55 protein-coding genes and 1 pseudogene are annotated in these 54,760 nt (G+C 60.4%); 24 read left to right on the plus strand and 32 right to left on the minus strand.

The features are described 5' to 3' along the window. The first annotated feature begins 211 nt into the window (after positions 1 to 211). A complete protein-coding gene (locus AB4P96_RS22835) occupies positions 212 to 1,381 on the plus strand; it encodes an IS4 family transposase (RefSeq protein ID WP_099549335.1) in 1,170 nt (389 codons plus the stop codon). A gap of 46 nt (positions 1,382 to 1,427) precedes the next feature. Here AB4P96_RS22835 and msrB read toward each other — a convergent pair whose 3' ends face one another. Next, a complete protein-coding gene (gene msrB / locus AB4P96_RS22840; RefSeq protein ID WP_017136169.1) occupies positions 1,428 to 1,820 on the minus strand; it encodes a peptide-methionine (R)-S-oxide reductase MsrB in 393 nt (130 codons plus the stop codon). A 202-nt stretch (positions 1,821 to 2,022) separates the two neighbouring features. On the opposite strand from msrB, the gene AB4P96_RS22845 reads away from it, so the two are divergent. After that, the gene (locus tag AB4P96_RS22845; RefSeq protein WP_017136168.1) at positions 2,023 to 3,234 is read left to right on the plus strand and encodes a pyridoxal phosphate-dependent aminotransferase; all 1,212 of its coding nucleotides are present in this window, start codon (positions 2,023 to 2,025) and stop codon (positions 3,232 to 3,234) included. 305 nt (positions 3,235 to 3,539) lie between these two features. Next, positions 3,540 to 4,427, plus strand: a complete 888-nt coding sequence (htpX, locus tag AB4P96_RS22850; RefSeq protein ID WP_017136167.1) for a protease HtpX — start codon at positions 3,540 to 3,542, stop codon at positions 4,425 to 4,427. 134 nt (positions 4,428 to 4,561) lie between these two features. Here htpX and AB4P96_RS22855 read toward each other — a convergent pair whose 3' ends face one another. Further along, entirely contained in the window at positions 4,562 to 5,218 is a 657-nt protein-coding gene (locus AB4P96_RS22855) for a thiopurine S-methyltransferase (RefSeq protein ID WP_138451883.1), read from the minus strand. 103 nt (positions 5,219 to 5,321) lie between these two features. Here AB4P96_RS22855 and AB4P96_RS22860 point away from each other — a divergent pair, with 103 nt between their 5' ends. Further along, entirely contained in the window at positions 5,322 to 6,089 is a 768-nt protein-coding gene (locus AB4P96_RS22860; protein ID WP_395600114.1) for a DODA-type extradiol aromatic ring-opening family dioxygenase, read from the plus strand. A 197-nt stretch (positions 6,090 to 6,286) separates the two neighbouring features. Here the strand turns inward: AB4P96_RS22860 and AB4P96_RS22865 are convergent, their stop codons facing one another. Continuing rightward, complete coding sequence (locus AB4P96_RS22865; RefSeq protein ID WP_017136163.1) at positions 6,287 to 7,960, minus strand: DEAD/DEAH box helicase; 1,674 nt, start codon at positions 7,958 to 7,960, stop codon at positions 6,287 to 6,289. Positions 7,961 to 8,384: 424 nt separating this feature from the next. Here AB4P96_RS22865 and AB4P96_RS22870 point away from each other — a divergent pair, with 424 nt between their 5' ends. Then, positions 8,385 to 9,176 (plus strand): crotonase/enoyl-CoA hydratase family protein, encoded by a 792-nt coding sequence (locus tag AB4P96_RS22870; RefSeq protein ID WP_017136162.1) that lies wholly within the window; start codon positions 8,385 to 8,387, stop codon positions 9,174 to 9,176. Positions 9,177 to 9,296: 120 nt separating this feature from the next. Here the strand turns inward: AB4P96_RS22870 and AB4P96_RS22875 are convergent, their stop codons facing one another. Beyond that, positions 9,297 to 10,052, minus strand: coding sequence for a spermidine synthase (locus AB4P96_RS22875; RefSeq protein ID WP_017136161.1), 756 nt, complete (start codon positions 10,050 to 10,052; stop codon positions 9,297 to 9,299). Between the two features lie 124 nt (positions 10,053 to 10,176). Between AB4P96_RS22875 and AB4P96_RS22880 the strand changes: the two genes are divergently transcribed. Further along, positions 10,177 to 11,523, plus strand: coding sequence for a class II 3-deoxy-7-phosphoheptulonate synthase (locus tag AB4P96_RS22880; protein WP_017136160.1), 1,347 nt, complete (start codon positions 10,177 to 10,179; stop codon positions 11,521 to 11,523). A 171-nt stretch (positions 11,524 to 11,694) separates the two neighbouring features. Here the strand turns inward: AB4P96_RS22880 and AB4P96_RS22885 are convergent, their stop codons facing one another. Both AB4P96_RS22885 and AB4P96_RS22890 read right to left on the minus strand, forming a co-directional pair. After that, positions 11,695 to 12,912 (minus strand): winged helix-turn-helix domain-containing protein, encoded by a 1,218-nt coding sequence (locus AB4P96_RS22885; RefSeq protein ID WP_395600115.1) that lies wholly within the window; start codon positions 12,910 to 12,912, stop codon positions 11,695 to 11,697. A gap of 45 nt (positions 12,913 to 12,957) precedes the next feature. After that, on the minus strand, positions 12,958 to 13,164 hold the full coding sequence (locus AB4P96_RS22890; RefSeq protein ID WP_026013616.1) for a DUF1127 domain-containing protein: 207 nt from the start codon (positions 13,162 to 13,164) through the stop codon (positions 12,958 to 12,960). Between the two features lie 70 nt (positions 13,165 to 13,234). Between AB4P96_RS22890 and AB4P96_RS22895 the strand changes: the two genes are divergently transcribed. After that, complete coding sequence (locus AB4P96_RS22895; RefSeq protein WP_395600116.1) at positions 13,235 to 14,116, plus strand: LysR family transcriptional regulator; 882 nt, start codon at positions 13,235 to 13,237, stop codon at positions 14,114 to 14,116. Here AB4P96_RS22895 and AB4P96_RS22900 read toward each other — a convergent pair. Next, positions 14,106 to 14,855 (minus strand): sulfite exporter TauE/SafE family protein, encoded by a 750-nt coding sequence (locus tag AB4P96_RS22900; protein WP_017136156.1) that lies wholly within the window; start codon positions 14,853 to 14,855, stop codon positions 14,106 to 14,108. The two genes, AB4P96_RS22895 and AB4P96_RS22900, sit on opposite strands and share 11 nt — an antisense overlap. Positions 14,856 to 14,963: 108 nt before the next feature. On the opposite strand from AB4P96_RS22900, the gene AB4P96_RS22905 reads away from it, so the two are divergent. From AB4P96_RS22905 to AB4P96_RS22915, 3 genes are all read left to right on the plus strand, one after another. Beyond that, complete coding sequence (locus AB4P96_RS22905) at positions 14,964 to 15,914, plus strand: LysR family transcriptional regulator (protein WP_058422841.1); 951 nt, start codon at positions 14,964 to 14,966, stop codon at positions 15,912 to 15,914. 79 nt (positions 15,915 to 15,993) lie between these two features. After that, positions 15,994 to 16,446, plus strand: a complete 453-nt coding sequence (locus AB4P96_RS22910) for a MarR family winged helix-turn-helix transcriptional regulator (protein ID WP_395600117.1) — start codon at positions 15,994 to 15,996, stop codon at positions 16,444 to 16,446. 245 nt (positions 16,447 to 16,691) lie between these two features. Beyond that, the gene (locus tag AB4P96_RS22915; RefSeq protein WP_076017342.1) at positions 16,692 to 17,111 is read left to right on the plus strand and encodes an organic hydroperoxide resistance protein; all 420 of its coding nucleotides are present in this window, start codon (positions 16,692 to 16,694) and stop codon (positions 17,109 to 17,111) included. A 67-nt stretch (positions 17,112 to 17,178) separates the two neighbouring features. Here AB4P96_RS22915 and AB4P96_RS22920 read toward each other — a convergent pair whose 3' ends face one another. Together AB4P96_RS22920 and earP are read right to left on the minus strand one after the other, a co-directional pair. Continuing rightward, positions 17,179 to 17,751 carry an elongation factor P gene (locus AB4P96_RS22920; protein ID WP_017136152.1) on the minus strand — a complete coding sequence of 191 codons (573 nt, stop codon included), beginning with the start codon at positions 17,749 to 17,751 and terminating at the stop codon, positions 17,179 to 17,181. A gap of 49 nt (positions 17,752 to 17,800) precedes the next feature. Continuing rightward, the gene (earP, locus tag AB4P96_RS22925) at positions 17,801 to 18,934 is read right to left on the minus strand and encodes an elongation factor P maturation arginine rhamnosyltransferase EarP (RefSeq protein WP_395600118.1); all 1,134 of its coding nucleotides are present in this window, start codon (positions 18,932 to 18,934) and stop codon (positions 17,801 to 17,803) included. Between the two features lie 132 nt (positions 18,935 to 19,066). Here earP and AB4P96_RS22930 point away from each other — a divergent pair, with 132 nt between their 5' ends. Both AB4P96_RS22930 and AB4P96_RS22935 read left to right on the plus strand, forming a co-directional pair. Beyond that, positions 19,067 to 19,447, plus strand: coding sequence for a hypothetical protein (locus AB4P96_RS22930; protein WP_395600119.1), 381 nt, complete (start codon positions 19,067 to 19,069; stop codon positions 19,445 to 19,447). Positions 19,448 to 19,459: 12 nt separating this feature from the next. Then, positions 19,460 to 19,942, plus strand: a complete 483-nt coding sequence (locus AB4P96_RS22935; protein WP_069788694.1) for a GreA/GreB family elongation factor — start codon at positions 19,460 to 19,462, stop codon at positions 19,940 to 19,942. 54 nt (positions 19,943 to 19,996) lie between these two features. On the opposite strand, the gene cysB is transcribed toward AB4P96_RS22935, so the two are convergent. The 5 genes from cysB to AB4P96_RS22960 form a co-directional block, all read right to left on the minus strand. After that, a complete protein-coding gene (gene cysB, locus AB4P96_RS22940; RefSeq protein ID WP_003189876.1) occupies positions 19,997 to 20,971 on the minus strand; it encodes an HTH-type transcriptional regulator CysB in 975 nt (324 codons plus the stop codon). Between the two features lie 103 nt (positions 20,972 to 21,074). After that, positions 21,075 to 21,575 (minus strand): universal stress protein, encoded by a 501-nt coding sequence (locus AB4P96_RS22945; RefSeq protein ID WP_017136149.1) that lies wholly within the window; start codon positions 21,573 to 21,575, stop codon positions 21,075 to 21,077. A gap of 48 nt (positions 21,576 to 21,623) precedes the next feature. Beyond that, positions 21,624 to 22,541, minus strand: coding sequence for a 5'-nucleotidase (locus AB4P96_RS22950; RefSeq protein WP_017136148.1), 918 nt, complete (start codon positions 22,539 to 22,541; stop codon positions 21,624 to 21,626). Positions 22,542 to 22,557: 16 nt separating this feature from the next. Next, positions 22,558 to 23,511 carry a putative 2-dehydropantoate 2-reductase gene (locus AB4P96_RS22955; RefSeq protein ID WP_017136147.1) on the minus strand — a complete coding sequence of 318 codons (954 nt, stop codon included), beginning with the start codon at positions 23,509 to 23,511 and terminating at the stop codon, positions 22,558 to 22,560. Further along, positions 23,508 to 23,894, minus strand: a complete 387-nt coding sequence (locus tag AB4P96_RS22960) for a hypothetical protein (RefSeq protein ID WP_017136146.1) — start codon at positions 23,892 to 23,894, stop codon at positions 23,508 to 23,510. Before AB4P96_RS22960 ends, AB4P96_RS22955 begins: the two co-directional genes overlap by 4 nt. Here AB4P96_RS22960 and AB4P96_RS22965 point away from each other — a divergent pair. Both AB4P96_RS22965 and AB4P96_RS22970 read left to right on the plus strand, forming a co-directional pair. After that, positions 23,893 to 24,327 (plus strand): PilZ domain-containing protein, encoded by a 435-nt coding sequence (locus tag AB4P96_RS22965; RefSeq protein ID WP_170038969.1) that lies wholly within the window; start codon positions 23,893 to 23,895, stop codon positions 24,325 to 24,327. The genes AB4P96_RS22960 and AB4P96_RS22965 overlap by 2 nt on opposite strands. A gap of 130 nt (positions 24,328 to 24,457) precedes the next feature. Further along, the gene (locus AB4P96_RS22970) at positions 24,458 to 25,534 is read left to right on the plus strand and encodes a 3-deoxy-7-phosphoheptulonate synthase (protein ID WP_017136144.1); all 1,077 of its coding nucleotides are present in this window, start codon (positions 24,458 to 24,460) and stop codon (positions 25,532 to 25,534) included. Between the two features lie 128 nt (positions 25,535 to 25,662). Here the strand turns inward: AB4P96_RS22970 and AB4P96_RS22975 are convergent, their stop codons facing one another. Then, positions 25,663 to 25,944: a GNAT family N-acetyltransferase gene (locus tag AB4P96_RS22975; RefSeq protein ID WP_003189869.1), complete on the minus strand. Its 282-nt coding sequence runs from the start codon at positions 25,942 to 25,944 to the stop codon at positions 25,663 to 25,665. A 622-nt stretch (positions 25,945 to 26,566) separates the two neighbouring features. On the opposite strand from AB4P96_RS22975, the gene oprI reads away from it, so the two are divergent. Next, positions 26,567 to 26,818, plus strand: a complete 252-nt coding sequence (oprI, locus tag AB4P96_RS22980) for an outer membrane lipoprotei OprI (protein ID WP_003172710.1) — start codon at positions 26,567 to 26,569, stop codon at positions 26,816 to 26,818. A gap of 135 nt (positions 26,819 to 26,953) precedes the next feature. Here oprI and AB4P96_RS22985 read toward each other — a convergent pair whose 3' ends face one another. From AB4P96_RS22985 to AB4P96_RS22995, 3 genes are all read right to left on the minus strand, one after another. After that, positions 26,954 to 27,925, minus strand: a complete 972-nt coding sequence (locus AB4P96_RS22985) for a L,D-transpeptidase family protein (protein WP_017136143.1) — start codon at positions 27,923 to 27,925, stop codon at positions 26,954 to 26,956. A gap of 84 nt (positions 27,926 to 28,009) precedes the next feature. Beyond that, positions 28,010 to 28,300, minus strand: coding sequence for a hypothetical protein (locus AB4P96_RS22990; protein WP_017136142.1), 291 nt, complete (start codon positions 28,298 to 28,300; stop codon positions 28,010 to 28,012). Between the two features lie 58 nt (positions 28,301 to 28,358). Further along, entirely contained in the window at positions 28,359 to 28,964 is a 606-nt protein-coding gene (locus AB4P96_RS22995) for an arylesterase (protein ID WP_236460659.1), read from the minus strand. Between the two features lie 10 nt (positions 28,965 to 28,974). Between AB4P96_RS22995 and AB4P96_RS23000 the strand changes: the two genes are divergently transcribed. Further along, positions 28,975 to 29,658, plus strand: coding sequence for an ABC transporter ATP-binding protein (locus tag AB4P96_RS23000; RefSeq protein ID WP_017136140.1), 684 nt, complete (start codon positions 28,975 to 28,977; stop codon positions 29,656 to 29,658). Beyond that, a complete protein-coding gene (locus AB4P96_RS23005; protein ID WP_395600120.1) occupies positions 29,658 to 32,168 on the plus strand; it encodes an ABC transporter permease in 2,511 nt (836 codons plus the stop codon). The genes AB4P96_RS23000 and AB4P96_RS23005 overlap by 1 nt, the downstream gene beginning before the upstream one ends. A 44-nt stretch (positions 32,169 to 32,212) precedes the next feature. Here AB4P96_RS23005 and greB read toward each other — a convergent pair whose 3' ends face one another. Together greB and AB4P96_RS23015 are read right to left on the minus strand one after the other, a co-directional pair. Continuing rightward, on the minus strand, positions 32,213 to 32,686 hold the full coding sequence (greB, locus tag AB4P96_RS23010; RefSeq protein ID WP_056857197.1) for a transcription elongation factor GreB: 474 nt from the start codon (positions 32,684 to 32,686) through the stop codon (positions 32,213 to 32,215). 126 nt (positions 32,687 to 32,812) lie between these two features. After that, entirely contained in the window at positions 32,813 to 33,895 is a 1,083-nt protein-coding gene (locus AB4P96_RS23015) for a hypothetical protein (protein ID WP_395600121.1), read from the minus strand. Positions 33,896 to 34,133: 238 nt separating this feature from the next. Between AB4P96_RS23015 and AB4P96_RS23020 the strand changes: the two genes are divergently transcribed. Genes AB4P96_RS23020 through AB4P96_RS23030 form a run of 3 tightly spaced genes read left to right on the plus strand, consistent with a single transcriptional unit; the run spans position 34,134 to position 37,516 of the window. Beyond that, the gene (locus tag AB4P96_RS23020; protein WP_099549078.1) at positions 34,134 to 35,060 is read left to right on the plus strand and encodes an ABC transporter ATP-binding protein; all 927 of its coding nucleotides are present in this window, start codon (positions 34,134 to 34,136) and stop codon (positions 35,058 to 35,060) included. Then, positions 35,057 to 35,782, plus strand: a complete 726-nt coding sequence (locus AB4P96_RS23025) for an ABC-2 transporter permease (RefSeq protein WP_017136134.1) — start codon at positions 35,057 to 35,059, stop codon at positions 35,780 to 35,782. Before AB4P96_RS23020 ends, AB4P96_RS23025 begins: the two co-directional genes overlap by 4 nt. A gap of 15 nt (positions 35,783 to 35,797) precedes the next feature. Then, on the plus strand, positions 35,798 to 37,516 hold the full coding sequence (locus AB4P96_RS23030; protein ID WP_395600122.1) for a Gldg family protein: 1,719 nt from the start codon (positions 35,798 to 35,800) through the stop codon (positions 37,514 to 37,516). Positions 37,517 to 37,523: 7 nt separating this feature from the next. Here the strand turns inward: AB4P96_RS23030 and AB4P96_RS23035 are convergent, their stop codons facing one another. The 3 genes from AB4P96_RS23035 to AB4P96_RS23045 all read right to left on the minus strand — a co-directional run bounded on the left by AB4P96_RS23035 (position 37,524) and on the right by AB4P96_RS23045 (position 40,052). Beyond that, the gene (locus tag AB4P96_RS23035; RefSeq protein WP_003172695.1) at positions 37,524 to 37,832 is read right to left on the minus strand and encodes a hypothetical protein; all 309 of its coding nucleotides are present in this window, start codon (positions 37,830 to 37,832) and stop codon (positions 37,524 to 37,526) included. Positions 37,833 to 38,092: 260 nt separating this feature from the next. Then, positions 38,093 to 38,527, minus strand: coding sequence for a DoxX family protein (locus tag AB4P96_RS23040; protein ID WP_017136132.1), 435 nt, complete (start codon positions 38,525 to 38,527; stop codon positions 38,093 to 38,095). Positions 38,528 to 38,630: 103 nt separating this feature from the next. Beyond that, positions 38,631 to 40,052, minus strand: coding sequence for a transglycosylase SLT domain-containing protein (locus AB4P96_RS23045; RefSeq protein ID WP_017136131.1), 1,422 nt, complete (start codon positions 40,050 to 40,052; stop codon positions 38,631 to 38,633). Positions 40,053 to 40,288: 236 nt separating this feature from the next. Between AB4P96_RS23045 and AB4P96_RS23050 the strand changes: the two genes are divergently transcribed. From AB4P96_RS23050 to AB4P96_RS23060, 3 genes and pseudogenes are all read left to right on the plus strand, one after another. Continuing rightward, on the plus strand, positions 40,289 to 41,110 hold the full coding sequence (locus tag AB4P96_RS23050) for a TatD family hydrolase (RefSeq protein ID WP_099549080.1): 822 nt from the start codon (positions 40,289 to 40,291) through the stop codon (positions 41,108 to 41,110). A 210-nt stretch (positions 41,111 to 41,320) separates the two neighbouring features. Then, positions 41,321 to 42,802, plus strand: coding sequence for a methyl-accepting chemotaxis protein (locus tag AB4P96_RS23055; protein WP_395600123.1), 1,482 nt, complete (start codon positions 41,321 to 41,323; stop codon positions 42,800 to 42,802). A gap of 109 nt (positions 42,803 to 42,911) precedes the next feature. Beyond that, a pseudogene (locus AB4P96_RS23060) lies at positions 42,912 to 43,160 on the plus strand (terminase); the annotation flags it as partial. A gap of 6 nt (positions 43,161 to 43,166) precedes the next feature. Here the strand turns inward: AB4P96_RS23060 and AB4P96_RS23065 are convergent. The 3 genes from AB4P96_RS23065 to AB4P96_RS23075 form a co-directional block, all read right to left on the minus strand. Continuing rightward, complete coding sequence (locus AB4P96_RS23065) at positions 43,167 to 43,964, minus strand: acyl-CoA thioesterase (RefSeq protein ID WP_395600124.1); 798 nt, start codon at positions 43,962 to 43,964, stop codon at positions 43,167 to 43,169. 90 nt (positions 43,965 to 44,054) lie between these two features. Further along, complete coding sequence (locus AB4P96_RS23070; RefSeq protein WP_099549084.1) at positions 44,055 to 44,816, minus strand: CHAD domain-containing protein; 762 nt, start codon at positions 44,814 to 44,816, stop codon at positions 44,055 to 44,057. A gap of 42 nt (positions 44,817 to 44,858) precedes the next feature. After that, positions 44,859 to 45,137, minus strand: coding sequence for a hypothetical protein (locus AB4P96_RS23075; protein ID WP_010176194.1), 279 nt, complete (start codon positions 45,135 to 45,137; stop codon positions 44,859 to 44,861). Positions 45,138 to 45,374: 237 nt separating this feature from the next. Here AB4P96_RS23075 and AB4P96_RS23080 point away from each other — a divergent pair, with 237 nt between their 5' ends. Continuing rightward, the gene (locus tag AB4P96_RS23080) at positions 45,375 to 46,412 is read left to right on the plus strand and encodes a patatin-like phospholipase family protein (RefSeq protein ID WP_026013612.1); all 1,038 of its coding nucleotides are present in this window, start codon (positions 45,375 to 45,377) and stop codon (positions 46,410 to 46,412) included. A 122-nt stretch (positions 46,413 to 46,534) separates the two neighbouring features. Here AB4P96_RS23080 and AB4P96_RS23085 read toward each other — a convergent pair whose 3' ends face one another. From AB4P96_RS23085 to kdpF, 6 genes are all read right to left on the minus strand, one after another. After that, positions 46,535 to 47,224 (minus strand): response regulator, encoded by a 690-nt coding sequence (locus tag AB4P96_RS23085; RefSeq protein ID WP_017136125.1) that lies wholly within the window; start codon positions 47,222 to 47,224, stop codon positions 46,535 to 46,537. A gap of 37 nt (positions 47,225 to 47,261) precedes the next feature. After that, on the minus strand, positions 47,262 to 49,913 hold the full coding sequence (locus AB4P96_RS23090) for a sensor histidine kinase KdpD (protein ID WP_017136124.1): 2,652 nt from the start codon (positions 49,911 to 49,913) through the stop codon (positions 47,262 to 47,264). Positions 49,914 to 50,038: 125 nt separating this feature from the next. Then, a complete protein-coding gene (gene kdpC / locus AB4P96_RS23095; protein WP_017136081.1) occupies positions 50,039 to 50,584 on the minus strand; it encodes a potassium-transporting ATPase subunit KdpC in 546 nt (181 codons plus the stop codon). Positions 50,585 to 50,659: 75 nt separating this feature from the next. After that, the gene (kdpB, locus tag AB4P96_RS23100) at positions 50,660 to 52,717 is read right to left on the minus strand and encodes a potassium-transporting ATPase subunit KdpB (protein ID WP_169985681.1); all 2,058 of its coding nucleotides are present in this window, start codon (positions 52,715 to 52,717) and stop codon (positions 50,660 to 50,662) included. Positions 52,718 to 52,738: 21 nt separating this feature from the next. Next, positions 52,739 to 54,439, minus strand: a complete 1,701-nt coding sequence (gene kdpA / locus AB4P96_RS23105; RefSeq protein WP_017136083.1) for a potassium-transporting ATPase subunit KdpA — start codon at positions 54,437 to 54,439, stop codon at positions 52,739 to 52,741. Between the two features lie 9 nt (positions 54,440 to 54,448). Beyond that, positions 54,449 to 54,538: a K(+)-transporting ATPase subunit F gene (kdpF, locus tag AB4P96_RS23110; RefSeq protein ID WP_003218754.1), complete on the minus strand. Its 90-nt coding sequence runs from the start codon at positions 54,536 to 54,538 to the stop codon at positions 54,449 to 54,451. Between the last annotated feature and the right edge of the window lie 222 nt (positions 54,539 to 54,760).

Here is a 54,760-nt window from a genome sequence, read left to right on the forward strand (position 1 = left end):
TGCCTGCACATAGATCGTTCCCACGCTCCGCGTGGGAATGCAGCCCAGAACGCTCTGCGTTCGCTTCTAAAGTCGTGACGCGGAGCGTCACAGGAGGCGTTCCCACGCGGAGCGTCACTAGTGTCCGGTAAAAACCAAAGGGGGAGCTTGCTCCCCCTTGTTGTTCGCGACTGTCAGTCATAATCGGATTTTTCAGACTCGATTTTGACCCATGTTTACCAGTACCCGTTTAGCCCACCTACTCAGTGCGATCCCGCGCCAGTTCTTTCGGCAATCCACCGAAAAGCACCAGGCTGATCGCTACGTCAAACGCTGCACGAGCTGGCAATTGCTGGTGACACTGGTCAGCGGCCATATAACCCAAGCCTTAAGCCTGCGGTCCTTGGCCACTTTTTCCGAAACGCTAAGTCCGCATAGTTACCATCTTAAAGCGGGGCCCGTCGCCCGATCGACCCTGTCAGATGCTTTGAACAAGCGAAACTACCGGCCATTCCAGGATCTTTGCCAATTGCTGTTGAGCGGCATCAGCCGCCAACAGCGCAAAGAAGTCGGTGCCATGATTAGCCTGCTTGATTCCACGTCAATCACTTTGCGCGGACCTCACTTTGATGACTGGACAGCCTCCACGAAAACCCGCATCACGCAGGGCCTGAAAGTACATGTCGGACTAGATTTGGCGCAGTTGGCCCCGGTGTACGTCAACATCACTCCTGCCAACGTCAACGACCTGAGCGATGCGCTGGAAATGCCGATTCAGGTCGGCATGACGTATGTCTTTGACAAGGGATATTGCGATTACAACTGGTGGCACCAGTTGCAGACCAAAGGAGCCTTTTTCGTCACCCGCCTGAAAAAAAACGCCAATATCAAAGTGCTGCACAAGCACTCGATCGCAGCCGAGCAAAGCCCCGTCATGACCGACGAAGTCATCCTGTTCGGAAAAAAGCATCTAGGCGGCAAGCGTCTTAATGACTACCGAGAAACGCCGGCAAGACGCGTGGTGGTAGAACGCGAGGGACACGCCACGCCGTTAATCCTGGTGACCAATGACTTCGTAAGATCAGCCGAAGAAATCGCGGGATTGTATAAAGATCGCTGGAAGATCGAGCTGTTTTTCAAGTGGGTCAAGCAACATCTGAAACTCAAACGCTTCTACGCATTCTCTGAAAACGCCGTGCGTCTGCAGATTTACAGTGCCTTGATCAGCTACTTGTTATTGCACCTTTACCATCGTCGCTCAGAATTTACCGGTTCGTTGTTTGAGCTGACGGTTCGCATATCTCATGTCCTGCACGAACGGCCCGCGACGCCAGAGTTGAGGGATCGACGAAGGCAGGAGCGAGAAAAGCTGAAGGCTGCCCAAGGCAGCCTTCAGCTATGAAACATGTTTACCGGACACTAGTGACGCGGAGCGTGGGAACGATCAGTCAGCGTGGAACGAGGTCCAGGCACACCGAGTTGATGCAGTAACGCAGGCCGGTGGGCGGCGGACCGTCCGGGAACACATGCCCCAGGTGCGCGTCGCACTTGGCACAGGTGACTTCGGTGCGGATCATGCCGTGGCTGATGTCACGGATCTCGATCATCGCGCTGTCGGCAATCGGCGCGTAGAAACTCGGCCAGCCGCAGCCGGAATCAAACTTGGTGGTGGAATCGAACAGCGGCTCATTGCAGCAAATGCAGTGGTACACGCCATCAGTCTTGGTGGCATTGTATTTGCCGCTGAAAGGTCGCTCGGTGCCTTTGAGACGGCACACGTTGTACTGCTCCGGATCGAGCATCGCCTTCCATTCTTCAACGGTTTTCTGCAACTTATCCATCGATACACCTCGGCAACTGAAAAACCCTGATCTGTGTCTTTTCCATGGATCAGGCGGCACGTATGATTGCGCCTCTTCAAAACGCCAGTCTGGCACCCGCGCTACCGGCATTCAAACGTATTTATGGGTGCGAGCCCCGCAGGTTTCGCAGTACGGTAGTGTCCACGCCGTCTGGATCGTTCATTTTCAGGATCACATCGCCATGCAGGTCAGCAAATCGAACAAGCTCGCCAACGTCTGCTACGACATTCGCGGCCCAGTGCTCAAGCACGCCAAACGCCTGGAAGAGGAAGGCCATCGCATCCTCAAGCTGAACATTGGCAACCCGGCGCCTTTTGGTTTCGAAGCGCCGGACGAAATCCTCCAGGACGTGATCCGCAACCTGCCGACAGCCCAGGGCTACAGCGACTCCAAGGGCCTGTTCAGCGCGCGTAAAGCCGTGATGCAGTACTACCAACAAAAGCAGGTCGAAGGTGTCGGCATCGAAGACATCTACCTGGGTAATGGCGTGTCCGAGCTGATCGTGATGTCCATGCAGGCCTTGCTCAACAATGGCGATGAAGTGCTGGTGCCGGCGCCCGACTACCCGCTGTGGACCGCTGCCGTGACCCTCGCCGGCGGCCACCCGGTGCACTACCTGTGCGATGAAGGCGCGGACTGGTTCCCGGACCTGGCCGACATCAAGGCCAAGATCACCCCGAACACCAAGGCCCTGGTGATCATCAACCCGAACAACCCCACCGGCGCCGTCTATTCCAAAGAAGTGTTGCTGGGCATGCTCGAACTGGCGCGCCAGCACAACCTGGTGGTGTTCTCCGACGAGATCTACGACAAGATCCTCTACGACGACGCCGTGCACATCTGCACCGGCTCCCTGGCACCGGACCTGCTGTGCCTGACCTTCAATGGCCTGTCCAAGTCCTACCGGGTGGCGGGTTTCCGCTCCGGCTGGATCGCCATCTCGGGCCCCAAGCACAATGCCCAGAGCTACATCGAAGGCATCGACATGCTGGCCAATATGCGCCTGTGCGCCAACGTGCCGAGCCAACATGCGATCCAGACCGCTCTCGGCGGCTACCAGAGCATCAACGACCTGGTCTTGCCCCAGGGCCGTCTATTGGAGCAACGCAACCGCACCTGGGAACTGCTCAACGCGATCCCGGGCGTCAGCTGCGTGAAACCCATGGGCGCGTTGTATGCCTTCCCACGCATCGACCCGAAAGTCTGCCCGATCCTCAACGACGAGAAATTCGTGCTCGACCTGCTGCTGTCGGAAAAGCTGCTGGTGGTGCAGGGAACGGCGTTCAACTGGCCGTGGCCGGATCACTTCCGCGTGGTGACCTTGCCGCGTGTGGATGACCTGGACATGGCCATTGGTCGCATCGGCAACTTCCTCAAGTCCTATCGCCAGTAATCTAAAAGTCGCTGTACGACCGCCATTCGGTCGTACAGCGAGTATCTGGCAACACTTCTCTAGCCTGCCTCCCCTCCTCGCTCGCCGCTGCACACCACGCACCGGTCAACCCCTTGTAATTACAGGGCGCCAAAGCATGAGCGGGGTGATCACCCGTCACTTTCCAGGTCAGAAATTCCCTTCAAGGCTCTACATTGATGCTGTAGGACACAGTTTGAAATAGTCGCTCGGTTGAATCACCTTAGGCCGCACCTTATATACCCCGCAGTACGCGACATATTAAGCATGAGGAGAACTCTACAACCATGATGCGCATCCTGCTGTTCTTGGCCACTAACCTGGCGGTCGTGCTGATTGCCAGCATCACCCTGAGCCTTTTCGGCTTCAACGGGTTCATGGCGGCCAACGGGGTTGATCTGAACCTCAATCAGCTGCTGGTTTTCTGTGCGGTCTTTGGTTTTGCCGGCTCGCTGTTTTCGCTGTTCATCTCCAAATGGATGGCGAAGATGAGCACCAGCACCCAGGTCATCACCCAGCCACGCACCCGGCATGAACAATGGTTGCTGCAAACCGTTGAGCAACTGTCCCGCGAGGCCGGCATCAAGATGCCTGAGGTCGGGATCTTCCCCGCCTATGAAGCCAACGCCTTCGCCACCGGCTGGAACAAGAACGACGCGCTCGTTGCGGTGAGCCAGGGCATGCTCGAACGCTTCTCCTACGACGAAGTGAAGGCCGTGCTGGCCCACGAGATCGGCCACGTAGCCAATGGCGACATGGTCACCCTGGCGCTGGTACAAGGCGTGGTGAACACCTTCGTGATGTTCTTCGCACGGATCATCGGCAACTTTGTCGACAAGGTGATCTTCAAGAACGAAGAAGGCCGTGGTATCGCTTACTTCGTGGCGACCATCTTTGCTGAAGTGGTGCTGGGCTTCCTGGCCAGTGCGATCACCATGTGGTTCTCACGCAAACGCGAGTTCCGCGCAGACGAAGCCGGCGCCCGCCTGGCCGGCACCGGTGCAATGATCGCAGCGCTGCAACACCTGCGCTCCGAACAGGGCCTGCCGGTACACATGCCCGACAGCCTGACCGCGTTTGGCATCAACGGTGGCATCAAGCAAGGCTTTGCCCGCTTCTTCATGAGCCACCCGCCACTGGAGGAGCGTATCGACGCGCTGCGTCGTCGGGGCTGATACGACACAGAAAGGGGCGATTTGATCGCCCCTTTTTTGTAGGTGCTGATAACGCCATCGCGGGCAAGCCCGGCTCCCACATTGGAACGCATTCACTGTGGGAGCTGGGCTTGCCCGCGATGGCGATGCAATAGTCAACGCAGAGTCAGTTGATACACACGCTCCTCCAGCCGCGTAACGCCGTCCTGCACAAACTTCCAGCTCTCGCCCAGGATGTCTTGCTCTTCAAGTACAGTCAGGCTCCAACGCAAGCCCAGCAACACCCTGACTTCCTCGTCAGTCACCGCAAATGGCGGCCCAGCCTTCTGCGTCTGATCATAGTCCAGGGTGATCAGCAGCCCCTTGCAACCAGGGCGCAGAAGCGTATTCAGATGCTCAGCATATTGCGCCCGCATCAGCGGCGGCAGAGCGATCAACGCCGCGCGATCATAGAGTGCTGTGCAATCGCTCACCGCCTCGGCGTCGACAGCGAAGAAGTCGCCGCACCACACCTCGATCAAGCCGGACGCATACACCTTGAACGCGCCTTGCTGGCGGATATGCGGCGTCAACGATTGCTCATTGAAGAAGGCTTCAACCGCCTGCTCCGACAATTCCACGCCCATTACGCGATACCCATGGCTTTCGAGCCAGATCATATCCAGGCTCTTGCCACACAACGGCACCAGCACTTTTGCGCCAACCGGCAGTACCAGTTTCGGCCAATGCCGTTGCAGGTAAGGGTTGACGTCAGGCAGGTGAAAGCCAATCTGATTGCGCGCCCAGCGCTCTTGCCAAAACTTAGGCTCCATAAATCACCCTGAAAAATCGATCAAAAGGCGCTAAAACTTATATTAGATTTAGATCAATGATCTGATTGAAGATGGGCCTATGTTAACCCTCAGGACCCGACTTATGCTCCCCAGCCTGTTTATCTCCCACGGTTCGCCCATGCTCGCCCTGCAACCCGGTGCCAGTGGCCCGGCGCTGCGCCGTTTGGCGGCTGAACTGCCACGGCCAAAGGCGATTGTGGTGGTATCGGCGCACTGGGAAAGCGACCAATTACTCGTCACTGGCAGCGCCGCCCCGCAAACCTGGCACGACTTCGGTGGGTTCCCTCCCGAACTGTTTGCCGTGCAGTACCCGGCGCCGGGCAACCCGCAGCTGGCCGCGCAAATCGTCGGGCTGCTGCAAGCCGATGGCCTCGACGCGCAACTCGATGAACGCCGCCCCTTCGACCACGGCACCTGGGTGCCGCTGTCACTGATGTACCCGGCGGCGGATATTCCAGTGGTGCAGGTTTCCTTGCCTAGCCGCATGGGCCCGGCGTTGCAAACCCGAGTCGGGCATGCCCTGGCGAGCCTGCGCGAACAGGCTGTGCTGTTGATCGGCTCCGGCAGCATCACCCATAACCTGGGTGAGCTGAACTGGCGCGCCGGCCCTGAGAGCATCGAGCCGTGGGCGCGGGATTTTCGCGATTGGGTGGTGGATAAACTTGCCGCCAACGATGAAGCGGCCCTGCACGACTACCGCCGCCAGGCGCCGCATGCCGTGCGCAGCCATCCCAGCGATGAGCATTTGTTGCCGTTGTACTTTGCACGGGGCGCCGGAGGCGATTTCAGTGTGGCGCATCAGGGGTTCACCTTGGGCGCTCTGGGGATGGACATCTATCGTTTCGGCTAACAGAAATCTAAAGGTGGGAGCTGGCTTGCCTGCGATAGCGGTGGTTCAGTTAGCCTATTTGCCACTGATACACCGCTATCGCAGGCAAGCCAGCTCCCACATTTGATCGGGTGCTGATCCGAAAGAAATGCCAGGCATAAAAAATCCCCGAACCAGTCGGGGATTTTTTATCTGCGATCAATCAGCCCAAGGGCGGATCAATCTTCGCGGTAGCGACGCAGCTTCAGCTGCTTACCGGCAACGCGAGTGTCTTTGAGCTTGGCCAGCAGTTTTTCCAGGCCGTCTTCCGGCAGCTCCACCAGGGAGAAGCTGTCACGAACCTGGATGCGACCGATGGCTTCACGTGCCAGGCCACCCTCATTGAGGATAGCGCCCAGCAGGTTCTTGGCAGCGATGCCATCACGCGCGCCCAGCGCGGTACGGCAGCGAGCACGACCTTCAGCCAATGGAACCGGAGCGCGACGCTCACGATCACCACGGTCTGGACGGTCACCGGTACGCTCTGGACGATCACCGCGTGGCGCGTTGTTCGGTACCAGTGGGCGTTCTTTCTCGATCGCTGCCAGGGTCAGGGCCTGACCGTTGGTGGCTTTGCGCAGCAGAGCTGCAGCCAGGGCACGTGGGGTGCAACCGATATCGGCAGTCAGGCGGTCCAGCAGGTCGCCGTGGGTCGATTCAGCGTCAGCCACCAGCGGCGACAAGCTGTTGGTCAGTTTCTTGATGCGAGCATCGAGAACGGCCTGGGCATCCGGCAGGCGGACTTCGGCAACTTTCTGACCGGTTACACGCTCGATCACTTGCAGCATGCGGCGCTCACGCGGAGTCACCAGCAGCAGTGCACGACCTTCGCGACCCGCACGGCCGGTACGGCCGATACGGTGAACGTAGGACTCTGGATCGTAAGGCATGTCAACGTTGAACACGTGAGTGATACGTGGAACGTCGAGGCCACGGGCGGCAACGTCGGTCGCCACAACGATGTCCAGACGGCCATCCTTGAGGGAGTCGATCACGCGCTCACGTTGGTTCTGGGCAATGTCACCGTTCAGCGCAGCGGCTTTATAGCCTTTGGCTTCCAGGGCACTGGCCAGGTCCAGGGTCGCTTGCTTGGTGCGCACGAACATGATCAGGGCGTCGAAGTCTTCGACTTCCAGCAGGCTCAATACAGCCGAGGTCTTCTGGTCAGCGTGAACCAACAGGTGAGCCTGTTCGATCGCGGTAACGGTCTGAGTCTTGGTCTGGATCTTCACGTGTTGCGGATCGCGCAGGTGGCGTTCGGCAATGGCACGGATCGACTGTGGCAGGGTGGCCGAGAACAGTACGGTCTGACGGGTCGGTGGCAGTGCTTTAAAGATGACTTCCAGGTCATCCATGAAGCCCAGCTTCAACATTTCGTCAGCTTCGTCCAGAACCAGGTGGTTCACGGTCGACAGCACTTTCTCGTCACGACGCAGGTGGTCGCACAGACGGCCCGGCGTGGCGACAACGATCTGTGCGCCGTTACGGATTGCTTTAAGTTGTGGGCCCATAGGCGCGCCGCCGTAAACGGCCACAACGGTTACGCCTGGCATTTGCTTGGCGTAGGTTTCAAAAGCGGTTGCTACTTGCAGCGCCAACTCACGGGTTGGCGCCAGGATCAGGGCTTGCGGCTCGCGCTTGGCAGGATCGATGCAGTGCAGGATAGGCAGGGCGAACGCGGCGGTTTTACCGGTACCGGTTTGCGCCTGGCCAATCATGTCCTGGCCGGCCATGATGATCGGGATCGATTGCTGCTGAATAGCCGAAGGTTCTTCGTAGCCGGTCGCGATGACGGCAGCAAGAATGTTCGGGTTAAGATTAAAAGCGGCGAAGCCGCCGGTTTCCTGGGTCATGGGTCTGCCTCTAAGTGCATCCGCAAAGACCCATGCTCCAAAGCTGCGCATGCCGTGTTGAGACTCAAGAGTCGCCCTGGCTGCTTTGTCGGCGGGGATTTGCGAAAACGAATGAATGAAAAAGATTCGTCAAGGGAGAGTCCGCTGTGCGGACGTGCAGCCGAAGCTGACTTCGGGGAATTGCGCTACCTAAACGCGGCCCGGTTAAAGGCCGGCGCGCACTATACCGGAAATAGCTGAAAAAGGGAGCTTTTTTTATCCGAAAGTGCCGATATACCGCGCTACGTCACCTTCTTTGCGTATACCCGCGCCAAGGTCTATTTTTCAAAGGCCCGGCCCTGTTGGTCACAACACTTAAACGGTTCACCTGCCCATTAAGGCCCACTGGTCTAAAACCCTACCCAAGCCCCCGAGGCCACCCCCGATGAATCAAGCCAGCAGCAGTCGCGTCAGCCGTGAATTACAGGGTCATGTCCTGCTGTTGGGACTGGATCGAGTGGCCAAGCGCAATGCCTTTGACCTGGACCTGCTCAATGAGCTGAGCCTGGCCTATGGCGAATTTGATCGAAACGACGACGCTCGCGTGGCCGTGGTATTCGCCCACGGCGAACATTTTACTGCCGGGCTGGACCTGGCCAATGTCAGTGGCGTGATGTCGGGAGGCTGGCAACCACCGTTGGGCGGCTGCGATCCGTGGGGCGTGTTTGCCGGCCCCCGCGTCAATAAACCGGTGATCGTCGCGGCCCAGGGTTACTGCCTGACCATCGGCATCGAATTGATGCTGGCGGCGGATATCAACCTCTGTGCCAGCAATACGCGCTTTGCGCAGATGGAAGTGCAGCGCGGGATTTTCCCGTTTGGCGGCGCGACCCTGCGCTTTCATCAGATCGCCGGCTGGGGCAACGCGATGCGCTGGCTGCTGACCGGCGATGAGTTCGACGCCCATGAGGCGCTGCGGCTGGGGTTGGTGCAGGAAGTGATGGCCAGTGAAGACCTGCTGCCGCGCGCCATCGAACTGGCCAGCCGCATTGCCCGCCAGGCACCGCTGGGCGTGCAGGCGACGTTGATGTCGGCGCGCCAGGCACGCATGGAAGGTGAAGCCGTGGCGGCGGCCGGGTTGCAGGTGGTGGTGGAGAAACTGTTGAACAGTGAAGATGCCAAAGAAGGTGTGCGGGCGATGGTTGAGAAGCGGCCGGGGGTGTTCAAGGGGATTTGAGTAGGCTGTGCGGGCCTCATCGCGGGCAAGCCCGCTCCCACAGGTGGAATGCATTTCAACCGGAAAATGCTATTCAACTGTGGGAGCCGGGCTTGCCCGCGATGGCGTCAGTACGGGCAACTAAGTCGCCGGCCGAATCGCCTTGATCAACGCCTGCAACGAATACCCCAACCGCGGCGCCAACGCCTCGGCGCGGTCCGACAACGCTGCCATATCCAGTTCCTGATCCAGCTCCGAAGGCACCAGCAAAATCACATTGCCCTCCTTCACCGGCAGTTCCCAGTAATGCCGGTGATACAACCCGCGCAACAACGCCGCGCCCAATGGTTTACCGTCATCGGTCGCCCACTGGTTGATCACCAGCCAGCCACCCGGGTTGAGTTTTTTCTGGCAGTTTTCCAGAAAGGTCCAGGCCAGGTGCCCGACGCCTGGGCCAACATCCGTATACAAGTCGACGAAAATCAGGTCGGCCGACTCGGCGGTATCGAGCAATTGCAACGCGTCACCAATACGGATGTACAAGCGCGGGTCGTCATCCAGCCCCAGGTACTCGATGGCCAGGCGCGGCACATCCGGGCGCAGCTCGATGGCCTCGACGTCTTCCAGCGGCAGAAACTTGAGGCACGCCTGGGTCAGCGTACCGGCGCCCAGGCCGAGGAACAGCGCGCTTTCCGGTTGCTCATGGCACAACGCGCCAATCAACATCGCGCGGGTGTAGTCGTACTCGAGCCAGCTCGGGTCGGCGGTAAACACGCAGCTTTGCTCGATGGCATCGCCAAACTCGAGAAAACGGTAATCAGCCACTTCGAGCACACGAATCATGCCGAAATCATCATGGACTTCAGCCAGCAGGCGCTCGACACGCTCCTCGCTCATCACTACTCCTAAAGGGTTTACCGCACGGCAAAGGCGCGATTGTCGGCCAAGCGGCGGCAACAGGTCACGCACTAATTGCTGCTAACATTGGCGCCCGACCGTCAATCAACCTATCGAGTTCATGATGAGCCAACCCTGGAGCCCCGACAGCTGGCGCGCCCTGCCGATCCAGCAACAACCCCAGTACCCGGACGCTGCGCACTTGCTGCAAGTGGAGCAAAGCCTGGCCAGCTACCCGCCACTGGTATTTGCCGGGGAAGCACGCGAATTGCGCCGTCAGTTTGCCGAAGTGACCCAGGGCCGCGCCTTCCTGTTGCAAGGTGGTGATTGCGCCGAAAGCTTTGCCGAGTTTTCTGCTGCAAAAATCCGCGACACCTTCAAAGTACTGTTGCAGATGGCGATCGTGATGACCTTCGCCGCCGGTTGCCCGGTGGTCAAGGTTGGACGCATGGCCGGCCAGTTTGCCAAGCCGCGTTCGGCCAACGATGAAACCATCGACGGCGTCACCCTGCCCGCCTACCGTGGCGACATCGTCAACGGCATCGGCTTCGACGAAAAAAGCCGCGTGCCAGACCCGGACCGACTGCTGCAGTCTTACCACCAGTCCACTGCCACCCTGAATTTGCTGCGCGCGTTTGCCCAGGGCGGGTTTGCCGACCTGCACCAGGTGCACAAGTGGAACCTGGACTTTATCGCCAACTCCGCGCTGGCCGAAAAATACAGCCAACTGGCCGATCGCATCGACGAAACCCTGGCGTTCATGCGCGCCTGCGGTATGGACAGCTCGCCGCAATTGCGCGAAACCAGCTTCTTCACCGCCCACGAAGCGCTGCTGCTGAACTATGAACAGGCCTTCGTGCGCCGCGACAGCCTGACCAACGACTACTACGACTGCTCGGCCCATATGCTTTGGATCGGCGACCGCACCCGTCAGCTGGACGGTGCCCACGTCGAGTTCCTGCGCGGGGTCAACAACCCGATCGGGGTCAAGGTCGGCCCGAGCATGAAGCCTGAGGACCTGATCCGCCTGATCGACATCCTCAACCCGGACAACGACCCAGGCCGCCTCAACCTGATTGCGCGCATGGGCGCCGGCAAGGTCGGCGACCACCTGCCCAACCTGATTCGTGCGGTACAGCGCGAGGGCAAGCAGGTGCTGTGGAGTTCGGACCCGATGCACGGCAACACCATCAAGGCCAGCAGCGGCTACAAGACCCGCGACTTTGCGCAGATTCTTGGCGAGGTGAAGGAGTTCTTCCAGGTCCACCAGGCCGAGGGCAGCTATGCCGGCGGGATCCATATCGAGATGACCGGGCAGAACGTCACCGAATGCATTGGCGGCGCGCGGCCGATTACCGAAGATGGCTTGTCTGACCGTTATCACACGCATTGCGACCCACGGATGAATGCCGATCAGTCGCTGGAATTGGCGTTTTTGATTGCCGAGACGTTGAAGCAAGTCAAACGCTGACTCATGGGTTTGATGGGCTTGTTGTGGCGAGCGGGCTTGCCCCGCGCTGGGTGGCGAAGCCACCCTGAAACCAGCCAGCCCGTTCTTCCAGATATACCGAGGTGTTTGTAATGGGGCTGCTTCGCAGCCCAACGCGGGGCAAGCCCGCTCGCCACAAAAGCCCTCGACAACTCATATTTGCAACATCGCCACCCGAAGCCGCGCCGCACTCGGCCGCTGGCAGTTGAGCTGCACCTGCTCCAACCCCAGCCAGTCCGCCATCTGCCGCAGATTCAGGGCCAACGCCTGCATCCCTTCCTCATCCAGCCCCGGTTCTTCCTCGTGCACCGCGTGCACTGCCAGGCGCCCATTGGCGCGTTCGGCGCGCAGGTCAACCCGCGCGGCAATCCGCTCATTGTGCAAAAACGGCAGCACGTAGTAGCCATACACCCGTTTGTGTTGCGGGGTGTAGATCTCCAGCCGGTAACGAAAATCGAACAGACGCTCGGTGCGGCTGCGCTCCCAGATCAATGAATCGAACGGCGAGAGCAAGGCGCTTGCGGGCACTTTGCGTGGCACTTTGGGTTCAGGCAGGCAGTAAGCCGCCTGCTTCCAGCCCTGCACCTGGCACACCTGCAACTGCCCATCCTCGACCAACTCGGCCAGGCGGCCACGGCTGTCGGCGGGGTCCAGGCGGAAATAGTCGCGCAGGTCTTTTTCGGTGGCGACGCCCAATGCAGTCGCGCTGTGCAGCAGCAAACCGCGCTGAGCTTCGGCTTCGCTCACAGACGCTTGAAGAATATCGGCGGGAATGACCCGTTCCGGCAAATCATAGAGCCGCTCAAAACCGCGCCGGCCCGCGACGGTGACCAAACCGGCGGCGAACAGCCATTCCAGTGCGTGTTTTTCCTCACTCCAATCCCACCAGGGGCCGGCACGCTCCTCGCGGGTCGACAAGCTGCCCGCGCCCAATGCGCCTTGCTGCTCGACGGTGTGCAGCACGCGCTGAATGGTGGCCTGCTGCTCACGCCCAAAGCGCGCCATCTGCGAATAGATGCCCTGCCCTAACTTTGCCCGCTCCATGCGCCAGCGCATCAACGGGTACAGCGCCATGGGCAGCAAGGAGGCCTCATGGCCCCAATACTCAAACAACGAGCGGCGCCGGCCCTGGCTCCAGGCAGCGTGTTCAAGGATCAACGGGGAGTAATTGCCCAGGCGCGAAAACAGCGGCAGGTAATGGGAACGCACCACGGCGTTGACCGAATCGATCTGCAATACACCCAACCGCTCAATCAAACGGTTGAGGTGCGCAGCCTTGATCAATGCTGGCGCCTGGCGCCCGGAAAATCCCTGGGCCACCAGCGCCATGCGGCGTGCTTGCTTGAGGGAAAACGACAGGTCGACGGGCATGGGTCTCTCCGTGTGAGCTCGCCGACCACCCTACTGCATCCTGGCTTATTTTCGCAGCGGGTCTTGCCAGAAATGCAGATGACGCTCCTGCTCGACATCGCTGCGGTTAAGCCCAATATCCTTAAGCGCTTCATCGCTCAAGCTTGCCAGGGCATGGCGCTCCTCATGCAGCGCCTGCCAGCGGGCAATGCTGCGAAGCAGCACGGAAAACGGGCGCTTGCCCAGCAACACAAAACCTTTCTGACCTTTCATCTTCTCGCCCTCCAGTGGGGATGGCGCAAGTGTGTGCCTGGCCTTATGATCAATCCAACGAATGTTTTTTATGCAATACATCTCTGAGATTGATCTATTGTCCAGCTACCCGAGCATTGACACCGACGTACTGCGCACCTTCGTCGCCATCGCCGACCAGGGCGGCTTTACCCGCGCCGGCGAGTTGGTCAACCGCACGCAATCGGCGGTGAGCATGCAGATGAAGCGGCTGGAAGAAGACGTGCTGCAACGCAAGTTGTTCGAGCGCGATGGCCGCCAAGTAAGGCTCACGCCGGAAGGCGAGGTATTACTGGGTTATGCACGGCGCATCCTGAAACTGCACAGTGAAGTGTTCAACACCCTGCGCGAACCGCATATGGTGGGATTGGTGCGCATCGGCACGCCGGATGACTACGTGATGCGCTTTCTGCCGGGCATTCTAAAACAGTTTTCCAAGGCCTACCCACTGATCCAGATCGAGATGCACTGCGAGTCATCATCGGTGTTGATGCAGCGCAGAGACTTGGCGCTGACCGTCATCAGCCGTGAACCCGGCAAGGAAATCGGCGAGTTGTTGCGCACCGAGCGCATGGTGTGGGCGGCCGCGCCGTGCTTCTGCGTGGACGAGCACGAGGCACTGCCCCTGGCCGGTTCCGGTACTGACTGCCTTTACTACCAGTGGACCCGTGCAGCGCTGGATGCGGCCGGGCGTGATTATCGCATGGCCTACCACAGCTCTAATGTGGCGGCGATCCAGGCGGTGGTTAACGCTGGCCTGGCAGTGATGGTGTGCATGGAAAGCCTGGTGACCGACGACTTGCGAATCCTGAGCAGCGACGACGGCTTCCCGCCACTGCCCTCGATGAACCTGCACTTGTTACGCAACCCGGCAATGACCTCGCCGATCACCGAATGCCTGGCGCAATACATCGTCGAAGGCTTCAGACTTTAAAGGTCAACATCACCGCACACACCGCCAGGAAAGCGCAGAACAGCCCGCGCAACACACGCTCCGGCAGCGCATGGGCGACTTTCACGCCCCAACTGATGCTCAGCAGACCACCCACCGCCAGCGGCACGCCGATCATCCAGTCCACTTCATGGTGCCAGGCGTAGGTGACCAGCGTCACACTGGTACTGGGCAATGCCAGGGCCAGCGACAAGCCTTGCGCAACCACTTGGGTGGTGCCGAACAGGCTGGTCAGTACCGGCGTGGCAACCACCGCGCCGCCCACGCCGAACAAGCCGCCCATGGAACCGGACGCAGCACCCAGCACGCCAAGCCATGGCCAGGAATAACGCATTTGCGCAGACGGCGGTGCGTTGCGGGTGAACAGGCGCAGCAGGTTGTACGCCGCCAGCGTCAGCAAGAACGCGATGAAGCCGATGCGCATGGCCCCGGCGTCCAGGCCCACCGCCCAGATCGAACCCAGCCAGGCAAAGCTGAAGCCCATGACCCCCAGCGGCAGCGCGTGACGCAATTCAATCCGGTTGCGTTGATGGTAACGCCACAAGGCCAGCATCACGTTGGGCACGACCATCACCAAGGCCGTGCCTTGGGCAATCTGTTGATCCAGGCCGAACAACACGCCCAGTACCGGAATTGCGATCAGCCCGCCACCAATGCCAAACAACCCGCCGACCGTACCGAGCGCCGCGCCCAATACCAGATACATCGCCAAATCCATCACCGCTCACCACTCCAGAAGCCCAGGCCTTGCATGCTACGCAGTCGGCTATAGCGTGGAAACGCACAGCAACGCACAATGGCTGTGCCAATCTCGCATAAGCGCACGCCCATGAACCCCAACACTCTGACCGAGCAACTGAGCCTGTTTCTGGATGTATTGGAGACCGGCAGTTTTTCCGCCGCCGCGCGCCGCCACCCACTGACACCCTCGGCGGTAGCGCGGCGCATCGACAGCCTGGAAAGCTCGGTGGGCAGCCGCCTGTTCCAGCGCAGCACCCACGCGGTGCTGCCCACGCCGGCGGGCCTGGCCTTCGCCGAGCGGGCGCGGCGGATCGTCAGCGAATTGCAGCTGGCCCGTGCCGAAGCCGTGTCCTTGAGCCATGCACCGGAAGGCTTGATCCGGGTGGACGCCCCGGCCGCCTTTGGTCGACGGCACTTGGCGCCGGTAATTGCCGACTTTTTGAATGTGTACCCTGGGCTCGATGTGCACCTGCACTTGATCGACAGCTTTGTCGATATGCAGGGCGCGCACCTGGGCAAAGTCGATTTGGTGCTGCGCGCCGGGCATATCGTTGACACTCGCCTGGTGGCCACGCCCCTGGCGAGCATTGTGCGCATCGCCTGTGCCAGCCCGGCATACCTCAAAAGCCATGGCACGCCCAGCCACCCACGCGAGCTGAGCGAGCACGATGGCCTGGACTGGGACGGCCTGGCGCCGATGTTCGCGTGGCGCTTCGAACTGGATGGGCGCCGCACCCTCTACCGGCCGCGGCGTATCCGCATGAGCGCCAACAACGCCGAAGCACTACTGTCTGGCGCCCTTGCCGGGCTGGGTATCGCCCACCTGCCCACGTGGCTGGCCAGCGAATACCTGGTGCGCGGCGAGTTGCTGCCGCTGTTTTGCGAAAACGGTCTGCCCAGCCCGGAAACCGCTGGCATCTACGCGTTGCGCCTGGAACAGCAACCGAATGCGCGCAGCCGTTTGCTGCTGGAATACCTCAAATCGCGTTTCAGCCCTGTGCCGCCATGGGATCTGGCGCTGCAAAGCGGCCTGGTCTGACCGCTGCGCCAGAATTATCTGGCGCATTAAAGGTTTGCCCGCTAGATTCCTGGGCATACACGCTTTTTAAGGCAGCACCATGAGTAAAAATCCCAACCCGTGCGAAAACCTGATGCTGGACAACCAGCTGTGTTTCGCCCTGCACTCCACCTCGTTGCTGATGACCAAAGTCTACAAGCCGCTGCTACAAGCCCTCGGCCTGACCTACCCGCAGCACTTGGCCATGATGGTGCTGTGGGAAGAGGATGGCTTGACCGTCGGCGAAATCAGCCACCGCTTGCTCACCGATCCGGGCTCCCTCACGCCATTGCTCAAACGCCTGGAAGCCGAAGGCCTGCTCAGCCGCACCCGCAAGCGTGAAGATGAGCGGGTGGTGGTGGTGGAACTGACCGAAGCGGGACGTGCCTTGCAGGAAAAGGCAATGGGGATTCCGCAGTGCATTCTGGGAGCGAGCGGTATGCAGCTTGAGCAGTTGCGCAAGCTGCAGGCGGATCTGATTGCGTTGCGTAGTAATTTGCAGGGCGCTGTCTGACGCGATTTTCCAAACACTAAAAATCTGAATGTGGGGCTTGCCCGCGATAGCGGTGTGTCAGTCGCCAGATGTGCTAACTGATTCACCGCCATCGCGGGCAAGCCCGCTCCCACATTTTGGGATTTTTGTACTCAACAAAACATTTTTTATATTTATCTTGCGCGCTAAATATTAGCGCTATATATTCGCCTCACCAACTACTTAGCGCGCAAACATTTAGCGCTAAACCACAAGAGGACGACACCATGCAAACGCTCTATACCGCAGTAGCCACCGCCACCGGCGGCCGTGATGGTCGCGCTGTTTCCAGCGACAACATCCTCGACGTCAAACTCTCCACCCCAAAAGAATTGGGCGGCGCTGGCGGCCAGGCCACCAACCCCGAGCAACTGTTCGCCGCCGGCTATTCGGCCTGCTTTATCGGCGCGCTGAAATTCGTCGCCAGCCAGACAAAACGCAAAATCCCGGATGACGCCTCGATCACCGCCCACGTCGGCATCGGCCAAATCCCCGGCGGTTTCGGCCTGGACATCGACCTGCACGTCAGCCTGCCGGGCCTGGCACAAGACGAGGCGCAAAGCCTGGTCGACGCCGCGCACCAGGTCTGCCCGTACTCCAACGCCACCCGTGGCAACGTCGATGTGCGCCTGCACGTGACGGTCTGATTTACACACGCGCACAAAAAAGCCCGACGCCAGGTCGGGCTTTTTTTGTCGTACGGTTGGGCCAGAATTACTTCTTGGCGCGACCTTTGTACGAACCACCTTCACGGGTGTCGATTTCGATCATGTCGTCGATTTCGATGAAATCAGCAACTTGCAGCTCGGTACCGTTAGCCAGTTTGGCAGGCTTCATCACCTTGCCCGAAGTGTCGCCGCGAGCGGAACCTTCGGTGTAGGCAACTTTACGCACGATGGTGGTCGGCAGCTCTACGGAAACCAGACGGTCTTCGAAGAAGATCGCTTCGCAGACGTCTTCCATGCCTTCTTCCACGAACGGCAGAACGGCTTCGATATCTTCAGCGTTCAGCTCGTACATGGTGTAGTCGGTGGTGTCCATGAACGTGTAGGTGTCGCCGCTGATGAAGGACAGGGTCGCTTCTTTGCGGTCGAGGATCACGTCGTCCAGTTTGTCATCGGCGCTGTAGACGATCTCGGTCTTGTAACCGGTCAGCAGGTTCTTCAGCTTGGTCTTCATGATTGCGCTGTTACGACCAGACTTGGTGAACTCAGCTTTCTGAACCAGCCAAGGGTCGTTTTCGAGACGGATCACTGTACCGGGTTTCAGTTCTTTACCAGTTTTCATTGCATATATCCGAAATTTGGATGGGATTTACAAAATTCAAGGTGGCGTATCATATCCAACTTTCATAAAACTGTACCAGCGCCGTCGCAAGATCGGCCTGCAAGCCTTGTTCCAGACACCAGGTTTGCGCGTGCAGGTGTACCTCCGGCCAGTGTTCCATGAGCATTTTCCACGCTTGTGCCATATCGCCATCAGCGTTCCAGGCTTGCCACAGGGTCACCACAGCGACCTTGGCGGCGGGCGACAACGCGGCGGTGTACAGCGCTAGAAAGGCGTCGAGCTTGTCCAGGTGGATGTCTTCGTCCTGGCGATAGATGTGCCACAGCAACGGCCGCCCTGCCCATTGGGCACGCACGAACGAGTCTTCGCCGCGCACGGCGTTGAAGTCGCAGCACCACAGCAGGCGGTCATATTGTTCCTGGCGCACGAACGGCAGCACCTGCACGGTCAGCGCCTCGCGTTGATGCACATCGCCCACCGCCAGCGCCTCGACACCGAGCCAGCGCTGCACGTCGCCGAGGATGCGGCCTTCCGGCACCAACAGATGAGTGGCATGCCCATCCGTCGCCAACACGTCCAGCCAGCTGGCGAGCCCGGCATTTTCATAGGCAAACAACGACATCAGCCGCGCACCGGCTGCCGGAACGACGCCTATCGACTGCAGGAATTGTTGTCGCGCTGCGCCGTCATGCTGAAATGCCTGACGCTGCTCCAACAACCCGCCTTCACGCAAAAGCCCGCCCGTGCCCGGACGAAACCCCGGAAAGAAGAAGTACTTTTGCACGCCCTTGAACTTCACCGACGGCAGGCGGTGGCAACCCACCACCCAGTCTTCGGCGCTGAGGTAATCCAGGTTCATCCACAACGGCGTGCGTTCGCGCGCGGCCATGGCCTCCATATAATCGGGCGGCAACTGGCAAGCGAAGGCGGCGATCACAACGTCGGCGGGTGGCGTCTGCGGCCAGTCGGCCGGCCAGTGACGCACTTCAACGCCTTCCTGCCATTGCTGATCGCGCTGCACCTCGATTTCGGGGCACATGCGCTCGAAGGCGCGCAGGTCGTCGACCCATAAGCGCACTTCGCACGCATGCTCAACCACCAACTGCCGGGCCAGGCGCCAGGTCACGCCGATGTCGCCGTAGTTGTCGACGACGCTGCAAAAAATATCCCAGCGGGCTTTCATTCCGGGCTCCAACATTCAAAGGCTCGATTGTCCGCATAAATGCGCCGATGCAGAAGGCTTGATCGCGATTATTCTGCACAGTGGCTGTGCGACAATCGCCGCCACGCCGTCAATGCCTGCCAGGAGGCCAACATGTCCGAACGTCCGTTGTCGCTGTTCAAGCTCAGTGCTGCCGTGGCCTTTGGCCTGTGGCTGGGGTTTATCGCCATTGTGCTGACCGCCTGGCTGACCTCGCGCTACCTGTTCCCGCAAAGCCTCGCACCCGTGGCTCAAGCGGTTCAACAAGCCGTTCAACAGATGGGCAAACCGGCCGCTGTGGCGCCGGAGCCGCCGAACCGTATGTTCGAGCAATACACCGAGAACCTGCGCAAGCAGGAACAACAACAAACCCTGGACCAGGCGCGCAACAATGCGCGCAACCTGTCCAACCCCAAATGCCAGTTCTGGCTGCAACAAGACCAGAACGCGCCCAATGAAAAGAGCAAGGCGAATGTCCTGCAATTTTGCGAATGACCCAGCACACCCATGAATAAACATGCCGTTCACCAGTTGATCCTGGAAAAACTCAGCGTCGACCTCGACATCGCTCAGCGTGCCGCACAGACCGCCTACGAAACCGCGACCCACGAAGAAAACATCGCGGAGAACAAGTACGACACCTTGGGGCTGGAAGCTTCCTACCTCGCGGCCGGGCAAGCCAAACGCGTCGAAGAGATCAAGCAAGCGCTGGCGTTGTGCCAGAACCTGCAACTACGCGCCTACGATGATCAACGCGGGATTGAGGTCGGCACGCTACTGGGCCTGGAGGACGAGAACAGCCGCCAGCAGTGGCTGTTCCTGGCGCCGGATGCGGCAGGCTTGAAAGTCGATGTGGTGGGCCAGCCGGTGACCGTCATCACCCCGCGCTCGCCCCTGGGCAAAAGCCTGCTGGGCAAGTTCGAGGGTGATGAGGTGGAGATTCTGGTGGCGGGCGCCCGGCAACACTTTACGGTTACCGAGGCCAAATAAACCACTCCTGTGGCGAGGGAGCTTGCTCCCTCGCCACACCTGCAATAATCAATATCAGTGGACGGGCAATTCAACGCCGTCAAACAGCTCTTCCAGTTCCTGCTTGTTATGGCACTGGATCGCCTTGGCCATGACTTCACGGGTCAGGTGCGGTGCAAACTTCTCGATGAAGTCGCACATGAAACCACGCAGGAAGGTGCCACGGCGGAAGCCGATCTTGGTCACGCTGGACTCGAACAATTCGCTGGCGTCGAGCACGACCAGGTCTTTATCGAGGTTGGTGTCGACTGCCATCTTGGCGACGATACCCACACCCAGGCCCAGGCGCACGTAGGTCTTGATCACGTCGGCGTCGGCGGCGGTGAACACCACTTTCGGCGTGAGGCCGCGATGGCTGAAGGCTTCATCGAGCTTGGAGCGGCCGGTAAAGCCGAATACGTAAGTGACGATCGGGTATTCAGCCAGGGCTTCGAGGGTCAGCTTCGGCAGCTTGGCCAACGGGTGGCCCTGGGGCACGACCACGCAACGGTTCCAGCGGTAGCACGGCATCATCACCAGGTCGCCGAACAGCTCAAGGGCTTCGGTGGCGATGGCAAAATCGACGGTGCCGTCAGCAGCCATCTCGGCGATCTGCATCGGCGAACCCTGGTGCATGTGCAGGGCCACATCGGGGTATTGCTTGATGAAATCGCGGATCACCGGCGGCAAGGCATAACGCGCCTGGGTGTGGGTGGTGGCGATCGACAGGGTGCCTTTCTTCTCGTTGGAGAATTCCTGGGCGATCTGCTTGATGCTTTCGACTTTGCGCAGGATCTCGCCGGCGGTGGTGATAATGCGCTCACCGGCCGGGGTCACACGGGTCAGGTGTTTGCCGCTGCGCGCGAATACTTCGACGCCCAGCTCGTCTTCGAGCAGGCGGATCTGCTTGCTGATACCGGGTTGCGAGGTGTAAAGGCTTTGAGCGGTAGCGGAAACGTTGAGGTCGTGGTGCGCCACTTCCCAGATGTAGCGCAGTTGTTGAAGCTTCATATATGTCCCTCAAAGCGGATAGACGCCACGGGTATCAGCGACGGTATATAACTATATTAAAGGTCAGACAGATAAATCTAGAACTTTTTATCGTTTTTACCCATCACGTGTCATCAGTGCGTCGACGCTGTAGCGACGGCACCATGTAAACCGGCACTGTGGCCAGTTGCAGTACCCGCGCCGCCGTGCGCCCAAGCGGTGTGGCGGTCGCGGTTGTGTGGCTATGACTACCTACGATCAACAGGTCAACGGAAAGTTTACGCAGTTGGTCGAGAATCACCTCGCACGGGTCCCCCTGGATCACGCGCACCGAGCGAATCAACTGCAGGTCTTGCTCGCCCTCCCCCAACTCCTCGCGAAAACTGTCGAGCACCCGTTGCTCAATGGTCGCCATCACCGTGTTCAGGCCCTGGCTCTGCCATTCACTCAGGGCCTTCTCATCAAGGTAGCTTTGCAACACCGATTCGGCGAACAACCCGATCGGCTCGACCACATGAATCACATACAAATCCGCCTTGAACGTCCGGGCCAGCGCCAGCGCATGTTGCATGACATACGGCGCATACAGACCGAGGTCCGTGGCATACAACATCGAACGAATCATAGAACCTCCTGGACTGCCAGGATGGCGGGGATTGATTGAGCTTAGCAGCTAGCTCTCGGTCTGGATTTTCAACTCATTGCTGATGCCATGGGGCACATGCCCGGTGGTTACCACCTCCCTGGCTTTCTCACAATGACCGGCCTGGTCGTCGAAAAACACATCGGCGGCGAACGCCTCCAAAAACGCGGATTTCTCCAGGCCGCCAAGGAACAGTGACTCATCCAGGCGGATGTCCCATTCGCGCAAGGTGCGAATCACCCGCTCATGGGACGGCGCCGAACGCGCGGTGACCAGGGCGGTGCGGATCGGGCAGGCGTCGTCCGCGAACTCGCGCTGCAACAGGTTGAGCGCCGCCAGGAAGCCCTTGAACGGACCGCCGTGCAAAGGCTCGCGTGCCGACTCGCGCTCGCTGGCATGAAACGCCTCTATCCCACCGACCTGATACACGCGCTCCGACTCATCGGAAAACAGCACCGCATCGCCGTCGAATGCAATGCGCAGTTCTTCACTCGATGCCCGGCGCGCGCCGCCGGACAGAATCGTCGCCGCAGCAAAACCAGCATCCAGGGCGCTGCGCACATCTTCAGCGTGGGTCGACAAAAACAAATGGCAACCAAACGCGGCCAAATAAGGATATGGACTACGCCCTCCTACGAAAGCGGCGCGGGAAATATCCAGGCCGTAATGCTGGATCGAATTGAACACGCGCAAACCGGTGTCGGCGCTGTTGCGTGACACCAGCACCACTTCGACGCGGGCACGCCCGAGGCTGGCGTTAAGGCTAAGGAGCTTTTTGACCAGCGGGAAGGCGTCGCCGGGTTCGAGGGTTTCTTCCTCGTGTTCGATCTGGTATTTGCGATACGCCTCCACCCCTTCGTTCAGGTAGATCTTGTGGCTGTCGCTCAGGTCGAACAGTGCCCGCGACGAAATCGCCAGCACCAGTTTGTCGCCCAATCCTTTCGCCATAGTGTTTCTCCCCAATTCAGCGATTGCGCCGATCAATAAAACTCAAGGCCTGGTAGAGCGCCTGCATGCATGGCAATTCACAGCCCGCCGCTTTGGCAGCGGCCAATGGCCGGGCGTAGATCGCCGCCAGTTCCAGCGGGCGTTTGTGCACGTGGTCGTGGTACATGCTGGGCAGGTAGTCAGCCATAGTGTCGGTCATGGTGAGCATTTGCTCGACGTAACTGCCGGGAATTTCATGGCCACAGGCGTGGGCGCCCTTCACCACTTCAGTCATCAGGGCCTGGATCAGTTCGCGGCTGGACTCATCGGCCATCATCGCGCTGGTGCCGGTGCCCAGCAATACCGAGAGGCCATTGAACGGCACATTCCAGACCAATTTATGCCACCGCGCCTGGTGCACATTGGCCATGGCCTGGGACTCGATGCCAGCCTGGTGAAACAGCGCGGCGCCCTCCTCGACAATGGCCTTCTGCTGCGCCTCATCGTTGGCCGCCGTGCCACTGTGATAGCCAAGATTCACCCGGCCCAACGCCTGATGCTCGACGACACCCGGCCCGGAACGATGCACGCCGATGTAACACAAGCCGCCCAACAGGTGCAGCGACGATGGCAGGTGTTCGCGCAGGCTGTCTTCAACATCGAGGCCGTTTTGCAGGAGCACTACCTTGGCGCCCGGTGCGGCGACCTGGGCAAGGGTTGGGGCCAGCTCCACGTTGCCGGTGGATTTGGTGCCGACCAGCAGCCAGTCGCACGCCGGCATATCGGCAGCCTGGGCATAGGCCTGCACAGGGTGCAGGTGCAACTTGCCGTGCACAGTACTGTTGAGGTGCAGGCCATGCTCGGCGACCGCCGCATATTCACTGCGCAACAGAAAGTGCACATCGAACCCGGCACGCGCCAGCATCAGGCCGTAAAAACCACCGATGGCACCGGTGCCGATAATGCCGATGCGGGGCGACTGTGCTGTCATGGCAGATCCTCTGGAGTACGGGTAAGTGCTTGATTAATCGCGTCCGCAAGGTCGGGCCGGGTAAGACGCGCCTGTAATTGCCCAAGGAATTGACCCTCGCACACGAGGAACAACGCGGGCAAATGAAAGATCTGGTAGCGCTCAACCGCCCCGCCGTTGTGCCCGGCATCCACCCAGCACACGCGCTCGACCGGCAACGTCCAGCCGGGCAGTTGCTGGCGTGCCCAACGGCAACTGGAACAGCCCACGCTGGTAAACACCAGCAGCGAAATACCTGGCAATCCCAGCAATTGCTGGTCAATATCCAGGTCGGTCAATTCCAGTTCCTTCACTATACTGCTGCCACTGCCGTCAATTGGACGGTGCTCGGAGTCCGTGTACATGGGTCGTTTTTTACCTCACCCTGATGATGTCGCTGTCGAGTTAATCCAACGTCCCGCCCCCGCTATTCCCCGCCAACGCCTGCACACTATCGGCCTGGGCGGCGTCGCCTGCAATTGCCCGCGTGCCTGGCGCCAGGGCACGGCGGTTGATCTGCGCATCCCGTCACTGGGCGCCAGCGCCCGTTATCCGGGCTATGTGGCCTGGTGTCGCAAAGTCGATAATGGCTACCGTATCGGCATTTCCTTTACCGATGAACATGCCTTGTTCGGTGCGCGCATGGGCGAGCAAGTGTGCCAGATCGAACGCTACTGCCGCCTGCACGAAGACGCCGAGCCAACCCCTGCCCAGCTCGAGACCATGGCCCGTGAGTGGGTTTCACGCCATGCCAGTGAGTTCGCCCACGACACCTTTGTGGCGCCGGTGCTGGATTAAAGCCGGCTTTGCCCATTGTCGCGGCCCCGTGTTACGCGCTAAGGTTCCTCCCCCCTGCATTCAAATCATGCTGTGCCCGCCGCACGGGGATAGCAGGCGGCCGGCACCCGTGACCCTGGCGAGTAACACGATGGCTGATTTACCGATCAATGACCTTAACGTCGAATCCAACGAGACCCTGATCACCCCTGATCAGCTCAAGCGCGAAATCCCTTTGAGCGATGCTGCCCTGCAGACCGTGACCAAGGGCCGCGAAGTCATTCGTGACATTCTCGATGGCACCGACCACCGCCTTTTTGTAGTGATCGGCCCGTGCTCGATCCACGACCTCAAGGCTGCCCACGAATACGCCGAGCGCCTTAAAGTGCTGGCGGCTGAAGTGTCCGACACCTTGTATCTGGTGATGCGCGTCTATTTCGAGAAACCACGCACCACCGTCGGCTGGAAAGGTTTGATCAACGACCCGTACCTGGACGACTCGTTCAAGATTCAGGATGGTTTGCATATCGGTCGCCAATTGCTGCTGGACCTGGCCGAAATGGGCCTGCCGACCGCGACCGAAGCGCTGGACCCGATCTCCCCGCAGTACCTGCAGGACCTGATCAGCTGGTCGGCCATCGGCGCACGCACCACCGAGTCCCAGACCCACCGCGAAATGGCGTCCGGCCTGTCCTCGGCCGTGGGCTTCAAGAACGGCACCGATGGCGGCCTGACGGTTGCGATCAACGCCCTGCAATCGGTGTCCAGCCCGCACCGTTTCCTGGGTATCAACCAGGAAGGTGGCGTGTCCATCGTCACCACCAAGGGCAACGCCTATGGCCACGTGGTACTGCGCGGCGGCAACGGCAAGCCCAACTATGATTCGGTCAGCGTGGCGCTGTGCGAACAGGCGCTGAACAAGGCCAGGATCAAGCCGAACATCATGGTCGACTGCAGCCACGCCAACTCCAACAAGGACCCGGCCCTGCAACCGCTGGTGATGGAAAACGTCGCCAACCAGATTCTTGAAGGCAACCAGTCGATTATCGGCTTGATGGTCGAAAGCCACTTGAACTGGGGCTGCCAGTCGATTCCAAAAGACCTGGCCGACTTGCAGTACGGCGTGTCGATCACCGATGCCTGCATCGACTGGTCAGCCACCGAGACCACCCTGCGCAGCATGCATGCCAAGCTCAAGGACGTGTTGCCCAAGCGCAAACGCACCTGACCTTACACTGCGCACACAAAAACGCCGGGCTTAGCCCGGCGTTTTTGTGTGCGGCATCTGATTGATCGTTCCCACGCTCTGCGTGGGAATGCAGCCATGGACGCTCCGCGCCCCGCCTCACTCAATATTCAGAGCTTCGCGGCATGGCGCTGATGGCGCTCCATGTAGCGCTCTACGTAAGAGCACGAAGGGATCACGGTGTACCCGGCCTCTTCGGCGAACTTCAACGCTTCCTCGGTCAACGCAGCAGCAATGCCGCGCCCGCGCAATGCGTTGGGCACGAAGGTGCGATAGATGTCCAGGGTCTGTTTGCCCAGGTCCATATAGGTCAGATAGGCACGATGACCGTCCACATTGGTCTCGAACTGATGACCAGCCTGGTCATGGTGGATGGACAACGCCTCGCTCATCACTACTCCTCGCGGGTCTTGGATTTCGACCCCTACCTTACCGATGTTTTTCCGGCGAAGGAACATCTACGCCACCCCGTGCCGGTTTCGACAACGAGAAAACCTATAGCGCTCACAACCAGCACGTAGAGAATAGTAGGCACCAATGCTGCAATAGCTCAAGGCGCACTCGTCATCCCTTGCCGCTGGCGGTTACAGAAAGGGCTTCGATCAATCGATGATCGATAGCCTGAACATTGCCGGCAGTTGAAGCTTGAGACGAACTGCCGCTCTTAAAGTCACCTCTAGATGCGCCTACATGCGCAAAAGATGCCGGGCCAGGCAAAGGCCAACTGAAAAAAAGTGTCATCGTAGATATATAAATTTACACCTGCTTACCCAGCCTGACACAGGCTGGCCGGACCTCTCAGCTTGGATCCAGTTCCCGACGAAATGAAAATTTTTGAGCAGTTTTTATACAAACCTCCAAAAGATTAGCCAAAATAGATACGGCACAAGAATTTTTTTTGCTTCTTGCGCTACGTCAGTTTACTTACTACAAGTAATGAGTAGTATGTACGCCGGCTATCAGCTCACCCTGAGAAAGTAGCCATTTAATAGAAAGTCCTTGAAGGGGAACACGATGAACAACGTTCTGAAATTCTCTGCTCTGGCTCTGGCCGCAGTTCTGGCTACCGGTTGCAGCAGCGTCTCCAAAGAAACCGAAGCTCGTCTGACTGCAACTGAAGACGCAGCAGCTCGCTCCCAGGCTCGTGCAGACGAAGCCTACCGTAAAGCTGATGAAGCTCTGGCTGCTGCTCAAAAAGCACAACAGACTGCTGACGAAGCTAACGAGCGCGCTCTGCGCATGCTTGAAAAAGCAAGCCGCAAGTAATAATCCCTCGGGGTTGTTATCAAGCCGATCCATTCTTGGATCGGCTTTTTTATTGCCTGCAATTCAGCCCTGAATCCAGCGCAATAAAAAGCCCGCCATAGCGCAAGGCCTTGGCGGGCTTTTGATCGAACAGGCTTATTGCTGCAGATCGATTGGCGTGCTGGACACCACCGGCGTGTTGGCACCCGGTACCCCAATCTCGGTGGGCAGGCCATCTTCGGCGGCCACCACATCACGCACCTGATCCCAATTGACGCGCAAATTGTTGGCCAGGTCTTCGCGCTTGAGCAGGGCATTGATGACCGCGGTGTGCTTGTCGACCACCGAAGGCGTGCCATCGTCGTTCAGCGGCGTATGCGCTTCAAGGTAGACCTTGCCGCCACTGCTGCCGAACTTGTACGCATCGTTGATGATGCGCACCGAGGTGCCGACCGGCACCATGTCGGCCATCTCCAGCACGTTGTTGTTGAACATGCGGAAGCAACCGTGGCTTGTACGCGTTCCGATACCAAATTTCATGTTCGAACCATGGATCAGGTAACCCGGCGTACCCAAGGTGAACTTGAACGGCCCCAGTGGGTTATCCGGCCCGGCCGGCACCACATTGGGCAGCGGGTCGCCATTGGCGGCGTGCTCGGCCTTGATCGAGGCGGGCGGGGTCCAGGTCGGGTTGGGGATTTTGCCGGTGATGGTGGTGTGCGCGACCGGCGAACCCCAGCCCTCACGGCCAATGCCCAACGGGAAGGTGTACACCACGTTCTGGCCCTTGGGATAGTAATAGAGCCGGTATTCCGCCAGGTTGATCACGATGCCTTCGCGCGGGCCGGGCGGCAGAATAAACCGCGTGGGCAGCACAATCTCGGTGCCCGCGCCGGGCAACCAGGCATCCACACCGGGGTTGGCCGCGACCATTTCCGAATAGCCCAGGTCATAGGTGGTGCCCAGGTCGGCAAAGGTGTCTTCGTACTTGGCCTTGATCACCTGGACCTGACCGACGATGTCTTCACCCGGCGGGGGCAAGGGCAACTGCAAGGCTGACGCCGAACCGGCTGCACACAAGGCAGCAAGAGACAGGCAGCAGGTAACGACGGAAAGGCGCGACAACATCCGGAAAATCCTTCGCAGAACGACGGGTAGGAAAACACTGATTGTATACGTGAAGCGCGATCCAGGCATCAACCTGCCCCGCTGCTACTCGAAGCGCAGCTCTGGCCAGATCAGCGGCGTGCCACGCTTTTGCGATTCGAGAATTGCCCGGCACAGCGGGCACAGGCGCTGGTCCTGAAAAATCGCACGGTCCACCGATGACCAGCGTGGTTGCGCCGGCAACAAAGTGCCGCACAGCGTGCGGTCGATCGAGCCACCCAGCTCCAATTGACGCGCAACCAGATGCACCCGGACTTCCTGGCAGGCGAACAGATCCAGCTGCTCGTCAGGCTCGATCAGTTGGTAGTTGAACAGGGACCAGGCAGGGCGCGACATCGGGGGCTCCAGATCGGGGGGGCGCCACCTTAGCCGAAAGCCTGCCGGTAGAAAAGCGTCATAGCAGCGGTTTTAGCGTCGGCCAGACATTTTCCAGCAACTTGCCCTGTGCGCCGACTGCCGGGTGAAGCTGATCGGCCTGCATCAACTCGGGATGGCCGCCCACGCCCTCAAGAAAAAACGGCACCAGCGGGATGCTTTTTTCCTTGGCCAAGGTACCGTAGACCTCGGCAAATGCCGTGGTGTATTTAGGGCCATAATTTGGGGGCAACTGCATCCCCAGCAGCAGCACCTTGGCGCCCTTGGCCTTGGACTGGTCAATCATCGACGCAAGATTTTGTTTCAATTGCGCTGGCGGCTGCCCACGCAGGCCATCATTGCCGCCCAACTCGAGAATCACCACATCCGGTTTATGCTCTGCAAGCGCCGCCGGCAGCCGCGCCAGGCCTCCGGCACTGGTGTCGCCGCTGATGGAGGCGTTGACCACTGTATCGTCGAAACCTTCGCTCTTGAGCCGTTGTCCCAGCAACGCTACCCACCCTTTGCTGGTATCCAGCCCGAAACCGGCACTGATACTATCGCCAACGATCAGGACTGTACCCGCCGCTGCGTTCTGGGCCATGCACATCAAGGCCAGGCCAGCACTCAAAAACCACATTCGCATCGGATTCTCCATGGGCGCAAGCATTCTCACCGCGCGAAACCTTAGCAAAGTGGTTCCCAGCGCGGAAGGTGAACTGACTATCCTGCACGAACTGAGCCTGGAACTGAACAAGGGCGATAGCCTGGCTATCGTCGGCAGCTCCGGTTCCGGCAAATCCACCCTCCTCGGCCTGCTGGCCGGCCTCGATCTGCCCAGCAGCGGTGAAGTCACGCTGGCCGGGCAAGCCTTGAGCACCCTCGACGAAGACCAGCGCGCACGCATACGCGCCGAGCACGTGGGTTTTGTCTTCCAGTCATTCCAACTGCTCGACAGCCTCAATGCGCTGGAAAACGTCATGCTGCCGCTGGAGCTGGACGGCCGCAAGGACGCCCGCGAACGCGCCACCCACCTGCTGGAGCGTGTGGGCCTGGGCCAACGCCTGACCCACTCGCCGCGCCAGCTTTCCGGTGGCGAGCAGCAGCGCGTCGCTATCGCCAGGGCCTTCGCCGCCGAACCGGATGTGCTGTTTGCCGATGAACCCACCGGCAACCTCGACAGCCACACCGGCGAGCGCATCAGCGACCTGCTGTTCGAACTCAACAAAGAAAGCGGCACGACCCTGGTGCTGGTCACCCACGACGAGCGCCTGGCCCACCGTTGCCGACGCCTGATCCGCCTTGAAGCCGGCCTGATGGTCGCGCCCCTGGAGCCTTGATGGCACGTTTGCCGCTGTTGCGCCTGTTCAGCCTTGCCATGCGCCAATTACTGCGCGACGCCCGCGCCGGTGAGTTGCGCGTGTTGTTTTTCGCCCTGCTGGTGGCGGTCACGGCCAGCACCGCCATTGGCTACTTCGGTGCACGCCTGAACGGCGCCATGCTGTTGCGTGCCACCGAATTCCTCGGTGCCGACCTGGTACTCGAAGGCAGCTCGCCGGCCCGCTTCGAGCAAATCAGGTCAGGCACCGAACTGGGCCTGGATCACGCGCGCATTGTTGAGTTCTCCAGCGTTATCGCGACCGATAATGGCATCCAGCTCTCCAGCATCAAGGCGGTCAACGAGCAGTACCCGTTGCGCGGCGAACTCAAAAGCGCCACGCAGCCGTTCGGCGCAGAAACTGCAGGAGGCGGCCCAAAACCCGGCGAAGCCTGGGTGGAAGCACGGCTGCTGACGGCGCTGGACCTCAAAGTCGGCGACAGCATCGACGTGGGCATGAAAACCCTGCGGCTGACGCACATCCTGACCTACGAGCCCGATCGCGCCGGTAACTTCTACAGCCTCACGCCACGGGTGATGATCAACCTCGCCGACCTGGACGCCACCGGCGTGGTGCAACCCGGCAGCCGCGTGAGCTACCGCGAACTGTGGCGTGCGCCCCAGGGCAGCACGGCACTGCAAACCTATCGCGACCTGGTCAAGCCGGGCCTTGCCGCCAACCAGCGCTTGCAGGATTCGCGTGACGGCAACCAGCAGATCGGCGGAGCCCTGGGCAAGGCCGAGCGTTACCTGAACATGGCCAGCCTGGTGGCAGTGCTGCTGGCCGGCGTGGCCGTGGCGCTGTCGGCCAACCGCTTCGCCAGCCGCCGTTTCGACGCCAGCGCGCTGCTGCGTTGCCTGGGTTTGTCACGCCGCGAAACAATGCTGCTGTTCAGCCTGCAACTGAGCGTACTGGGCCTGTTGGCCAGCCTCACCGGCGCCGTGCTCGGCTGGTTGGCGCAATTTGGCCTGTTCTATTTCCTGCATGACTTGCTGCCGGCCGACGTACCGCCCGGCGGGCTGCTGCCAGCAGTGGCCGGCATCGGCACCGGGCTGGTCGCCCTCGCCGGCTTCGCATTGCCGCCCCTGGCAGCGTTGGGCCGGGTGCCGCCGCTGCGGGTATTGCGACGTGACATGCTGCCGATCCCTTCCAGCACCTGGATGGTGTATGGCGCTGCGCTGTTCGCCCTCGGCCTGATCATGTGGCGCCTGAGCCTCGATCTGGTGCTGACCTTCGCATTGCTCGGCGGTGGCGTGATGGCCGCGCTGATCCTTGGCGGCCTGCTGTTGTTGTTACTGCAAAGCCTGCGCCGGCTACTGGCTCGCGCCTCGCTGCCCTGGCGCCTGGGTTTGGGCCAGTTGCTGCGCCATCCCTTGGCCGCAGCCGGCCAGTCCCTGGCATTTGGCTTGATCCTGTTGTCCATGGGCTTGATCGCCCTGCTGCGCGGCGAATTGCTCGACACCTGGCAAAACCAGCTGCCCAAGGACGCCCCCAACTATTTCGCCTTGAACATCCTGCCGGCCGATAAAGACGCCTTTGGCGCCCGCCTGCTGGAGTTGCAAGCACAAGCGGCGCCGCTGTACCCGGTGGTGCCGGGCCGCTTGATCAGCATCAATGGCGCGCCAGTGCAGGAGATTGTCAGCAAAGACTCCAGCGGTGACCGCGCTGTGCAGCGCGACCTGAGCCTGACCTGGGCAGCCGACCTGCCACCGGGCAACCTCCTCACCGCAGGCACTTGGTGGTCACAGCAACCGGGCGATGGCATCCCAGGGGTGTCGGTAGAAGCCAAGGTCGCTGAAAGCCTCAAGCTGAAGCTCGATGATCACCTGGTGTTCACCGTCGGTGGCGAGAACCGCGAAGCACGGGTGACGAGCCTGCGAACCATCAACTGGGATAACTTCCAGCCCAACTTTTTCATGATTTTCCAACCCGGCACCTTGAAGGACCTGCCCGCTACTTACCTGACCAGCTTCTATCTGGCGCCGGGGCATGACCAGCAGATCGTCGACCTGTCCCGGGCCTTCCCGGCCGTCACTATCCTGCAGGTCGAAGCCTTGCTGGAGCAGTTGCGCAGCATCCTCGCCCAAGTGACCCTGGCGGTGGAGTACGTGTTGCTGTTTGTGCTGGCGGCGGGCATGGCCGTGCTGTTTTCGGGCCTGCAGGCGACTCTGGATGAGCGGATTCGCCAAGGCGCGCTGTTGCGTGCGCTGGGGGCCGAGCGCAAGTTGCTGGTCAAGGCGCGACGGATCGAGTTCGGCTTGCTGGGTGCGGTAAGCGGCTTGCTGGCAGCCCTGGGCACCGAGTTGGTGACCTGGGTGCTGTACCGTTACGCCTTTGACCTGGCGTGGCATCCGCACGCGTGGTTGCTATTGCTGCCAGTGATCGGTGCCGTGCTGATCGGCGGCGCTGGTGTATTCGGTACGCGTCGCGCGTTGAATGCCAGCCCATTGACGGTGTTACGCGAAGGTTGAAAACCAGCGCTGGCCAGCACGCCCGACGGCGTGCCGGCCAGCGTTTACTTCACATACTCGATACCCGTAATCCACCAGCACACCTCGCCGGTTGGCGTCTGCACCATGGCTTCATCGTCGACTTCCTTGCGCAGCAACGCCCGGGCCATCGGGGAGTCGATGGAGATGTAATCCATGCGCTCATAAATTTCGTCATAGCCGACGATCCGAAACCGCTTGGTCTCGCCCTGCTCATTTTCGATATCGACCCAGGCGCCGAAAAACACCTTGCCCTCCTGCTCGGGCATGTACTCCACCACCCGCATGTCTTCCAGGCGCTTGCGCAGGTAACGCACACGCCGATCAATCTCACGCAGCAGTTTCTTGTTGTATTGATAGTCCGCGTTCTCGCTGCGATCACCAAGGGACGCCGCCCAAGTCACCTTGCGGGTGGTATCCGGACGCTTTTCACGCCACAGGTAATCCAGCTCTTTTTTCAGCGCCTCATGACCTTCTTTGGTTATCAGCTTGGTACTCAAACGCGTGCATCCCCAGACAGTGTCCAATGGTGCCGATACGCCAAGGCGTCATGCCCTGGCGCCGGCCGGCTGGGGTTGATGATAAATGAACCCTGAAAAGTAGCCAGACCGTAGAACACATCAGCTTCAAGCCTGGCCGTCCAGGGTTTGATCAAGCTCCAGGAGTACACTCTGCAGGCGCTGGCGTATTCCCGCCACCTGCGACAGCGCCAGCGTCAACTTCTCAGCCTTTTGGCCAACCTCAAGGTTTCGCGCCTGCAACTGCGTTGCTTGTTGCTGCAACTCCTGGCTCCTTTCGTCCAGCTCACCCTGTTCCTGCTCGAGTCGTGCCTGCCACTGCGTTAGCATTTCATCGCGCTCGTTCACCGCAAGTTGCTGTTGCGACAGCTCTTGGGCGACCTTTGCCAGGCTGGACAACGTGCTGTCTACCTCAACCAACGAGGCATGTTCCATCTTCGGCACAGGTGGGCGCGGTGCAGGCGCTGCTTGCTCGACCTGAACAGGTGGCACGCTGAGCTCGACGGGCACTGGCTCTGGCTCTGGCGCGGGTTCTGGTTCTGGTTCTGGTTCTGGTTCTGGTTCTGGTTCTGGCTCTGGTTCAGGTTCTGGCGCAGGGGCTATCGCGGCGGGAGCCTCCAATGGCTGAGCCTGGGCCGGCTCTGAAACTGGCGGCTCGACGGGCCTGGCTGGGTTCGTGGCCCTGGGCGGCGAAATCATCTGCGACGAGAAGCGAATCGAAGGCACGATCAACGAAGCACTTTCGATGGCCGGCAGTACGGGTGCCGACATGCCCAGGGTAATGACCTTCATGACCAATGCCTTCTTGATGATCATCGAGTGATGGTCCTCAGGCCTGGCGGGCGGTAACTTGCAGCCTTTCAAATCAATGAAATGAAAAGGCACCGAGGATTCGATAACGGTGCCGTTCTTAGTCCCGGAAGCGGCGGCCACCATCAGGATTTGCTTGAACACTTGCATGGCAACTTGCAGGTCTTCCTTGGACTCGACCCCGCCGAGGAAGTACCGGTCGAGTTTCTTGCGTAGCGCCGCGATGTAGACCCTGGAGTTACCAGGTTCGGTCTCTTCATCCAGGCTATAGACCAAAAAATTGGAATCGGTCTGTGCAACGGCAAACCCACAAAGCAGTGCACCGTTGACCGGCGTGTCCTGACCGCTGCGTTCAAGAACAAGCGTGCGAAGAAGCATCATGATATTCAGGCCTTATTGCGAAAGAGTAAACCTTATATAAGCGCCAGATAAATACCCGGCCATTAACTAACCTCGGAACAACGCAATTGTTTCAGCAAGTTATCCGATTCGGCGTAGGAATTATCTGAGAAGTATGTCCCCTTGTTCCCAAGTCCAATGATTAAACGTATCTTTCTCGGCGCTTACCGTGCATGACGGTACAAGTTCTTACGCCTCGCAAAACTTATTCGGTAAAAAAATGCTCGAGATAAGCAGCCTGACAAAGCGTTTGGGTAAAAGAAACGTCATCACTAATCTCTCGTTCAGCGCTCAACGCCAGGAATGTATCGGCTTGTTCGGGGAGAGTGGCGCAGGCAAAACCACACTGCTGAATGTTATCTCCGGTTTGGCCAGCCCCTCGGCCGGGCATGTCACTGTCGAAGGCTTTGATACCCAGGCTCATCCTCTGCAAGCGCGAAGAGCCCTCGGCTATCAACTCCAGGACGGCCTTAGCCATCAAACGATGTCGGTCAAAGGCGTGCTCAATTTCATTGCCGCCGTACGCGGCTTCAGCGGTGCTGAAAAACGCAGCCGGGTTGATCGAGCAGCCATGCGCCTGGAATTATCACGTGTACTCGATGCACCGATCGATACGCTTTCCGTCGGTTTGAAGCGCAGAGTCGCTATCGCCCAGGCGATCCTGCACACCCCCGGCCTGCTGCTGCTCGATGAACCGATTGAGGGGCTGGCAACGGATCAACTGCTCAAGTTCAAGACCCTGATCCAGTCACTGACCGAAGACATGACGGTCCTGATCGCCTCCCGGCATTGCGACAACCTGTCGAGCCTTTGCACGCGCGCCTTGGTCATCGCTGCAGGGCACCTTGTGGCAGACACCCCGCTGCCCGATTTGCAGCGCAACTCCCGGCATTACCGAGCTGTCACGCTGGCCGCAGAAACACCCCTGGATTTACTCGCCCTTGCCGTATTACCCGGCGTGGCAGGTATAGAAGAGGACCGGCATGCGCCCGGCACCGTAACGGTTCTGGCGATGCCCGGGCACGCCATCTACCCCCATATCAACGCACTTATCGCCAGCCGCGGCTGGAACATAACGTCACTGAATCTGGAGCCAGGTCGCCTGAACGAAGTCGTTCAGCATCTGAGCCACGAGGTCACTCTTTGAAACTGCTGCCTGTCATTTTCAAGCGCCAACTGGCCAGTTATGCCTGTACACCCAGCACGTACCTCGGTATTGCCGCGTTTCTAGTGTTGTGCGCCACCTTGGGGTTGTACACAAGCAAATGGCTGGAACAGGAAAGCGGCGACCTGCAGGTGTTTTTCCAATTGCACCCTTGGCTCTACCTGCTGCTGATTCCCATGTTGTCGACACAATTATGGTCGGACGAACACCACGCCGGCATGCGCGACATGATGAAAACCCTGCCTATCACCAGCGCAGAGCGGGTCATCGGAAAGTTTCTGGCTGCGTGGGTCGTGTGCGCAATCGCATTGCTGCTTACTTTCCCACTGGTAATCCTCGCCAACTACCTCGGCACCGCCGACAACCGTGTTATCGCTTCACAGTTTCTAGCCAGTTGGTTGCTGGCCGGCGCTTATCTTTCTGTCGGATGCTTTACGTCTACCCTGACCCACCAACGTTTGGCTGTCTTCCTGATAACGGTGGTGATGTTACTGGCCGCCAGCGGACTTTCATCGGTTCTCGACGCACTTGAGCATCAGGCGCCGATCTGGGTCGTAGACAGCCTGGTATCGATTAACCCGATTTCGCGTTTCGGGGCTATCGACAACGGCAAACTGACGCTGCATGACGGCTTGTACTACATCAGCATGATCCTTGCCTTTCTCTCGGCATCCACCGTCACGCTCAACTACAAAACCAGTTGAGAAGGAAAGCAAACGATGCGTTCTACTCTGAGTACGGGTATGACACTGGTGGTCATATTGCTGCTTTTCCTTGCATTCAATCTCGCGTGGGTCGGCAAACTACCGAATATCCGCTGGGACTTCTCACAGCAGAAAATCCACACGTTATCGCCCCCTGCGCGACAACTGCTTGCCTCTCTGGAACACCCACTGGATTTGTATTACTTCAACTCAAGTAATGACCCCAGAAGAAGCCAGGCAATAAACCGCTTCGGCGAACGAGTGGAAGATTTACTCAAAGAGTTCGAAAAAGCGTCAGCAACCATGATTAACCTACATGTTATAGATCCTACTCCTTATTCAGAGGATGCCTACAAGGCCGGCCTGTTCGGATTGGATGACAAGCAAGGCTTTCTTGGCCTCATCGGCACCCGCCCAGGCCAGCCCGCGCAACGTATCAATGTACTGCGCCTGGATGACGAGCCCTTGCTTGAGTACGAAATCAGCCATCTGATCCACCAACTGATGCACCCCGAGCCCCCCACCGTCGGCGTATTGACGGGGTTGGCATTGAACGCGTCCGGTGAACAGTTGCTGGCACAGATGCATCAGCATTTTGATCTGACAGGCCTGGCATCAAGCACTCCGACAGTGCCCGAATCGATCAAAACCCTGATGGTTGTGCACCCGCGCGCCCTGCCGGAACAAACCCTGTATGCAATTGACCAGTTTGTATTGAGGGGCGGCAAACTGATGCTCTTTATTGACCCGGTGAGCGAGGCCGAGACAGACGCCAAACCCGTCGACACAAGGCTGGACGGGCTACTGGCGGCTTGGGGCATACAGATGCCGGCGGACAAACTGCTGGTCGATCACGCATTTGGTTCAGGTGCGCCAGCAGTACTGCACCCGGCCAAGCTGAACCTGCCACGGCAAGCAATGGCGGCCAACGATGTGAGTGCCTGGAAACTGGATACAGTCATCGTATCAAGCAGCGGTGCGCTGTCGCGCGTGAGGAAAAGCCGCACCACACTCACGCCTCTGTTACAAAGCTCCAGGCGCTCCACCCTGCTGGACGCAGGCCGCTTTGCAGCAATGTCTGCAGACGACTTACTGGCTGAAGGGATACCGGCTGCCACGCAACCCCACGTGATCGCGGCGCGCCTCGAAGGCCCCGCCTACTCGGCCTTTCCAGACGGCATTGACGGGCAGCCTGCAGGCTTGCAAAAGGCCGCACAGATCGAGGTGGTGGTGGTCGCGGACACCGATTTACTGATGGACGCTGTGATCAACTCTGCGCCCAACAACAACGTGATGTTTGTCTTGAACACCTTGGATAACCTTGCGGCTCCCGACGTGCTCGCAAGCATTCAACCCCGTGCAAGCAGCCAGTCCACCCACGCACTGGAGCAACTGCGCGAGGCGGCCGCACAGACTTATGCACAAAAGGCCGGGGAACTGCAAAAACGGCTGGAGCAAACCGAGCAAGAATGGCAACGCCTGAACCCACCGAGTATTGGCTTCGGCACCCGTGCAGTGGACACCAATATCCAGTTGCAGGCGCTCAACAAGGAACGCCTGCGGCTGCCCATGGAGTTGCAGGCACTCAAGGTCCAGGCGTATGCATCGGTGCATCGAACAGAACGCAACCTCAAGCTGCTGATGATTGGCGCAGTACCGCTGCCGTTATGCCTGATCGCCTGTGCAGTGTTCCTCTACCACCGGCGTCGTCGATCGGCGGCTGTCGTTCACTGATCAGCCGTCAACGACGCGCAATCAGCCCTTGCCGGGCGATGCGCGTCAGTTGGCGGATCACCTCCTCGGCATCGCCCGCGCTGGGTGCCTGGATAACGGCAAGATCAAAGCTGTTGCTGGCAAAACGCGCCAGGGAGTCGCCATCTTCCACAAACTGGATCAGAAATGCTGAAGGGCGCCCGGTGCGGCGCGGCCATCCGTCGAGGTAACGCAGCAAGGTCGGCTGATGCTTGCCACCCAAGAGGATTTTGGGGTTGCGTTGAGTCAGGTCCGCGGTGATCGGAGCCAGGCGTATGAGGGGGCGTGGTGCATTCATCGTGTCGTGTCTCTGCCTCAAAAGTCTGCGGGCAGGTGAGAGGCAACACCGAACCAGCGCTTTAGCGGTATTTCGAAACCTGACTCTTGATGAGTGCATGCTTCTGTCGGGCTGCATTGAGTCCCAGTGGCGCCCCGCAATTAGCTGTTTAAATCGGCGCATGAGCAGCATCCTAGAGAAGCCGGTGGGGCGATGTCAAGAATCCCGAGCAATGAAAAAGCCCGCTCATGGCGGGCTTTTTCAGCAGGTAACGCGGGTCATCAGTGGGCGATGGCGCGGTCGACCGAAAGTTTGCCAGCACCTTCGAACAGTACCGCCAACGCACCACCGAGCAAGGCCAAGGCGAACTCATAACCGTTGTTGGCCATGAACAAGCCGTTATGGATATGCACCGAGAAGATTGCCACCAGCGACAGGAAGGTCAGGCCCAAAGCCGCTGGGCGCGCCAGCAAGCCGATGATCAAGGCCAGACCGGCGAAGAACTCAGTACCGCCGGACAACACCGCCATCAGCGTGCCTGGGGTCAGGCCGAGGCTTTCCATGTATTGCGCAGTACCGGCCAAGCCGCCGCCGCCAAACCAGCCAAAGAGCTTTTGCGAACCGTGAGCGGCGAAAACGATGCCGACAAAAATTCGCAGGATGGTCAGGCCGTAACCGGCGCGAGTGGACAGAATACGAGTGATCAGTGGGCTCATGGAGAGAATCCTTTTCAAAGTAGGGGTTGGTTGGCCGCTATATTAATCGGATCAGACAATGATAAAAGCGCAAAAATCGCCTAATACTTATCGATAAAACCGATTATTTTCGTGAGGCAATTTTCGGCGCCGACGGCTCCAGGGATTCACGTTCCCGATCAAACGCCAAGTAATACTTGTTCACGCTATTAACATAGCTGACGCCGCCCATTCCCACCTGTTCCATGGCAATACGTTCGACCTGGAAGAACCACTGATTGGGGTTCAAGCCCCGCCGGCGAGCTTCTGCACGCATACCCTGGACCCGCTCCGGCCCCATGTTATAAGCCGCCAGCACAAAGGCCATGCGCTCGCGCTCGTTGAGCTTGGGGCTGGCGAAGAACTTGCGGCGGATCATCGCCAGGTAGCGCGCACCGGCCTGCACGTTGCTGTCCAGGCTCTCGATATTGTTCACCCCCACCCGCTGCGCCGCCGATGGCGTGATTTGCATCAGCCCGGTCGGCCCGCCGCTGTTGCGCGCGCCAGGGTCGAGTGCGGATTCCTTGAACGCCAGCGCGGCCAGGTTCAGCCAGTCCATGCCCTGCTCACGGGCGTGCTTTTGCAGCACCGGACGCAGTTTCTCCAGGCGCTGGCGGTCGGCGCGGGCCAGCGGGTTGCGCACTTGGTAGAGACGTCGATAGATCCGCTGGAACGCCACGTCCTGGTCGGACGGCGTGTGGTAAGTCTTGAGGAAGCGATCGATACTGGCCCGCAGCATCGAGGCATCCTGGCGCACAAACCAGTATTCGTCGCCCGGCTCGCTGATCACCACTTGCCGATCAAAGCGTAACTTGGGCAGGATTTTCGACCAGCGTTCGGCAATCGGTTTTTCAACGATGGTGAGGTGGAAGATCCCGGCCTGGACCATCTCCAACACATCCTCCACGGCCAGCGTCGGGTCAACCCACTCCACCTTTACCGGCGGGCGCTTGTGCAGCGCCAGTTGCTGGTTGACCTGATTGATCGCGTCCGCCGCCGCACTGCCGGTGGTCAACGCCAGGGTGCGCCCGGACAATTGCTCCAGCTTGGTAAACCGCCGCTCACCCTTCACGCCCACCAGCCATAGCGGCACACCACTGGCAATCGGGTCGCTGGTGCTGATTTTGTGCGCGGCCTTCACATCGAGTAATTCACCCGGCGCCACCAAGTCGCCTTCGCCACGGGCCAACGCGCCGAGCAATTGGTCCTTGGCCTTGGGAATAATCTTGAGGTTGATTGCTTCTCCATCCCGGGCATGGCCGTTCAGGTATTGCTCGAAGGCTCGCAGACGATGGTATTCGACCCCGATGGCCTGGCCCTGGACCTCACCGGAACTGTTACGGCTCTGGTTGACCAGCACACGCAGGGTGCGGCTGGAACGGATCTGCGCCAAATCACGAACCTTGCCGGGCTTGGTCACTTCCAGCGGCCCGTCCAGACGTGCGACCGCCGCCATGGGCAGCAGTAACGTCAGGCACAACATAAGCAACGCCGAGGGTCGGATCATCCGCTCTCCGGAAAGAATACTGGCCAGCCATCTCGTGAAAGACGAGAAGCTGGAGGTCAGAAACAGAGCGCTTCAAGCGCTGGCAAGGCACGCAACGGTGGCGTCGGGGCAGGCGGCGGGCCAGCCACAATGTCACTTGCGACGTTCAAAGACAGCTATAACGCGTTGTAGTTCTTAGTTTTTCTTATAAATCTACAGCTCTGATATGCTTTCCGGCCGCAGGCGGAGCTAGCACCATGCAACTCATTGATATCGGCGTCAACCTGACCAACCCCAGTTTCGACGAGAGGCACCAGGCCGTTCTCGACCGTGCCTACGCCGCCGGCGTGCAACAATTGGTGCTCACCGGTACCAGCGTCGAAGGCAGCGAGCAAGCCCTGGAACTGTGCGTAAACCTCGATGACAGCGGCCAACGCCTGTTCAGCACCGCCGGCATCCACCCGCACTCGGCCAGTGACTGGAACGGCGACAGCGCCCAACGTTTGCGCGGGTTGCTCAACGAAAGCCGCGTGCGTGCGGTGGGCGAATGCGGGCTGGACTTCAACCGCGACTTTTCCCCGCGTCCGCAGCAGGAAAAAGTCCTTGAAGAGCACCTGGCACTGGCGGTTGAGCTGAAACTGCCGGTGTTTCTGCACGAACGTGACGCCAACCAGCGCCTGCTGGAGATCCTCAAGGATTACCGCGACCACCTCAGCGCCGCCGTGGTGCATTGCTTTACCGGCGAGCAACAGGCGCTGTTCAGCTACCTCGACCTCGACTTGCATATCGGCATCACCGGCTGGATCTGCGACGAGCGCCGTGGCACACACCTGCATCCGCTGGTCAAAGAAATTCCCCGTGGCCGCCTGATGCTGGAAAGCGATGCGCCGTACTTGCTACCGCGCACCCTGCGGCCGAAACCGAAAAATGGCCGCAATGAACCGGCTTATTTGCCCGAAGTGCTGCGTGAAGTGGCACTGCATCGCAATGAAACGCCGGAAGACCTGGCCGAGCACAGCACCGCCTGCTCCCGTGCGTTTTTCGGTTTGCCCTCGGTGGCAACGCAGGGTTCGACGTGAGCTCAGAAGCCATACCCGATTAAATGTGGGAGCTGGCTTGCCTGCGATGCAGGCACCTTGGTATGTCAGGTGTACCGAGTTGATACCATCGCAGGCAAGCCAGCTCACACATGATGCGGCGCATTGACCCATGTCAAAAACGCTTTCCTGAGTAGCGGCACAATAATGGCACCTTGCCAATGCTGTTTCCGCTATCAGAGAAAACCTTCCATGGGTGCCTGGCTTAGCAATATCTCGCTGAAGTACAAATTCTGGGCCGTGAATGCGGTCGCTTTCATCACCACCTTACTGCTGGTGCTCTATGCCGTGCAGCTCGAGCAACAGGCCCGCAGCGATGCATCTCGGGCCTCGGCGCAGGCCCAGGCGCGATTACTCGGTGCCTGGCCGGCCAACACCCCATTACCCAAAGATGAACATTGGCTGACCTTTGCCCGCGGCCAAATCCCATCGTTGGCTGATCAGGAGCTGTCCGCCTTGAGCACCGCCAGCGGTTGGGTCGAACTCAATCACATGCCCTTGCTCGGGGAAAACCCACTGATCGGTGCCGACGTCGTCACACGGGCCGATGGCCAACAGATCGCCGTGTTGGCCTATGGCCGCAGCCTCAGTCAGGTTTTCAGTGAACGCTTCGCCAACTACGCCGTGGCCGTGTTGATCCTCATGCTGGCGATGCTCGGTGCCTCGCAGTTGTTGATCCGCTTCCTGCTCAGCCAACTCAACACCCTCAAGGACGTGATGCTGCACGTGGAGAAGACCGGCGACCTGTCGGCCCGCGTGCCCCTGGCCTGCACGGACGAGGTGGGCCAGATGGCCAGCGCCTTCAACGCCATGCAGGCCGGCTATCAGCGCGTGGTGAGTACCGTGGCGCGCACCGCCCAGCAACTCGATGACGGCGCCGCGCGCCTGGCCAGCAGCATGAACGAGGTACAGCACGGCATGCTCGGCCAGCAAAGCGAAACCGACCAGGCGGCTACCGCCATCAATGAGATGACCGCCACCGTCTACCATATCGCTCAACATGCCGGCGCTACCCGCGACCTGTCCCAGACCGCCGACACCCTCGCCGGCAGCGGCCAGGAAGTGGTCTCCCGGGTACAGCGCTCTATCGCCGGCCTGTCCACCGGCGTGCAGCAGACGGCTGAAATGATCCAGAAACTCGCCGAAGACAGCCAGAAAATCAACGGTGTGGTCGGCGTGATCCATAGCATTGCCGAACAGACCAACCTGCTCGCCCTCAACGCCGCCATCGAAGCCGCCCGCGCCGGCGAAATGGGCCGTGGTTTTGCCGTGGTCGCCGACGAAGTACGCAACCTGGCCAAGCGCGTGCAAAGCTCCACCGATGAAATCACCCGCATGGTGTCGGCGCTGCAAGCCGGCACCCGCGACGCGGTGGACTTCATGCAGGAAAGCTCGTTCAAGGCCGACGACTGTGTGCAACAAGCCCAGGATGCCGGTGCCGCACTGGCCGAAATCACCAGTGCTGTGGCCCAGATGCGCGAAAGCAACACCCAGATTGCCGTGGCCGCCGAACAGCAGAGCCATGTGGCCGAAGAGATGAACCGCGCGGTGGTGAGCATTCGCGATGTCACCGAGAACACCGTGCAGCAGACGGTGGAGTCGGCCACCACCAGCAATCAGCTGGCGACCTTGGCCGGGGAGTTGAGCAAGGCGATCGGGCAATTGAAGCTATAAGCCAAACAAGGCTGGCTATGGCCTCCATAGCGAGCCTTGATTCGCCGTCCCAGGTGCCTGCGACCTAAACTTTGTCCATGTTGTTTCAACGGACAGAGGATTGATCATCATGGGCAAACGTCACCCCAACTTCCCCGCCTGGCAATGGCGCACTCAGCCACAGGCTCACCAGCACCCCACCAACCTGGGCCTGCAACTGATTGCCGTGCCTTTGCTGATCATTGGTTTTCTGTTGATGGTGTCTGGCGTATTCAGCTTCAGCCTGGCCAGTTTTGCCATCGGCGTCGTCGGCGTGTTGGCGGGCGTGGCGCTGCAACGCCACGGCCGCACGCTGGAGGCCCAGGGCAGCCAGCACTTCTGAGGCTCAGGCGAAGACCACCACGGTCTGGCGGCTGATGGCGATCAACTCGCCGCTCGGGCTCCACAGCGCGGCAGCGGCATGGCCGTAGCCGTCGCGGGCGTGCTCGATGTTGACGTAGTACTGGCACCAGTCGAGGGTGGTCAGGCTTTGCAGCGGCTGGATGAACTCGATGGTCCAGGTCAAGGTGCTGCCCGGCGCGGGCTTGGTCAGGTGCGGCAGCAAGGCCGGTGGCCAGGCGTCGACCAGAGCAAGAATATGCGACTCGGTCAGCGGCTCTTCCTTCACGTCCCCACGCAAACGCACCCAACCGCCCATGTCGCGGGATTTATTACCGGTAAACGGCAGGCCGCCGACACTCCAGCGCATCGCCAAGTGACGCATGAATTCGGGGGTAACGCCCTTGATATAGGGCAGTTCCTGGCACTCATCCCAGTGTTTGAACACCGGCGGCGCTCCGCTCGACACATCAATTACCGACTCACGGGCCGCGCCAAAGCTGGCTTGTACCAAGGTCGCCACTTCGCCGTTCTGCACCACGCGGCCGAGCAACTGGCTGACCGCCTTGCCTTCGCGCAGCACTTCGACTTGATAACTGGCGGGCACATCCGGCGCTACCGGGCCGACAAAGGTGATGGCCAGCGAACGCAAAGGCCGATCCACCGGCACTTGGGCGCGCAAGGCTTCGTATTGCAAGGCAGCCACCAGGCCACCAAAGGTTGCGCGGCCCTGCGCCCACTCGGCAGGGATGCTCACTTCGAGCGGGTTGTTACGGGCGGCATCGAGCAAATCACAAAAGCGCATGGCAACCTCACATCCAGAAAACCGATGTCGGGATCTTAACCAGCAGGTTGAGCAGGCACAGCGCCTATTCCGGCCAAAAGCCGGACCGGTTTAGAAACAATCCGCGCTGAGCTTGTCCAGCACCCGATCCGCCTGGCCTTCAGCCTTGGCCATGGTGCGCTGCCAAACCGCAACACACGGCTGCAGGTCGGGTTGATGTTCAGCCTGGGCCAGCCATTGCCAGCAATCGTGCCAATCGCCCAGGGCGCCTTGCGCTTGCTTGAGGCGTTGCATCGCCTTGGCCGGCAGTTTGTCAAGTTCGGGGTAGGCTTCGGCCGCGTAGCGCACGCGCTTGATCAGCAGGCGCAGACGGTGGCGGTCATGATCCGGGTCTTTGAGGGCGTCATCGAGTTTCTGCGACTGCTTGGCCAGACGCTTCTCGATCCGCGGGCGCAGGCCTTTGAGCAGTCTCTGGTGTTGGGAGGCGCGGATAAACCGCGGGAAGGCATCCAGGATCAGCAGCAAATGCGCGAGTTCCGGGCTTTGCGCCACCTGGCGGTAAGCATCGGCCTGCAAACGCAGGCGCCGGTCGGCCGCCGCGTGATGGCCGTGCTGCTGCAAATACGCCGCCAGCACCTCACGGTCACGCAACGGCGTGGTCAATTGGCCGACCGTGCTGGCGGCCAATTCCAGCTGCTCGACACCCGGTAGCCCACGCAAGGGGCGCAACAAACTGCGTAGGCGCCGCACGGTGGTGCGCAGGTCATGCAAGGCTTCATCGTCGGTAACGGCGGCGAGGCGAGCCTGGCAGCTCAGTAACCCTACTTCCAGGCCAATGACCTGAGCGACTAACTGATCAACCAGCGCTGACATCCCTTCCCCCTTAACGATGAAACCCTAGTCGCCGCTTACCGATCAACGCCCGGCGCGGGACTCACGAATGTAGAAGCGCGCTTTCTCGGCCTTGTTGGAACAGCCTTCAAACGCTTCGAATTGCTGCTGGGTCTTGGCGCCGGTTAACAGCGACAAAGCCTTAGAGTAGCTCACGGTGCCGGCAAAGCCTTCGGCCTTGGCCAAATCCAACTCGTGCCAGGCCGCATCCAATTGCGTGCCACAGCTGTCGCGGTATGCGGTTTTGCCGGCACAACCGGCCAGGGCCAACACGATCACAGGCACACACATCCAGGCTTTCATCAATGACACCTCAAATATAGAAAAACAGTCGTAGGCTGTAGACGTTGCCTCCAAGGAAAAGTGCCTTGGGGGCCGCCTGAAATCAGAAGTGTCCATTCAAAAGTGCTTTCAGCAGTGCCTGCTCAGAAATGCCTACCGCCAGAGCATACCCGAGCGTAATGGCTATTCTGGAAAAATATTTTGATGCCCTCGGCCGGTAAGCGCATTGTGGGCCACTGTTTTGCGAAGGATCAGCTCATGAAAAAACGTGTTGCCTTGGTGCTCGGCTCCGGCGGCGCCCGCGGTTACGCCCACATCGGCGTGATCGAGGAAATCGAACGGCGCGGCTACGACATCGCCTGTATCGCCGGCTGCTCCATGGGCGCCGTGGTCGGCGGGATCTACGCCGCCGGCAAGCTCGACGAATACCGCAACTGGATCGAGAGCCTCGACTACCTGGACGTGCTGCGCCTGGTGGACGTGAGCTTTCGACTGGGGGCGATTCGTGGCGAAAAAGTCTTCGGGCAAATCCGCAAGATCGTCGGCGAGATCAATATCGAAGAACTGCGGATTCCCTACACCGCCGTGGCCACCGACCTGACCAACCAACAGGAAATCTGGTTCCAGGAAGGCTGCCTGCACCAGGCCATGCGCGCTTCGGCGGCGATTCCCAGCCTGTTCACGCCGGTGATGCAAGGCAACCGCATGCTGGTGGACGGCGGCCTGCTCAACCCGCTGCCGATCGTGCCGGTGGTGTCGAGCCATTGCGACTTGATCATCGCAGTCAACCTCAACGCCACCAACCAGAAGCACTACCACCTGCCAGTGATCCAGCGCCCGCCGGCGTTCAAGAGCCGCTTCAACAGCTTGGCCAAATCACTGGGTTCGCACCTGCCGTTTCGGCGCAAACAGGCCGAGCAACTGATGAAGCTGGAACAGGAAGCCTTGCAGTCCCAGGCCGCCGAAATCAACCCGTGGCTGGAGTCGGCCGAACCCGAGGCCCAACAACCTGCGGCCGCCCCGGAAAAACAAGGCGCACCGAAGTCCGCGACCGGCTCGTTTATTATCGATAACGTCGGGCCGGCGTCACTGCTGGACCTGATCAATCAGAGCTTCGAAGTGATGCAGACCTCGTTGGCGCAGTACAAGATTGCCGGTTACCCGCCGGACGTGCTGATCAACGTGCCGAAGCGCGTGTGCCGTTTTTTCGAGTTCTACAAGGCGCCGGAGTTGATCGCGTTGGGGCGCGAAATTGCCAGTGATACCTTGGATCGGTATGAGAGTGAGCAACATTGAGATAGGCGGCGTGGTTGATGGCCCTATCGCAGGCAAGCCAGCTCCCACCTTTGAATGTATTCACAAATCAAAAGGTGGGAGCTGGCTTGCCTGCGATGAGGCCCGTTCAGGCACTGCAACATTCAGGCATTCAACAACCGATACCCCACACCCGCCTCGGTCACGATAAACCGTGGCTGGGTCGGATCATCCGCCAACTTCTGACGCAGATGGCCCACCACAATGCGCAGGTAATGGCTGTCTTCAGTATGGGTCGGCCCCCAGATATCCTTGAGCAATTGCTGCTGGGTGATCACCCGCCCAGGATGCCGCGCCAGTTGCGCCAGCACCGCGTATTCCTTGCGGGTCAGGGCCACCTCGGCACCGTCCAGCAGCACCCGGCGATAGGCCAGGTCCACCGTCAAAGGGCCGAAACTCAACGCCGCTTCCTGAGCCTCTCCCGCCGGTGCCTGGCGCAACAAGGCGCGCACACGGGCAAGAAATTCCTGGATGCCAAAGGGCTTGGTCACGTAGTCATTGGCGCCGCTGTCCAGGGCTTCGACTTTTTGCACTTCGCTGGCGCGCACCGACAGCACCAATACCGGCACCGTCGACCACTCACGAAACTCGCGCAACACTTGCTGGCCGTCCATGTCGGGCAGGCCAAGGTCGAGCACCAGCAAATCCGGTTTGCTCAATGCCGCTTGGGCCAGGCCCTCGTTGCCGGTGCCGGCCTCGATCACCTTGTAGCCCTGGGAGGCCAGGCTGATACGCAGGAATTTGCGGATCTGCGGTTCGTCATCAATGACTAAAATCGTCGCGGTCTGGCTCATGGTGTCCAATCAAAATCCGTGGAGAAAAGAGGGTAGCTCAAGGCTCGCGCTCCGGGCCAGGTTGCGTCGGTAACGGCAGGAACAAGCTGATGCAGGTGCCGCGCCCCTCTATACCATCCTCGACGCGGATATGCCCGCCGTGTGCGCCTACCATGCCCTGGCAGATCGCCAGGCCAAGGCCTGTGCCCTGCCCGCCGCGATCACCACGGGCGGCGGTGTAGAACATATCGAAAATCTTCGCACGCTCGTCCTCGGGGATCCCCGGCCCCTCGTCGGCCACCGAAAAAAACAGTTGCTCATCGGCCACGCCGGCACTCACCTGCAAACGGCCGTGGGGCGGTGAGAAACGCGCGGCGTTTTCCAGCACATTGACCAAGGCCTGCTCGATCAACGCCGCGTGTACATACAGCAACGGCAACTGCGCCGGCACGTCGGTGTGTACCTGCAACGGCGCCAGTACCGCGCGCAAGCGGCCCAGGGCGCTGCCGACGATATCACCCGGCGAGACCCAATCGCGCGCCAGCTTCAGGGCGCCGTGACCCAGGCGTGTCATGTCCAGCAGGTTCTGGATATAGCGGTCCAGGCGCTCGGCTTCATCGCGAGTGCCTTCAAGCAATTCGCGGCGGTCTTCCAGCGGGATGGCTTCACCGAGCGCCAGCAGGCTGTCGATGCTGCCGCGCATCGAGGTCAACGGCGTGCGCAAATCGTGGGACACCGAGGCCAGCAAGGCGCTGCGCAGTTGTTCGGTTTCGCCGTGCAGGCGCGCCGATTCCAGCTCCTGCGCCAGCTGTGCGCGCGCCAGAGCCTGGGCCAATGGCTGGCTCAATGCAGTGAGCAGGCGACGGCGTTGGCCGCTCAATTCCAGGCCGGGTTTGGGGCTGACGCCAAGCAAACCCAACGGCCCCTCCTCGCCCGACAGCGGCCACCACCACCAACGCCCAAACGGCAACGTGCCGGTGCCCATGCCAGCCGGTTGATCATGCTGCCAGGCCCAATCGGCGGCGGCGCGTTCGGCTTCGGTGAGGTTCAGCGCGGTGCCGGTTTCAACCTTCCAGCCGCCCTGGCCGTCGCGATTAAGCAGACACAGGTCCAGATCACTCCAGCCGTCCAGATGATGGGCCGCTGCACTGATCACCGCCTGGCGGTCGGTGGCCGCAGTGAGCTTGCGTGACAGGTCGAGCAGTTCGCTGGTTTCTTCCTGGGTGTCGCGCAAGGCCTGCAACTGCCGACGCTGACGCGCCGCGAGGTTGCCGGTCAGCGCCGCCATCAGCAAGAAAAACAACAGGGTCAGCACGTCTTCTTCACGCTGGATGGCGAAGGAGAATTTCGGCGGGATAAACAAAAAGTCGTAGCTCAGGAACGACAGCGCCGCACACACCAGCGACGGTCCCAGGCTGCTGCGCACACCGACCAGCAGTACCGCAGCGAGAAACACCAACGAGATATTCGGCAGCGGCAACACACTGGCTACCGCCCAGGCCAGCGCCGCCGCGACGATGGTTGCAACCACCGCCAGGCCATAGTCGAACCACACCAGCCCGCGCACATCCGGCAGGCGTGGCGGCGCGGGCATGTCGTCGCTGTCGAGCACGTTGATCTCCAAACCCCGCGCATTGCGCAGCAAGCGTGCCGCCAAGCCACCTCCGAACAGCCTGCGCCGCCAGCGCATCCGCGACTGCCCCACGAGTAGCAGGCTGGCGCGGCGTTCGGCGGCATGCTGGATCAGCGTCTTGGCCACTTCGCCAGCGCGCAGCAACACCACTTCGCCGCCCAGCCGTTCAGCCAATTGCTGGGCGTTCTGCAGGCGCAGGCGCGATTGCTCGTCGTGCGCACGGCCGTTATCGATATGCACCATGCTCCACGGCAAATGCCGGCGCTGGGCCACGCGGCTGGCGTGACGTACCAGGCGTTCGGCCTGCGCATCACCGTCCACGCCCACCAGCAAACGCCCGCGCACCGCCGGGGCGGCCTGGCCGAGCTGGCGGTAGCCTTGGGCCAAATCGTCATCGACATGCGCAGCAGCGGTTTGCATGGCCAGCTCGCGCAGGGCCATCAGGTTGGTCTGGGTGAAGAATGCGTCGATGGCGGCGCGGGCCTGTTCCGGCACATACACCTTGCCGTCGCGCAAGCGCTCGAGCAGCTCGCGGGACGGCAGGTCAATCAGCAGCAGTTCGTCGGCCTCTTGCAGCACCCAGTCGGGCAAGGTTTCACGCACTTGCACGCCGGTGATGCCACGCACTTGATCGTTCAAGCTTTCCAGGTGCTGGACGTTGACCGTGGTGAACACGTTGATGCCGGCGGCGAGCAGTTCCTGGATGTCTTGCCAGCGTTTTTCATGGCGACTGCCGGGGGCGTTGCTGTGGGCCAGCTCATCCACCAGCACCAGCTTGGGCTTGGCGGCGAGCAGGCCGTCGAGGTCCATTTCTTCGAGCATCACGCCACGGTATTCGCTGCGCAGCAAGGGTTGCTGCGGCAGGCCGCTGAGCAAGGCTTCGGTCTCGGCGCGGCCGTGGGTTTCAACCACGCCTGCGATCAGGCGCACACCCTGGCGCAGTTGAGTGTGGGCGGCCTGGAGCATGGCGTAGGTCTTGCCCACACCGGGCGCCGCACCGAGGAAGACTTTGAGCCGGCCACGGCCGTCCCGTGGCAGATCGGCTAACAGGGCATCGGCGCGGCCGGAGTCGCTCATGCTTTGGAGTTCCTTCAGGTGTTTATTTGGAATCCTTCAGGCCGTCATCGCGGGCAAGCCCGCTCCCATATTTGGAATGCATTTCCCTGTGGGAGCGGGCTTGCCCGCGATGACGGCACCACGGTTTACAACGTTTCCAGCGCCATGTTCAGCGCCAGCACATTCACCACCGGCGGCCCCACCAGCGGGCTTTCGATGTGCTCATCGAGCAAGCGCTGCAGTGTAGACACCGGCACATTCCGCGCCGCCGCTACTCGCGCCAGTTGATAGGCAATCGCCGCCGGTGGCAAGTGTGGATCAAGGCCGCTGCCGGAGGTAGTCAGGGAGGCCAAAGGCACCGGCCCCTGGCCTGGCACCAACTGTTTATTCGCGTCATCAAAAATACGCGTGGCCAATGCCGGGTTGCTTGGGGCCAGGTTGCTGGCGCTGCTGGAGACCGTCGCAAACGCGCCAGCCGATGGGCGTGGGTGGAACCAGCTGTCACCGGTAAAATCCTGGGCGATCAGGCTGGAGCCGCGCACTTTGCCCTCGGCGTCACGCACCAGGCTGCCGTTGGCCTGGTCGGGGAACGCAACTTGGGCGACACCGGTGACCACCAGCGGGTAGGCAACGCCGGTGATCAGGGTCATGAGGACCAGCAGGCTCAGGGCCGGGCGGATCATGTTAGTCATCTTGAAATCCTCAATAAATCGAGTAACCACTGTGGCGAGGGAGCTTGCTCCCTCTCCACAAAAAGTGCGATCCAGTTACACCAAGTGCAGCGCGGTCAGGAGCATGTCGATCGCCTTGATGCCCACGAACGGCACCAAAAGCCCGCCCAGCCCGTAGATCAGCAGGTTGCGGCGCAGCAACGCCGCCGCACTCGCCGCCTGTACGCGCACACCGCGCAGTGCCAGGGGAATCAACACCACGATAATCAGCGCGTTGAAGACGATGGCCGAGAGAATCGCGCTCTGCGGGCTTTGCAAATGCATCACGTTGAGCACGCCCAACTGCGGGTAGATCGAGGCAAACAGCGCCGGCAAAATCGCGAAGTATTTAGCCACGTCGTTGGCGATGGAAAAGGTCGTCAACGCACCGCGGGTCACCAGCAGTTCCTTGCCGATCTGCACCACGTCCAGCAGCTTGGTCGGGTCGCTGTCGAGGTCGACCATGTTGGCCGCTTCGCGAGCGGCCTGGGTGCCGTCGTTCATCGCCATGCCGACGTCGGCCTGGGCCAGCGCCGGAGCGTCGTTGGCGCCGTCGCCGCACATGGCAACCAGGCGACCGTCGTTCTGCTCGTGGCGGATGCGGGCGAGTTTCTTCTCTGGCGTGGCTTCGGCCAGCACGTCGTCCACGCCCGCTTCAGCGGCAATCGCGGCGGCGGTCAACGGGTTGTCGCCGGTGACCATCACGGTGCGAATCCCCAGTTTGCGCAGTTCGGCGAAGCGTTCGCGGATGCCGGGTTTAACCACGTCCTTGAGGTGGATCGCACCGAGCAGTTTGCCATCGGCGCATACCAGCAATGGCGTGCCGCCGCTCTGGGCGATCTTGTCGATTTCCCGCGAGAGTGCCGGCTGCAGGTCACGGCGTTGTTGGCCGATAAACGCCAGCAGTGAATCGACCGCGCCTTTGCGGAACACACGGCCTTGGTAGTCGACACCGGACAAGCGCGTTTCGGCACTGAACGGCACGGAGGTCAGCTCCTCCACGGTTGGCTCGGCCTGAGGGTGCAAAGCACGCAGGTATTCGACGATGGATTTGCCTTCCGCCGTGTCGTCCGCCAGGGACGCCAGCAACGCGCCTTCAGCCAGGTCGCGACCACTGACGCCAGGCGCTGCAATCACGGCTGCACAGCGACGGTTGCCGAAGGTGATGGTGCCGGTCTTGTCCAGCAGCAGCACATGCACGTCACCCGCCGCTTCCACCGCACGCCCGGATTTGGCGATGACGTTGAGGCGTACCAGGCGATCCATGCCGGCGATACCAATGGCCGATAACAGGCCGCCGATGGTGGTCGGAATCAGCGTCACCAGCAGCGCGACCAGGAACACCAGCGGCAAGCTGCCATTGGCGAAGTGGGCGAACGGCTGCAGGGTGACCACCACCAGCAGGAAGATCAGCGTGAGGCCGATCAGCAGGATATCCAGCGCCACTTCATTCGGGGTTTTCTGGCGTTTGGCGCCTTCCACCAGGGCGATCATGCGGTCCAGCGTGGACTCGCCCGGGTTGACGGTGATGCGGATCAGCAACCAGTCCGACACCAGCCGCGTGTTGCCGGTGACGGCCGAACGGTCGCCGCCGGATTCACGGATAACCGGTGCGGATTCGCCAGTGATCGCCGCCTCGTTGACGGCCGCGATACCTTCGATGACCTCGCCGTCACCGGGGATCATCTCCCCGGCCGCGACGCGCACCACATCACCTTTGCGCAGGCTGGTGGCCGGCACGACCTTGAAGCTGCCGTCGGCCTCTTTGCGGCGAGCGCTCAGGCCTTCGCTGCCGGCTTTGAGGCTGTCGGCGCGGGCCTTGCCGCGACCTTCGGCCAAGGCTTCGGCAAAGTTGGCGAACAGCACGGTGAACCACAGCCACACGGCGATTTGTACCGCCACAAAGGTCGGCACCGCAGTGTCCGGCACAAAGCACAACACGGTGGTGAGGATGGCGGTCAACTCGACCACCAGCATCACCGGCGAGCGTTGCAGTTGGCGTGGGTCCAGCTTGACGAAAGCCTGGACCAGCGCCGGACGCCAAAGAGCGGAGATGGCGGTTTTGGCCGGTTCCTGAGAACTCACAGGGGCCGCATTTTTTGCAGGCATATTCATTTTCATATCCCCTCTAGCTCTTTATTTAGGAGCAGCCATGCTCAGGTGTTCAGCAATTGGGCCCAGTGCCAGCGTCGGCAGGAAAGTCAGGCCGCCCACCAGCAAAATGGTCACGGTCAACAGGGTCACGAACAGTGGGCCATGGGTCGGGAAGCTGTTCTGGCCAATCGGTGCGGTTTTCTTCATCGCCAGGCTGCCGGCAAGGGCCAGTACCGGGAGGATGTAGCCGAAGCGGCCGATCAACATACCCAGGCCCATCATCAGGTTGTGGAACGTGGTGTTGGCACTGAAGCCGCCGAACGCCGAGCCGTTGTTGGCACTGGCCGAGGTGTAGGCATACAACAATTGACTGAAACCGTGCGGGCCGGGGTTGCTGATGGCCCCCGCCGGACCCGGCAGGCTGGCGGCGATGGCGCCCAGTACCAGGGTGCCGATCGGCATCACCAGCAAAGTCACCACCAGCAATTGCACTTCCTTGGCCTGCAGCTTCTTGCCCAGGTATTCCGGGGTGCGGCCGATCATCAGGCCGGCGAGGAACACCGCGATCAACACGTTGAGCAACATGCCGTACATACCGGCGCCGACGCCGCCGAAGATCACTTCGCCGACCATCATGTTGACCAGCGCCACCATGCCGCTCAGCGGGTTGAGGCTGTCGTGCATACCGTTGACCGAACCATTGGACGCCGCTGTAGTGGTGACCGACCACAACACGGTGGCAGTGGTACCGAAGCGCACCTCTTTACCTTCCAGCGGCGCGGTTTGCTCAACAGCTGGGTTGTTCAGGGTGGGGTTGGGCTGGTATTCGGCCCACAGCGAGGTCGCGCCGCCGATCAGGAACAAGGCCAGCATACAACCGAGGATCGCCCGGCTCTGACGCAGGTCTTTCACGTAATGGCCGAAGGTGAACACCAGCGCCACCGGGATCAGGATGATCGCCGACAACTCGAACAGGTTGGCCCAGGCAGTCGGGTTCTCAAACGGGTGCGCCGAGTTGACACCGAAGAACCCGCCACCGTTGGTGCCCAACTGCTTGATCGCAATCTGGCTGGCTGCCGGGCCGAGTGGGATCACTTGGTCCACGCCCTGCATCGTCACGGCATTCACATAGTGCGCGAAGGTTTGCGGCACGCCCTGCCACACCAGGAACAACGCGAACACCAGGCACATCGGCAGCAGGCCGTAGAGGGTGGCGCGGGTCATGTCGACCCAGAAGTTGCCCAGGGTCTTGGTGGATTTACGCCCGATACCACGGCACAACGCGACCAGCACAGCCAGGCCAGTGGCGGCGCTGACGAAGTTCTGCACGGTGAGACCGATCATCTGGCTGAGATAGCTCAGGGAGGCTTCACCGCTGTAGTTCTGCCAGTTGGTGTTGGTCATGAAACTGACCGCCGTGTTGAAGGCCAGCGTCCATTCCTGACCCGGCAATTTCTGCGGGTTAAGTGGGAGATATTCCTGGAACAACAACACGGTAAACAGCAACACAAAACCGGCCAGGTTGAACGCCAGCAGTGCCAGCGTGTACTTCTGCCAGCTCTGCTCCTGGTGCTCGTCCACGCCGGACAAGCGATAACAGCCGCGCTCGACAGGGCCGAGCACGGGCGAGAGCCAGGTGCGCTGGCCTTCCATCACCTTGTAGTAGAACCGCCCTAGGAACGGTGCCGGCACCAGCACCACGGCAAAGAAGGCGATGATCAGCCAATAGTCATAACTGTGCATAGCCTGCTCCTAGTTCCGATCCGCGCGTAACAGCGCAACCAGCAGATAAATGAACAGCGCCACGGCCAATAGCAGTGACACCCCGTCCAGAACACTCATGGAAGTCTCTCCGTTTTGCGGCGATTGCCGCGTGTGGGGCAATTGTCGGCAGGAGTGGCGTAAAGGAACGAGAGCGAGGGTATGGGCGGGGCGTAAAGACGGCGTAAAGAGTGGGTTTATGCGGGGTTTACAGGGGGATTTTCAGCGCCTGGGCGGGCCTCATCGCGGGCATGCCCCGCTCCCACCATTGAAATGCATTCCCTGTGGGAGCCGGGCTTGCCC

This window comes from Pseudomonas sp. B19125, from assembly GCF_044218855.1.
GTDB lineage: Bacteria > Pseudomonadota > Gammaproteobacteria > Pseudomonadales > Pseudomonadaceae > Aquipseudomonas > Aquipseudomonas edaphica.

Excerpts from the sequence above, each read along its gene's own strand:
- AB4P96_RS22835 (WP_099549335.1), top strand. The coding sequence starts at position 212 with ATGTTTACCAGTACCCGTTTAGCCCACCTACTCAGTGCGATCCCGCGC.
- msrB (WP_017136169.1), bottom strand. The coding sequence starts at position 1,820 with ATGGATAAGTTGCAGAAAACCGTTGAAGAATGGAAGGCGATGCTCGAT.
- AB4P96_RS22845 (WP_017136168.1), top strand. The coding sequence starts at position 2,023 with ATGCAGGTCAGCAAATCGAACAAGCTCGCCAACGTCTGCTACGACATT.
- htpX (WP_017136167.1), top strand. The coding sequence starts at position 3,540 with ATGATGCGCATCCTGCTGTTCTTGGCCACTAACCTGGCGGTCGTGCTG.
- AB4P96_RS22855 (WP_138451883.1), bottom strand. The coding sequence starts at position 5,218 with ATGGAGCCTAAGTTTTGGCAAGAGCGCTGGGCGCGCAATCAGATTGGC.
- AB4P96_RS22860 (WP_395600114.1), top strand. The coding sequence starts at position 5,322 with ATGCTCCCCAGCCTGTTTATCTCCCACGGTTCGCCCATGCTCGCCCTG.
- AB4P96_RS22865 (WP_017136163.1), bottom strand. The coding sequence starts at position 7,960 with ATGACCCAGGAAACCGGCGGCTTCGCCGCTTTTAATCTTAACCCGAAC.
- AB4P96_RS22870 (WP_017136162.1), top strand. The coding sequence starts at position 8,385 with ATGAATCAAGCCAGCAGCAGTCGCGTCAGCCGTGAATTACAGGGTCAT.
- AB4P96_RS22875 (WP_017136161.1), bottom strand. The coding sequence starts at position 10,052 with ATGAGCGAGGAGCGTGTCGAGCGCCTGCTGGCTGAAGTCCATGATGAT.
- AB4P96_RS22880 (WP_017136160.1), top strand. The coding sequence starts at position 10,177 with ATGAGCCAACCCTGGAGCCCCGACAGCTGGCGCGCCCTGCCGATCCAG.
- AB4P96_RS22885 (WP_395600115.1), bottom strand. The coding sequence starts at position 12,912 with ATGCCCGTCGACCTGTCGTTTTCCCTCAAGCAAGCACGCCGCATGGCG.
- AB4P96_RS22890 (WP_026013616.1), bottom strand. The coding sequence starts at position 13,164 with ATGAAAGGTCAGAAAGGTTTTGTGTTGCTGGGCAAGCGCCCGTTTTCC.
- AB4P96_RS22895 (WP_395600116.1), top strand. The coding sequence starts at position 13,235 with ATGCAATACATCTCTGAGATTGATCTATTGTCCAGCTACCCGAGCATT.
- AB4P96_RS22905 (WP_058422841.1), top strand. The coding sequence starts at position 14,964 with ATGAACCCCAACACTCTGACCGAGCAACTGAGCCTGTTTCTGGATGTA.
- AB4P96_RS22910 (WP_395600117.1), top strand. The coding sequence starts at position 15,994 with ATGAGTAAAAATCCCAACCCGTGCGAAAACCTGATGCTGGACAACCAG.
- AB4P96_RS22915 (WP_076017342.1), top strand. The coding sequence starts at position 16,692 with ATGCAAACGCTCTATACCGCAGTAGCCACCGCCACCGGCGGCCGTGAT.
- AB4P96_RS22920 (WP_017136152.1), bottom strand. The coding sequence starts at position 17,751 with ATGAAAACTGGTAAAGAACTGAAACCCGGTACAGTGATCCGTCTCGAA.
- earP (WP_395600118.1), bottom strand. The coding sequence starts at position 18,934 with ATGAAAGCCCGCTGGGATATTTTTTGCAGCGTCGTCGACAACTACGGC.
- AB4P96_RS22930 (WP_395600119.1), top strand. The coding sequence starts at position 19,067 with ATGTCCGAACGTCCGTTGTCGCTGTTCAAGCTCAGTGCTGCCGTGGCC.
- AB4P96_RS22935 (WP_069788694.1), top strand. The coding sequence starts at position 19,460 with ATGAATAAACATGCCGTTCACCAGTTGATCCTGGAAAAACTCAGCGTC.
- cysB (WP_003189876.1), bottom strand. The coding sequence starts at position 20,971 with ATGAAGCTTCAACAACTGCGCTACATCTGGGAAGTGGCGCACCACGAC.
- AB4P96_RS22945 (WP_017136149.1), bottom strand. The coding sequence starts at position 21,575 with ATGATTCGTTCGATGTTGTATGCCACGGACCTCGGTCTGTATGCGCCG.
- AB4P96_RS22950 (WP_017136148.1), bottom strand. The coding sequence starts at position 22,541 with ATGGCGAAAGGATTGGGCGACAAACTGGTGCTGGCGATTTCGTCGCGG.
- AB4P96_RS22955 (WP_017136147.1), bottom strand. The coding sequence starts at position 23,511 with ATGACAGCACAGTCGCCCCGCATCGGCATTATCGGCACCGGTGCCATC.
- AB4P96_RS22965 (WP_170038969.1), top strand. The coding sequence starts at position 23,893 with ATGGGTCGTTTTTTACCTCACCCTGATGATGTCGCTGTCGAGTTAATC.
- AB4P96_RS22960 (WP_017136146.1), bottom strand. The coding sequence starts at position 23,894 with ATGTACACGGACTCCGAGCACCGTCCAATTGACGGCAGTGGCAGCAGT.
- AB4P96_RS22970 (WP_017136144.1), top strand. The coding sequence starts at position 24,458 with ATGGCTGATTTACCGATCAATGACCTTAACGTCGAATCCAACGAGACC.
- AB4P96_RS22975 (WP_003189869.1), bottom strand. The coding sequence starts at position 25,944 with ATGAGCGAGGCGTTGTCCATCCACCATGACCAGGCTGGTCATCAGTTC.
- oprI (WP_003172710.1), top strand. The coding sequence starts at position 26,567 with ATGAACAACGTTCTGAAATTCTCTGCTCTGGCTCTGGCCGCAGTTCTG.
- AB4P96_RS22985 (WP_017136143.1), bottom strand. The coding sequence starts at position 27,925 with ATGTTGTCGCGCCTTTCCGTCGTTACCTGCTGCCTGTCTCTTGCTGCC.
- AB4P96_RS22990 (WP_017136142.1), bottom strand. The coding sequence starts at position 28,300 with ATGTCGCGCCCTGCCTGGTCCCTGTTCAACTACCAACTGATCGAGCCT.
- AB4P96_RS22995 (WP_236460659.1), bottom strand. The coding sequence starts at position 28,964 with ATGCGAATGTGGTTTTTGAGTGCTGGCCTGGCCTTGATGTGCATGGCC.
- AB4P96_RS23000 (WP_017136140.1), top strand. The coding sequence starts at position 28,975 with ATGGGCGCAAGCATTCTCACCGCGCGAAACCTTAGCAAAGTGGTTCCC.
- AB4P96_RS23005 (WP_395600120.1), top strand. The coding sequence starts at position 29,658 with ATGGCACGTTTGCCGCTGTTGCGCCTGTTCAGCCTTGCCATGCGCCAA.
- AB4P96_RS23015 (WP_395600121.1), bottom strand. The coding sequence starts at position 33,895 with ATGATGCTTCTTCGCACGCTTGTTCTTGAACGCAGCGGTCAGGACACG.
- AB4P96_RS23020 (WP_099549078.1), top strand. The coding sequence starts at position 34,134 with ATGCTCGAGATAAGCAGCCTGACAAAGCGTTTGGGTAAAAGAAACGTC.
- AB4P96_RS23030 (WP_395600122.1), top strand. The coding sequence starts at position 35,798 with ATGCGTTCTACTCTGAGTACGGGTATGACACTGGTGGTCATATTGCTG.
- AB4P96_RS23035 (WP_003172695.1), bottom strand. The coding sequence starts at position 37,832 with ATGAATGCACCACGCCCCCTCATACGCCTGGCTCCGATCACCGCGGAC.
- AB4P96_RS23040 (WP_017136132.1), bottom strand. The coding sequence starts at position 38,527 with ATGAGCCCACTGATCACTCGTATTCTGTCCACTCGCGCCGGTTACGGC.
- AB4P96_RS23045 (WP_017136131.1), bottom strand. The coding sequence starts at position 40,052 with ATGATCCGACCCTCGGCGTTGCTTATGTTGTGCCTGACGTTACTGCTG.
- AB4P96_RS23050 (WP_099549080.1), top strand. The coding sequence starts at position 40,289 with ATGCAACTCATTGATATCGGCGTCAACCTGACCAACCCCAGTTTCGAC.
- AB4P96_RS23055 (WP_395600123.1), top strand. The coding sequence starts at position 41,321 with ATGGGTGCCTGGCTTAGCAATATCTCGCTGAAGTACAAATTCTGGGCC.
- AB4P96_RS23065 (WP_395600124.1), bottom strand. The coding sequence starts at position 43,964 with ATGCGCTTTTGTGATTTGCTCGATGCCGCCCGTAACAACCCGCTCGAA.
- AB4P96_RS23070 (WP_099549084.1), bottom strand. The coding sequence starts at position 44,816 with ATGTCAGCGCTGGTTGATCAGTTAGTCGCTCAGGTCATTGGCCTGGAA.
- AB4P96_RS23075 (WP_010176194.1), bottom strand. The coding sequence starts at position 45,137 with ATGAAAGCCTGGATGTGTGTGCCTGTGATCGTGTTGGCCCTGGCCGGT.
- AB4P96_RS23080 (WP_026013612.1), top strand. The coding sequence starts at position 45,375 with ATGAAAAAACGTGTTGCCTTGGTGCTCGGCTCCGGCGGCGCCCGCGGT.
- AB4P96_RS23085 (WP_017136125.1), bottom strand. The coding sequence starts at position 47,224 with ATGAGCCAGACCGCGACGATTTTAGTCATTGATGACGAACCGCAGATC.
- AB4P96_RS23090 (WP_017136124.1), bottom strand. The coding sequence starts at position 49,913 with ATGAGCGACTCCGGCCGCGCCGATGCCCTGTTAGCCGATCTGCCACGG.
- kdpC (WP_017136081.1), bottom strand. The coding sequence starts at position 50,584 with ATGACTAACATGATCCGCCCGGCCCTGAGCCTGCTGGTCCTCATGACC.
- kdpB (WP_169985681.1), bottom strand. The coding sequence starts at position 52,717 with ATGAATATGCCTGCAAAAAATGCGGCCCCTGTGAGTTCTCAGGAACCG.
- kdpA (WP_017136083.1), bottom strand. The coding sequence starts at position 54,439 with ATGCACAGTTATGACTATTGGCTGATCATCGCCTTCTTTGCCGTGGTG.
- kdpF (WP_003218754.1), bottom strand. The coding sequence starts at position 54,538 with ATGAGTGTTCTGGACGGGGTGTCACTGCTATTGGCCGTGGCGCTGTTC.